Raw genomic sequence first — 55,157 nt, forward strand, 5'->3', positions numbered from 1 at the left:
TTCGAGGACGGCTTCGTCGACCGTGACGGCGTGAAGCACTACAAGGGCTCGGAGGCCCACAAGGCCTCCGTCACGGGCGACACCGTCGGCGACCCCTACAAGGACACCGCCGGCCCCGCCGTGAACCCGGCGATCAAGATCACGAACATCGTGGCCCTGCTGCTGCTCGCCGTGCTCGCGCACTCCTGAGCCGCTGCCACGCAGCCTTCAAACGAAGAGCCCCGCGGCGATGCCGCGGGGCTCTTTCTTTATATTGATGTCGGACGCCGGGGTCCGTTCCGGTCGGCGACGGCCCCAGCCGCCCTTCGGCGTCAGCTGCTGCCGAGGCCGGTGGCGTTCAGCATCTGCTTGAGCAGGGACAGCTCGGAGCCGCCCGTCGGGGTGGTGCGGCTGATGAAGTCGAACACCACGCCGTCCTGCAGGCCGTAGCTGGCGACGCGCTCGACCTTCATGTTCTTGTCGAAGTTCACCGCCATGACGCGCTGGTCGACGACCTGCGGGTTCTGGAACTTGAAGCGCTGCGACTTGATCTGGGTGATGTAGTACCAGGTCTGGTTGCCGACCGTGGACACGGTCGAGGGCGTGCCCATCGTCGACAGCACCTTCTCGGCCGGCGTGCCGGGCTTCAGTTCGCCCAGCGCGCGCTCGTCGGCGATGTAGCCGCTGACGATCGGCTCCGTCTGGCAGGCCGCGACCGCGAGCCCGGCGGCGACCGCCGCGGCGAGCCGCAGGGCCACCGCGCGGCCTGCGCCGGACCTGCGAATCCAGCGGCGGGTGCGGTCGGTCGGCGTCATGCGCGGTACTCCCTCGGCGTGGCTCCGGATTCGCGCGGTGGCGGGTTTCCGGATGGCGATCTCATCGAGTCGGAACGGGATTTTCCTTGCCCGGCCCACGGCGGATGCCGTAACCCGCCACCATGGCAAATGCAAGAATGGCGGGACCGGGCGCCTTGCCGCGTCGTGTCCGCCGCCGCTGGCGCGGCGGGCGGCCGCCCCTATATCAGGCGGCATCATGATCCTCGGTCTTTTCCGCCGCCGCGACCCCAACGCCGCCATCGTCGACGCGCTGTATCTCGCGCTGTCGGACGCCGCCCGCCGTCCCGCCTTCTACGCCCGCCTCGGCGTGCCCGACTCGGTGGAGGGGCGCTTCGACCTGCTCACCCTGCACGCGGTCCTGCTGCTGCGGCGCCTCAAGGCGTTGCCGCCGCCCGCTGGAGACCTTGCGCAGGATCTCGTCGACGCCATCTTCAAGCACTTCGACGCCGCGCTTCGTGAACTCGGGGTCGGCGACATCGTCGTCCCCAAGCGGATGAAGACGCTGGCCGGCGCGTTCTACGGGCGCGGCAAGGCCTACGAGGATGCGCTCGTCGCCGGCGACGATGCGGCCTTGCAGGAGGCGCTGTCGCGCAACCTCTACAATGGTCGTCCCGACCCTGCCGACGCACCGCGCCTGATGGCCGCCTATGTCCGGGACGCCGCCGCGGCGCTGGACATGGCCTCGTTCGACGATCTCGTCGCCGCCCGCCTGCCGTTTCCGCCGCCGCCCGTGCAGGAGGACGTGCCGTGACCGCATCCACGCCGCTCAGCCGGCCGCTCGTCGTCGATTCCATTCCGGCGGCGGGGCTCGACGTCTCGGTGGAGGCGAGCCCCGACGAGCGGGCCGCCCTGGCGCGTGACTTCGGGCTGGTGTCCATCGAGCGCCTTGCGGCAAGGCTCCATGTCGACCGCCGTGGGCGCGTCGTGCGGGTCACGGGAGACGTGGAGGCGGACGTGACGCAGACCTGCGTCGTCTCGCTGGAGCCGTTCCCGGCCCAGGTGCGGGAGGCCATCGACCTCCGGTTCCGCGAAACGGAAGGCATCGAGGACGAAGCGGCCGGGGAGGGCGGCGAGCACGAGGTGAAGCTCGACGATCCCGATCCGATCGTCGGCGGGCGCATCGACCTCGGCGAGGTGACCGCCGAGTTCGTGGCCCTGGGGCTCGATCCGTATCCCCGCAAGCCGGGTGTCGCCTTCGCGTGGACGGGGGAAGGGGACGGGGATCCCTCGCCGTTCGCGGCGCTCGCGCGGCTGAAGAAGGACGGTGACGCGTGACGGAGGGCCACTCGGGCCCCTGAATCCTGTTGCCTCGCCCGGCGCCTGAGCTATTGTCCGCGCTCCGCGGCGGGGCTCGGTTCCGGCCCGCCCACACGCTCGCCGAAGGCCCGAATCGCTGCCCATGACACGACCGGTGAGGATAGCGCTGGACGCCATGGGGGGAGACCACGGCCCGTCGGTCGTCATCCCCGGCGCGGCCCTCGCGCTGGAGCGGCATCCGGACAGCACGTTCCTCGTGTTCGGAAACGAGGCCCAGTGCCTCCCGCTTCTCGAGCAGCACCCCCGCTTGAAGGGCGTCACGACCTTCCATCACACCGAGGTCGCCGTCCGGATGGACGACAAGCCGAGCCAGGCGCTGCGGCAAGGCCGCCGGGTGTCGTCGATGTGGCGCAGCATCGAGGCGGTGAAGCGCGGCGAGGCAGACGTCGCCGTCTCCGCCGGCAACACCGGCGCCCTCATGGCCATGGCGAAGTTCTGCCTTCGCACCATGGCGCATGTCGACCGCCCGGCCATCGCCGCGATCTGGCCGACGACGCGGGGCGAGAGCATCGTCCTCGACGTCGGCGCCACCATCGGCGCGGACGCGCGCCACCTCGTCGACCTCGCCATCATGGGCTCGGCGATGGCGCGGATCGTCTTCGACATCGATCGGCCCACGGTCGGCCTGCTCAATGTCGGCGTCGAGGAGATCAAGGGCGTCGAGGAGGTGAAGACGGCGGGGCGGATGCTGCGCGAGCAGGAGTTCGCGCACCTGAGCTATGCCGGGTTCGTCGAGGGCGACGACATCGGCAAGGGCACCGTGGACGTGGTCGTCACCGAGGGGTTTGCCGGCAACATCGCGCTCAAGACCGCCGAGGGCACCGCCAAGCAGATCGCGGCCTACCTGCGGGCTGCCATGGGCCGTACGCTGATGGCCAAGATCGGCTATCTCCTCGCCAAGGGCGCCTTCGACGCCCTGCGGGACAAGATGGATCCGCGCAAGGTCAATGGCGGCGTTTTCCTCGGCCTCGACGGCATCGTCATCAAGAGCCACGGCGGCACGGACCCGACCGGCTTCGCCGCTGCCGTCGACCTCGGCTACGACATGGTGAAGCACGACCTTCTGGCGAAGATCCGCGACAGCCTCGACGCCAGTTTCCCCAGCGCGGTGCCGGCGCCGCCGGGAGAGGAGACCTCCGCGTGACGCTTCTCAGATCGGTTGTGATCGGGTGTGGGCACTCGTTGCCCGAGCGCCGGATGACCAACCAGGACCTCGCCAAGACCATCGACACCAGCGACGACTGGATCGTCGAGCGGACAGGCATCCGCGAGCGGCGCATCGCAGGGGAGGGCGAGACCACATCCGTGCTGGCGACTCGCGCCGCGCGTGCGGCCCTCGACGAGGCGGGCGTCGATGCGTCCACCGTCGACCTCGTCATCGTCGCAACGGCCACGCCCGATCTCACCTTCCCGGCGACGGCGACGCAGGTGCAGGCGGCGCTCGGCATCACCCGCGGGGCGGCGTTCGACCTGCAGGCGGTGTGCTCCGGCTTCGTCTATGCCTTGACCACCGCCGACAAGTTCCTGACGTCCGGGTCGCACAAGCGCGCCCTCGTGATCGGCGCGGAAACCTTTTCCCGCATCCTCGACTGGTCCGACCGCACCACCTGCGTGCTCTTCGGCGACGGCGCCGGCGCCGTCGTGCTCGACGCCCAGCCGGGACGCGGCACCATCGCCGACCGCGGCGTGCTGAGCACGCACCTGCGGGCCGACGGCCGCCACGTCGACAAGCTCTACGTGGACGGCGGCCCGTCCTCGACCAGGACCACCGGCCATCTGCGGATGGAAGGGCGCGAGGTGTTCCGCTACGCGGTCACGTTCCTCGCGGAGGTCATCGAGGACGCGTTCGCCGCCACGGGCCTGAAGGCGACCGACATCGACTGGTTCGTCCCCCACCAGGCGAACCGCCGCATCATCGAGGCCACCGCGAAGAAACTCGGCATCGATCCCGCGCGGGTCGTGATGACGGTCGGCGAGCACGGGAACACGTCTGCGGCGTCGATTCCGCTGGCTTTGTCTGCGGCCTGCGCTGACGGGCGCATCCGCAAGGGACAGCTGGTGCTGATCGAGGCGATGGGTGGCGGCTTCACGTGGGGGTCGGCGCTCATCCGGTGGTGAACCGGAGGCATCGTCGGGTCGACGAAGGCCTGCAGGGGCGTTGACCGGCTGCGCGTGGCGGAATAGCGTTTGTATCCTACTGAAATCCCGCGTTCTTTTTTGCGGGATGATCGGTTGCGGTCAGGGCGGCGGCTTTTGGGGGGCCTATGGCGGACAAGACCATCACTCGCGCGGAGCTGAGCGAGGCGGTGTACCAGCGAGTGGGTCTGTCGCGGACGGAGTCCGCGGCCCTGGTCGAACTGGTGCTCAAGGAGCTTTCCGACTGCTTGGCCAAGGGCGAGACGGTGAAGCTGTCGTCGTTCGGATCGTTCGTCGTGCGGTCCAAGGGCGAGCGCGTCGGCCGCAATCCCAAGACGGGCGTGGAAGTCCCGATTGAACCCAGGCGGGTGATGGTGTTCAAGCCATCCAATATCCTGAAGGCACGAATCAACGGTCTGGACGCCGCCGACGTGGAGGATTGATCCCGGCGCGTCCGCACCCCCACGGAGGGTCGGCATGGACAAGAGCCCGGACGCCTTTCGGACCATCAGCGAGGTCGCCGAGGATCTCGACCTTCCCCAGCACGTCCTCCGCTTCTGGGAGACGCGCTTCACCCAGATCCGGCCGCTGAAGCGTGGCGGCGGGCGCCGGTACTACCGTCCCGACGACGTCGACCTGCTGCGCGGCATCCGGCACCTGCTCTACGGGCAGGGCTACACCATCCGTGGCGTCCAGCGCATCCTGAAGGAACAGGGCGTGCGCTCGGTGCAGGCCTATGGCCGCGGCGAGATCGTCGCGCCGTCGCCGCCGCGCGACGCGGTCGGCTCGCGGGAGGAGGATGCGGCCGCCGCGGCCGCGTTCGAGCGCACGGGGTTCGACGAGGAGCCCGCGCTGCCGCTCGAGGTCCCCTCGGCGGAGCGCCCCTCCGGCTACGGTCTCAGCGAGGCGGAGATCGGGCGTCTCGAGGCGGCGCTCGCTGACCTGGTGGAGTGCCGGCGCATCCTGCAGGGCCTGCGCGGCACGGCCGGCATCGAGGACGAGGCGGCCTGAGCCGCCGCCCGCCGCCGCTCAGCCGACCTCGACCACCACACGCCCACGGATCTCGCCGGCCAGGATGCGCGGCGCCGTGGCGAGCACGTCGTCCAGACCGATCGTGGTGGTCATCGCGGCCAGCTTGCCGCGGTCGAGGTCCTTCGCGACCAGGGCCCAGGCCTCGAGCCGACGCGCCATCGGCGCCATCACGCTGTCGATGCCGAGCAGGGAGACCCCGCGCAGGATGAACGGGGCGACCGAGGACGGCAGGTCCATCCCCTGGGCCAGTCCGCATGCGGCGACCGCCCCGCCGTAGCGGGTCATGGACAGGACATTGGCGAGCGTGTGCGAGCCGACCGCGTCGACACCGGCGATCCAGCGCTCCTTGTTCAGGGGGCGGGCGGGGCCGGACAACTCGGCGCGATCGATGATCTCAGCGGCGCCGAGGCCGCGCAGGTAGTCAGCCTCGGCGGCGCGGCCGGTCGAGGCGATGACGTGCCAGCCGCGGGCCGCGAGCAGGGCGATGGCGACGGAGCCGACACCGCCGGCGGCGCCTGTCACCACGACGGGGCCCTGCGCGGGCGTGACCCCCGCCCGATCCAGCGCCAGCACGCTGAGAGCCGCGGTATATCCGGCGGTGCCCACAGCCATCGCCTCGGCGGCGGAGAGGCCGGCGGGCAGCGGCACGAGCCAGTCGCCCTTGACGCGGGCCCGCTGGCCGTAGCCGCCCCAGTGCGTCTCGCCGACGCCCCAGCCGTTCAGGACCACGGCGTCGCCGGCCTTCCAGGCCGGATGGGTGGAGCTTTCGACGACGCCGGCGAAATCGATGCCCGGAACCATGGGAAAGCGGCGGACGACGGGCGCCTTGCCCGTGATGGCGAGGCCGTCCTTGTAGTTCACCGTCGAGTGCGTGACCCGCACCGTGACGTCGCCGTCCATCAGCTCGGCGTCGTCCACCTCGCGCAGCGCCGCGCCGTAGCCGGCGTCGGTCTTGGTCACCACGATCGCCCTGAAGCCCATGATCGCCTCCCGTCCAGAGCCGGCGTTGTCGCCGATCCCGACGCAGTGGGCAAGACGTCAGGCGGCGGCCGGCTGAGCCCGCACCACAGGGACCTCGCGGATCGGCAGGTTGATCAGGGCAGAAGCGACCCCGAGCGCCGCGGCCAGCCACCAGACGACGAGGTAGGACCCCGACTGCTCGTAGAGGAGGCCGCCGAGGAAGACGCCGAGGAAGCCGCCCAGCTGATGGGAGAAGAAGGCGAAACCGTAGAGCATCGCGAGGTAGCGCGTGCCGAACATGGTGACCACGAGGCTCGACGTCGGCGGAATGGTCGACAGCCAGAGAAGGCCCATGGCGACGCCGAAGGCGATGGCGGTGGCCGGTGACGGCGGCAGAAGGATGAAGACGACGACGGCCACCGAGCGGCCGAAATAGATGGCCGACAGGATCCACCGGCGCGGCATGCGGTTGCTCAGCCAACCGGAGGCGATGGAGCCGACCGCGTTGGCGAGGCCGATCACCGCCAGCGTCCAGCCGCCGACCCAGGCCGGCATGCCGATGTCCTTCAGGTAGGCCGGCATGTGGGCGGTGATGAAGGCGAGCTGGAAGCCGCAGGTGAAGAAGCCGATGACGAGGAGGACGTAGCTGCGATGCCGGAACGCCTCGCCGAGGGCCTGTGCGATCGTCTGCTTCGGGGCCGATGCCGCGGCAGCGTTCGCACCGCCCGTCCCGCGGGTGGCGAGCGTCAGCGAGAGCGGGACGACGAGCAGCAGCGTCGCGGCGAAGACGAGGCTCGTCTCCTGCCAGCCGATCCGCTCGATGAGGAGGCTGCCGATGGGCGGGAAGAGGAACTGGCCGAGGGATCCCGCCGCCGTGCCCATGCCGAAGGACAGGCTCCGCCACTCCTCGGGCAGAAGCTTTCCGAACGCGGCCAGCACGAGGTTGAACGAGCATCCGGCGAGGCCGAAACCGACCAGCACGCCGGCGCCCAGGGTCATCAGCCCAGGAGTCGAGGCATAGGCCATCAGCGCCTGTCCCGCGGCGTAGAGAATGGCGCCCAGCGTGAGCATGCGCACCGTGCCGAACCGGTCGGCCATGGCGCCGGCAAAGGGCTGACCCACGCCCCAGAGCAGGTTCTGCACGGCGATGGCCAGCGAGAACACCTCGCGGCTCCAGCCGAACTCGGTCGACATGGGGATCTGGAAGAGCCCGACGGCGGCGCGTGGACCGAAGGTGATGAGGCCGGCGAGGCAGCCGCACAGCAGGATCACTTCGGGCGAGAAACGCGTGGCGCGGGAGGCGGCGGGCACGGAAGGCGTCGACATGGGGGACCTTGCAGGCGGGACGGATTGCGATCCTAGCAGGCGGCGCCGAACGGGATCAGCGCAACTTGCTGATGGGAGTGATGCGAAAAACGAATTCCAGCGTCAGGTCTTCGCCTGCGCCGCCATGATGAGGCAGGTGCTCGTGGCATGCGCCACCAGCCTGTCCCTCGCGTCGAGAAGCCGCGCCTCCGACGTGGCGATGCGGCCGCCGTGGTGGACGATCCGCGCCTCGGCCCGGACGGGTCCGGTGCCGGCGAGCAGGGGGCGGACGAAGTTCACCTTGAGGTCCACCGTCGTGTAGGCCTGCCCCGGCTCGAGCATGCTGTGCACGGCGCAGCCCAGCGCCGAGTCCAGGATCGTGCTGATCCAGCCGCCGTGGACGGTGCCGAGCGGATTGTAGAAGGCCTCGGCCGGCTCGCCCTCGAAGACGATGCGCCGCTTCTCCACCTCGGTGGCGCGGAACCCTCCGGTGACGCAGATCGGCGGCGCCGGGAGTTCGCCATCGAGCATGCCGCGAAGGAAGTCCAGTCCGCTGCGGCTGGTGAGTTCGGCCATCGGGACGACGCCGACCCGGATCGGAGCGGGTGCGCTGGGGGTCATGGAGCGGGCTCCTTGCTGCGAGTGGCTGTGTCGTCGCGATGGGACAGGTCGTCGGCCGCGCGGCGAAGCCGGGAGAGGCTGCGGCCGATGTCGCCGGCATCGGGAAGCGCCGCGGCGAAATCGTCCTGTGCCTTGCGCCAGAGGGGCAGGGCCTCGGCCAGCGCGGCGGCTCCCGCGGGCGTCAACCGGAAGCGCTTGGCCCGGCTGCCGCCCGCGGCGTCGCATTCGGCCACGAGGCCGTCCCGGGACAGGATGTCGAGGTTGCGCAGGAGCGTCGTGCGCTCCATCGCGAGGTCATCGGACAGGGCACGGAGACTGGACCAGCGGTCGAGCCGGATCGCCGCCAGCAGCGAGAGTTGCAGCACAGACCGGCCCGATGGCCGCAGAACGGCGTTGTAATGCCGTGTCACGGCCCGGGCGGCCATGTTCACCATGCGCGCGAAGCAGCGGGGCATGTCCGACGGCAGGTCGGCAGGCCAGGGCGGCTGTTCAGGGGAAGGTCGGGTCCAATTGGGCATGTGCAGATACACGTTGAACCTGACGTGCATCTACACCATCTGCAGGTCGGCCGCCAAGAGGTCGGGGAGGTCGCGGCGACGGCGCGGGGCTGGGTCGCGTGAGGCGCAGGGCAGGGAGCCCGACCTTTTCGCAGGGCGCCTCTTTTCAGAGCGGAGTGGGAACACTATAATCCTTATGCTCAAAGTGAGCATAAACCATCCGGCCGGTTTGCCCCGTCCGGATCTTCTCGTACCCCTCTTATGCTCAAAATGAGCATTATGGAGGTCCCGATGCCGGGTCTTTCGGTTTCTGGTTCCAACGCTGCCGTTTCGTCTCCGGTTCCCGCGATGACGCCGGCGCAGCTGCGCTACGGTCTGCTTCCCCGGCCGTCCCTGGAGTGGACGCCCGAGGTGGAGCGAGCCACCGCGCACCTGTACGAGAAGGTGAAGACGGTCATCCCGGCCGTCGAGTGGCCGTTCTTCGCGCCTTACGTGAAGGCGATCAACGAGCTCAAGGCGCAGCGTGGCGCCGTGATCCTGGCGCACAACTACCAGACGCCGGAGATCTTCCACTGCGTCGCCGACGTGGTGGGCGACAGCCTTCAACTCGCGCGCCTCGCCACGAGGACCGACGCGGACATCATCGTCCAGTGCGGCGTGCACTTCATGGCCGAGACCTCGAAGCTGCTCAACCCGGACAAGACGGTCCTGATCCCCGACAGCCGCGCCGGCTGCTCGCTCGCCGCCTCGATCACGGGGGCCGACGTGCGCCTGCTGAAGCAGCGCTACCCGGGCGTCCCGGTCGTCACCTACGTCAACTCGTCCGCGGACGTGAAGGCGGAGACGGACATCTGCTGCACCTCCTCCAATGCGGTGAAGGTGGTGGAGAGCCTCGGCGTCGACCGCGTGATCTTCCTGCCCGACGAGTATCTCGGGAAGTACGTCGCGACTCAGACGAAGGTGAAGCTGATCCTCTGGAAGGGGCACTGCGAGGTGCATGAGCGCTTCACCGGCGCCGAGCTCAAGGCCTACCGTGACGCCGAGCCGGGCATCCAGATCATCGCGCACCCCGAGTGCCCGCCCGACGTGCTGGCCGAGGCGGACTTCACGGGCTCGACCGCGCACATGATCGACTGGGTGAAGACGCGCCAGCCGCGCCGCGTGGTGATGGTCACCGAGTGCTCGATGGCCGACAATGTCGCGGCCGAGGCCCCAAACGTCGAGTTCGTGCGCCCGTGCAACCTGTGCCCGCACATGAAGCGGATCACGCTGCCGAAGATCCTCGACAGCCTCCTGAACATGAAGGAGGAGGTCCTGATCGACCCGGCGATCGCCGAGCGGGCCCGCCTGCCCATCGAGCGGATGATCGCCCTCAAGGCGTGATCCTGCGGCCCGACGGGCCGCAGCGCAGGCCCGTGCCGGATGGCCCGGCACGGGTTCCTCTCAGCGGAGGGAGGATCGCGCCATGCGTTCTTCCGAGACCCACACGCCCGTTCTCGTCGTCGGCGGCGGGCTGGCCGGCCTGTTCTGCGCGCTGAAGCTGGCGCCGCGGCCCGTGACGGTGCTTGCCGCCGCGCCGATCGGCGAGGGGGCCTCCTCTGCGTGGGCGCAGGGCGGCATCGCGGCGGCCATCTCGGAGGGTGACAGCCCCGAGAAGCACACCGCCGACACGGTGGTGGCCGGGGCCGGCATCGTCGACGAGGCGGTCGTGCTCGGCATGGCGCGCGAGGCGGCGGCGCGGGTCGATGACCTGCTGGGCTTCGGTGTTCCCTTCGACAAGGACCTCGAGGGCCATCTCGTCCAGTCGCGCGAGGCCGCGCATTCCGAGCGGCGCATCGTGCGCGTGCGCGGCGACATGGCCGGCCGCGCCATCATGGAGGCGCTGGTCGCCGCCGTCAGGCGGACAGCGTCGATCACCGTGCTCGAGGACGAGGTCGCCGAGCGCCTTGCTGTCGTCGAGGGCCGTGTCGTCGGCGTCGTTGTGCGCGGCGAGGCCGGCAGGGCGGCATCGACGCGGGTGCTTCCCGCGTCCGCGGTCGTGCTCGCCACCGGCGGGGTCGGCCATCTCTACGCGGTCACCACCAACCCGCCACAGGCGAACGGTCACGGCGTCGCGCTGGCGGCCGAGGCGGGCGCCATCATCGCCGACGCGGAGTTCGTGCAGTTCCACCCGACGGCGCTCGATGTCGGCCGCGATCCGGCGCCGCTCGCCACCGAGGCGCTGCGCGGCGACGGCGCGACGCTGGTCGACCGCGAGGGCCGCCGCTTCATGGTGCCGCTTCACCCCGATGCGGAGCTCGCGCCGCGCGACATCGTCGCCCGCGGCGTGTTCGCCGCCGTCGCCGACGGCCGCGGCGCGTTCCTCGACTGCCGCGAGGCCGTGGGCGAGGAATTCGCGGAGCGCTTTCCGACCGTCTATGCGGCGTGCCGCGCTGCCGGCATCGACCCGGCACACGAGCCGATCCCCGTGGCGCCGGCCGAGCACTATCACATGGGCGGCGTCTGGACGGACGCGCGCGGGCGCACCACGGTCTCCGGGTTGTGGGCGGCGGGCGAGGTCGCCTCGACCGGCGTGCACGGCGCCAACCGGCTGGCGTCCAACTCGCTGCTGGAGGCGGTGGTCTTCGCGGCGCGGATCGCCGACGACATTGCGACGACACCCCTGCCGGTTCCGCCGAAGTCCGAGACTCTTCAGGGCTTTGCGGTGATCGGCTCGGGATCCGATTCAGCCGACGCGGACGCCGTGCGCCGCCTGCGCTCCGTCATGTCCGGCAAGGTCGGCGTGATCCGGGACGGCGAAGGCCTCGCCGAGGCGTGCCGGGAGATCGCGACCATCAGGGGCGCCGCCACCGCGCCCGGGTTGCGGAACATGGCGACGACCGCGCTCGTCATTGCCGCCGCGGCGCTCGTGCGGCGGGAGAGCCGGGGCGGGCACTACCGCTCCGACTATCCCGCGGCCGACCCGGCGCAGGCGCGCCGGTCGCGGCTGACGCTGGCCGACGTCGAGCGGATCGTCGAGGGGCTCTCGCCGCCGCTGCGGCGGGCGAACGGCTGCTGAGGACGCGGACATGGCGCAGGGCACCGAGGGCCGCACGACGGCCGGCTTCATCAATCCGCTGCTGATCGGGGAGGCGGTCCGCCGCGCGCTCGACGAGGACCTCGGGCGCGCCGGCGACATCACGACGCTGGCGACCATTCCCGCGTCCGCCACGGCCGAGGCGGTGATCGCCACGCGCAAGCCCGGTGTCGTGGCGGGCCTCCCGGTCGCGGCGGCCGCCTTCGCGGCCTTCGACCCCACGGTGCGTTTCGATCCGGACAGGACCGACGGGGACCGGCTCGCCCCCGGCGACGTCGTCGCCCGGATTTCGGGGCCGGCGCGGTCGGTCCTGTCGGCGGAGCGCGTTGCGCTCAACTTCCTGGGGCGAATGTCCGGCATCGCCACCCTGACCCATGCCTTCGCGCAGGCCGTGGCCCACACGAACGCCCGCATCGTCTGCACCCGCAAGACGACGCCGACGCTGCGCGCCTTCGAGAAGTACGCCGTGCGCTGCGGCGGCGGGTCGAACCACCGCTACGGCCTCGACGACGCCGTTTTGATCAAGGACAACCACATCGCGGTGGCGGGCGGGATCGGCCCGGCGCTGCGGGCGGCCAAGGGCGCGGTCGGCCACCTCGTGAAGATCGAGATCGAGGTCGACACGCTGGACCAGCTCGACGAGGTTCTCGCCGAGGGGGCCGACGTCGTCCTGCTCGACAACATGGGGCCGGACCTGCTGCGCGAGGCGGTGCGGCGGGTTGCGGGCCGAATGGCCACCGAAGCCTCGGGAGGCGTGAACCTCCAGACGGTCGCCGCCATCGCCGAGACGGGCGTCGACATGATCTCCGTGGGGGCGCTGACGCACTCGGCGCCGGTGCTGGACCTCGGTCTCGACGTCGACATCCGCCGCTGACGCCCCATTTGTGCCGGAACCCGGACCGTATGGTGGTCGTTCCCGGGCCGGCGGCGCTCGAGCCGCGCATTTTTGGCAGAACCAAGGCCCCAGTCCCGTCGATTTGGCCAATTGCCTTTTGCTTCGCCGTAGGCAATGGGAGGCCACGCTGGCGCGACAACTCAGGATGAGGACGTGCGGATGACGAAGTGGGTCTACACCTTCGGCGACGGATCGGCGGAAGGCCAGGCGGGAATGCGCGAGCTTCTCGGCGGCAAGGGCGCCAATCTGGCCGAGATGAGCAATCTGGGCCTGCCCGTCCCCCCCGGCTTCACCATTTCGACCGAAGTCTGCACCTTCTACTACGCGAACGGCCAGACCTATCCGGCCGATCTCGCCGCGCAGGTGGAGGCGGCGCTGGGCCATGTCGGCCGGCTGGCCGGCAAGACCTTCGGCGATCCCGCCAACCCGCTGCTCGTGTCCGTGCGCTCCGGCGCCCGCGCCTCGATGCCGGGCATGATGGACACGGTCCTCAACCTCGGCCTGAACGACGTCACGGTCGAGGCGCTGGCGACCGGTGCCGGCGATGCCCGCTTCGCCTACGACAGCTACCGCCGCTTCATCCAGATGTACTCGGACGTCGTGCTCGGCGTGGAGCACCACCACTTCGAGGACATTCTGGAGGAATACAAGGAGCGCAAGGGCTACGCGCTCGACACCGACCTCTCCGCCGACGACTGGAAGCACCTCGTCGGCAAGTACAAGGCGACGGTGCAGCAGGAGCTCGGCAAGCCGTTCCCGCAGGATCCCAAGGACCAGCTCTGGGGCGCCATCGGCGCCGTGTTCGGCTCCTGGAACAGCAACCGCGCCATCAAGTACCGCGAGCTGAACGGCATTCCCGGCAGCTGGGGGACGGCGGTCAACGTGCAGGCCATGGTGTTCGGCAACCTGGGCGAGACCTCCGCCACGGGCGTCGCCTTCACCCGCAACCCGTCCACCGGCGCCAAGGAGCTCTATGGCGAGTTCCTGATCAACGCCCAGGGCGAGGACGTCGTCGCCGGCATCCGCACGCCGCAGGACATCACGGAGGTCGCCCGCATCGCGGCCGGATCGAACCGGCCGTCGCTCGAGAAGGCGATGCCGGAGGCTTATGCCGAGTTCATCCGCATCTGCGGCCTCCTCGAAAAGCACTACCGCGACGTGCAGGACGTCGAGTTCACCATCGAGCGCGGCAAGCTGTGGATGCTGCAGACCCGCAACGGCAAGCGGACCGCCAAGGCGGCGCTGCGCATCGCGGTAGACCTCGCCAACGAAGGCCTGATCACGCGGCAGGAGGCCGTCGGCCGCATCGAGCCGGCGTCCCTCGACCAGCTGCTGCACCCCACCATCGACCCGAAGGCCGAGCGGCGCGTCATTGCCACGGGCCTGCCTGCGTCCCCGGGCGCGGCGGGCGGCGAGGTCGTGTTCGACAGCGACGAGGCCGAGGCGGCGAAGGCCGCCGGCAGGAAGGTCATCCTCGTGCGCATCGAGACGAGCCCCGAGGACATCCACGGCATGCACGCGGCCGAGGGCATCCTGACGACGCGCGGCGGCATGACCTCGCACGCAGCAGTGGTCGCCCGCGGCATGGGCAAGCCCTGCGTGTCCGGTGCCGGGGGCCTGCGGGTCGATTACGCCACGCAGACCCTCACCGCGGCCGGCGTCACCGTGAAGAAGGGCGAGTGGATCACCATCGACGGCGGCACCGGGCAGGTGCTGCTCGGCGAGGTGAAGATGCTCGAGCCCGAGCTCTCCGGCGAGTTCGCCGCCCTGATGGAGTGGGCCGACGCGGCCCGGCGCATGAAGGTGCGCACCAATGCCGAGACGCCGCTCGACGCGCGGACCGCGCGCCAGTTCGGCGCCGAGGGCATCGGGCTTTGCCGCACCGAGCACATGTTCTTCGAAGGCGACCGCATCGTCGCCATGCGCGAGATGATCCTGGCCGACGATGAGGCCGGGCGCCGCGCCGCGCTCGCCAAGCTCCTGCCGATCCAGCGCGGCGACTTCGTCGAGCTGTTCACGATCATGAGCGGGCTGCCGGTCACGATCCGCCTGCTCGACCCGCCGCTGCACGAGTTCCTGCCGCACACGGACGAGGAAATCGCCGAGGTCGCGGCCGCGATGGGCGCGTCGGCCGAGAAGCTCAAGCGCCGGGCCTCCGAGTTGCACGAGTTCAACCCGATGCTCGGCTTCCGCGGCTGCCGCCTCGCGGTCGCCTATCCGGAGATCGCCGAGATGCAGGCGCGCGCCATCTTCGAGGCGGCCGTGCAGGCGGCGAAGGCCACGGGCAAACCGGTGATCCCGGAGGTCATGGTGCCTCTCGTCATGACCAAGCCGGAGCTCGACCTCGTGAAGGGCCGCATCGTCGCCATGGCCGAGGCGGTCGGCAAGGAGACGGGGCACGCGCTGGAGTACCAGGTCGGCACGATGATCGAGCTGCCGCGCGCCGCGCTGCGCGCCGCGGAGATCGCGCAGTCGGCGGAGTTCTTCTCGTTCGGCACGAACGACCTCACGCAGACGACGCTCGGCATCTCGCGCGACGACGCGGCCTCGTTCCTTGGCCCCTACACGGGCAAGGGCATCCTCCCGGCCGATCCCTTCGTCACGCTCGACGTCGAGGGCGTGGGCGAACTGGTGCGGATGGCGGCGGAGCGGGGCAAGGCGACCCGCCCCGACATCAAGCTCGGCATCTGCGGCGAGCATGGCGGTGATCCGGCCTCCATCGCCTTCTGCGAGAGCGCGGGCCTCGACTACGTGTCCTGCTCGCCTTACCGCGTGCCGATTGCGCGCCTTGCGGCCGCGCAGGCGGCGCTCGGGTTGAAGGCCGCCAGCTCCGCCTGAGGCGCTGAGACGCCTCCGACGCGGGATCGCACTGGACCTTGGCTGCGGCTGCTGTCTAATCACGGCAGCCGGAGCAGGAGAGGGTGCGGATGCCGCGTCTTTGGATCGTCTTCATCGCGGTGACCGTGTTGTCGGGGGCCGTCTCGGCCCTGATCACGGCCCGCTACCCCGCCGTCGAGACGTTCATGGTGCCGCCGTTCTGGTGGCCGCTGTTCGTTGCGCTGGTGCTCGAGATCTTCATGCGACCGAAGATCATCAACGGCGAACTGCCAGAGACGCCGATGGGCGTGCGCGCGTCTGCCGTGATCGGCGGCGCGCTGCTCTACCAGGCGATCCGCTTCATGATGCCGGCGGCCTGAGCGGGAGGGACGGATGAGCTTGGCAGTGAGGCGCGGGCGCGTCGAGAGGCCCGGGACGGCGATCTTCTACGAGGTGACGGGACAGGGCCCGCCCGTGATGTTCGCGCACGGGCTCGGCGGCAACCACCTCTCGTGGTGGCAGCAGGTGGCGGCGCTGCGCGGCCGCTACACCTGCATCGCCTTCGCGCACCGGGGCTTCAACCCGAGCCTGCCGGTCGCCGGCGGTCCCGACCCGCACGATTTCGCCGACGACGTCGCGGCACTGGCCGACGCGCTGTCTCTCGACCGCTTCGCCTTCGTCGGACAGTCCATGGGCGGATGGACGGGCATCGAGTTCGCCCTGAAGCATCCCGGCCGCCTGACGACGCTCGTGCTCTCAGCCACCTCCGGCATGATCGATCCACGCTCGCCGGCGGAAGTCGACCACGCGCGCCTCGACCGCTGGGAGGCCGAATCCACCGCCGCGGCGCGGGCCTGCATCGAGGCCGGCATTCACGTCGCCTGCGGCGCCCGGATGGCACGCGAGCAGCCGGCGATGCACCTTCTCTACCAGCAGGTGGACGGGCTGAGCCTCGGGCTCGACAAGGAACTGCTGCGCGCGCGCCTGTGGGAAAGCCGGACGCGCCCCGCCACCGACCTCGCCCGGATAGGCTGCCCGATCCTCTGGGTCACGGGCGACGAGGACATCGTGTTCCCTTCGCCGGCGGTTCCCGCCCTCATGCGCCACTGTCGGGACGCCACGCACCTCGCGCTGCCTGATACGGGACACTCCGGCTATTTCGAGCGACCGGCCGCCGTCAATGCGGCGCTCGAAGGGGTCCTGTCCCGCGGCTGAACACACGCCGCGGCAGCCCATTAACCGCGGCTCAACCTTACCGAGCGATAACGAGTTCAGGTGGTTTTCGACGCATCTCCGTCTCGCCACCGGTCGTCGCGGTCGTCGGGTGGGGTTGCGTCGGAATGGGTCGGTCCGGAGTGCGTTGGGCCTGTGCGACCGTCGCGCCGTGGGCGCTGGGGGCGTGCGTCCTGGTCTCGATCAGTGCCGACGCGGGGGTGGACGCCTCCGGCGGCTACCAGGTCGCCCCGATGCAGGCCGACGCCGTGGCGGAGGGGCTCATTCCCCGGCTGTCGGAGGTCCGCCTCGCCGTGGCGCCGCCGGCTGGCATCGCCGGAGCGGGCCTGATCCACACGGTTCGCCTGCCGACCTCGGAGCCGGACGTTCGCAGCATGGTGCCCGAGGTGAGGCCGCGCGCCGACCTCAAGGCCTCCGTCAACGGTTTCCCATCGGTCGACCGGACGCGGAAGGGCGATCCGGTGCTCGGCCTGCGCCCAACCCTGACGCGGGCCGTCCCCGAGACCGAGGGCGGGCGCCCGAGCCCCATCATCGCCCTCGATCCGTCCGTTCTGCCGGCGATGCCGCTGATGCCGATGGGCCCGGATACGCCAGGCCTCGAATCCGTCGAGCGGTTCGAGCCCGGCCCGGTCACCGATGCCACCACGCCGACCGCGCTGGCCAGCCAGAACTCGCCTGCGGCCGGAGCCTCCCAGCTCACCGCCGCCGCCCGCGCCAGCGGCACCTCGACTTCGGGCGTGGGATCCACGCCGACCGTCCCGCGCGCCGTGGCGCTGTCGTCCACGACGCCCGCGCCCATCGACGCCATCCCCGTCGAGATCGCGGCGGCGCCGGTCTCCGCCTCGGGCCTTGCGGCCCTGAAGGCCCGAGGCCCCATGAGCGTCGTGCCCAAGACCGACGAGGAGCGGCCGAGCTACGCGAGCCTCCTCGCGCCGGAGAGCCTCGAGAAGGAGCAGCGCTGCCTCGCCGAGGCGATCTACTTCGAGGCGCGCAGCGAGCCGGAGGAAGGGCAGGCGGCGGTCGCTCAGGTGGTGCTGAACCGGGTGAAGAGCGGGCTCTACCCCACCTCGGTCTGCGGCGTGGTCTACCAGAATCGCCACCGCCACCTCGCCTGCCAGTTCACCTTCGCCTGCGAGGGCAAGGCGCTGCGCGTGACGGAGCCGGAGGCGTGGCGCACGGCGGTCCGGATCGCGCACGAGGTGACGTACGGAAAGACGTATCTCTCCGACGTCGGGAACGCGACGCACTATCACGCCAACTACGTGCGGCCCTACTGGGCGAAGCGCCTGAAGAAGATGGACGTCATCGGCCGCCACATCTTCTACAAGCTCAAGCCCGGCCAGACCTGACCGGTCCCGGACCTCAGGTCCTGTTGCGCAGCGCGAGACCGAAACCGATCCAGCCGGCGCCGGCAAAGACGAGGTCGACGCCGAAGAACAGGCCGATCACGAACAGGCCTGAATAGGGCCACTGGGCCAGCACCATCACGCCGAGCAGCGTCGTCACGACGCCGGAGATCGCGACCCAGATCCAGGGTGTGCCCGTCTGCATCTGGAAGGCCAGGATGATCCGCATGATGCCGGAAGCGGCGAGCGCAGCGCCGATGACGAGCGTCATGACCACGGCGGCGGCCGGAGTCGCCGTGACGGTGAAGATGCCGGCCACGATGTAGAGCAGGCCGATCAGCACCTCGAGGATGAACTTGCCCCACGACTTGATCTGGAAGCCGTGGATGACCTCGATGATCCCCGACACGATCATCATCACCCCGGCGAAGATCACGACCGTGAAAGTCGCGAGCATCATGTTGCCGAGTGCGGCAAGCCCGCACAGCGTCAGCAGGACGCCGATGGCGACGATCCAGCCCCACTTGTCCCTCAGGACGGTGACGGCTTCGGTGACGTTCTCAGGGCGCAGTCCGCCCACCATGTTGGACATGGTTCTCTCCCCCATTGCGTCCCCGCGGGACGGTCCCCGGACCGGAGTGTGATCCCGCCGCCGGCCCGACGCAACCGATGCGGCTTATGGCATGTTGTCCTCGCGGCGCCGGTCCGGCGCCCACCCTCAGCAGGATAATCCCATGAGCCGCGCCTTCGTCCGGGAACAGGATGGCCCCGACCTCACCGAGGACCTGCCTGACCGCCCGGTGAGCCCGCACCCCAATCTCGTGACCGAGGCGGGTCTCGCCGCCATCGTTTCGGAGGCGGAGAAGGCCCGGGATGCCCTCGGCGAGGCGCGAGCCGCCGAGGACCGCGAGGCGGTGGCCCGCGCCCTGCGCGACCTGCGCTACTGGCAGCACCGCCAGTCCTCGGCCGAGGTCATGCCGCCGCCGCCGGACCGGTCCAGCGTTCACTTCGGCTCCACCGTGACGATCCTGCGCGAGGACGGGACGCGCCTGCGCTACCGGATCGTTGGCGAGGACGAAGCCGACCCGCCGCAGGGCACCCTTTCCTACGTCTCGCCGCTGGCGAGGGCCCTTCTGGGCCGCGTCGTCGGGGACGTCGTCGAGGCCGGCCGGCACGAGGCCGAGATCATCGAGATCGCCTGATCAGGCCGTGACGGCGGCGGCACGGTCGCCCTCGATCAGCGGGCGGGCCTTCACGAGCTCGGCGGCGGCGCAGTCGAGGAAGGCGCGGATTCGCGGGGAGGCGCGCAGGTCCGGGTGCGTCAGCAGCCAGAGCCCGGCCGAGAATTCCGGGTTCATGGGCGTCAGGCGCACGAGCGCCGGGCGCCGGTCCGCGATGAAGCAGGGCAGGGGACCGATGCCGATCCCCTCCTCGACCGCCTCGGCGAGGCCGAGCACGGTGTTGATCTTGATCGCCACCTTCTCCGGCGCCACGTGCTCGCGCACGTAGCGCGCGGCCTTCAGGTGTCCGAACTGGTCGCCGAGCGAGACCCAGCAGCGGCTGGCAAGCTCCGTCACGTCCTCGGATCCTCCCGCCGCCGCGGTCGGGAAGTCGCTCCGCCGGCCGTAGATGGCCCATGCGAGGGAGGCGACCCGTCGGCCGACGAGCGTCTCCGGCGGGTTGTCCGTGGCGCGGACGGCGATGTCGGCATCCCGCTTGGAGAGGTTCAGCGCCTGGTTGGAGAGCACCATGTCGACGCGGATGTCGGGGTACTGCGCGCGGAAGGCCGCCAGCACCGGCATTAGCAGATGCACGAGCAGCGTGTCGTTGGTCGTCACCCGAACCTCGCCGGAGGGCGTGAGCGCCTTCCCCGCGAGTTTCCGCGTGAAGGCGGTGACGTCGCGCTCCATCCGCTCCGCCAGCGCGACCATCTCCTCGCCCGCCGGGGTGAGGCCGTAGCCGGTCCGATGGCGCTCGAAGACGGGGGCGCCCAGGCGCTTCTCGATCTCGCCCAGCCGGCGGAAGACGGTGGAGTGGTTGACGCCCAGGGTCTCCGCCGCGCCGGTCAGGGAGCGGCTGTCGGCCACCGCCTTGACCAGCCGGAAGTCGTCCCACGCCATCCTGTCCATTGCACCCTCGCAAAAAATTCTCTGCATAGAGATAGCTGGAATTGCGCCAAAGAAAAGATCAGCTTCCGATCATCGCCAACGCGGTCCCACCGGACCTTGAACCCGGAGCCGAACCATGATCGACACCCGCACCGCCCCCTACGGCCTTTTCCTCCTGCGCGTCGCGCTCGGCGTGATGTTCATCGCCCATGCCCTGCTGAAGTACGTCGTCTTCACGATGCCGGGCTTCGCCGGCTTCCTCGGCCAGATCGGCTATCCGGCCGCGCTCGCCTGGCCGATCTTCCTCGCGGAACTGGTCGGCGGCATCCTGCTCGTCCTCGGCGTTTGGTCTCGCGCCGTCGCGCTGGCCCTCGCGCCGGTGCTGATCGGCGCCATGCTCGTCCACGCCGGCAATGGCTGGCTGTTCACCAACGCCAATGGCGGCTGGGAATACCCCCTGTTCCTCGTGGTCGCGGGCCTGACGATCGTGCTCGGCGGCGACGGCGCCTTCGCGCTGAAGCCCACCCCGGCGTTCGGGACGGCAGAGCGCCTTCAGCCCCGCACGGCCTGAAGTCTGTACGACGAAACAATGCCAGGGCCCCGGTTCCGCCGGGGCCTTTTTCGCGTGCCGGTCAGCGCGGCGCGGCGGCGCGCCGGAGGCGGTCGTTGATCGCCTCGCCGAGGCCGTCGACGGGCACCGGCATCACCGCGATCGTCGTGCAACCGGTTGCATCGAGCATTCTCAGCGCGCCGAAGAGGTTGGCGGCGGCCTCCACCACGTCTCCCGACGGGCTCAGGTTGACGGAGGGCTGGCCCGCAAACCCGGCGGGCGCCGTCGGCCCGAACAGCAGGACGGCCTCGTCCGCCAACACCGACGTCGCCGTGAGCCGAACCCGCGCGCGGGGCGCGTAGTGGGACTCCAGCATGCCGGGGGCGAGCGGTGCGTCCGGTGCGGAACGGGCCGGGGTGTCCAGGCTGCAACCTGCCACTTCCTCCAGCGACTCCCGGGGAATACCCCCGGGGCGCAACAGGAGTGGGCCGTCGGCAAGGCAGGAGACGATGGTCGATTCGACCCCGACCCGCGTCGCGCCCCCGTCGAGGACGGCGTCGATGCGGCCGTCGAGGTCTTCCAGCACGTGCCGCGCCGTGGTGGGGCTGACGCGGCCGGAGCGATTGGCGGACGGGGCGGCGACGGGCCGGCCCACGGCCGCGAGGAGTTGCCGGGCCACCGGGTGGTCGGGAACGCGCAGGCCGACGCTGTCCAGGCCGGCGGTGACGAGGTCGCAGACGCCACTTTCCGCCCGCCGAGGGACGACGAGCGTCAGCGGCCCGGGCCAGAAGACCCTCGCCAGTGCGGTCGCGGTCGCGTCGAAGACGCCGTGCAGAAACGCCGTCTCCAGGTCCGGGACATGGGCGATGAGCGGGTTGAAGCTTGGACGGCCCTTGGCGGCATAGAGCGCGGCGACGGCGCGGGCATTGGTCGCGTCTGCGCCGAGGCCGTAGACCGTTTCGGTGGGAAAGGCCACGAGCCCGCCCTCGCGCAGCAGCGCGGCGGCCTGCGCGATGCCGTCGGCATCGGCGGCGAGCAGCCGGGTCTGGCGCTGCGGCGCGCTGTCGCGATCCTTGTCGGGCACGGGGGCCTGTCCCTCGAAATGGGTTGGGGGGTGCCTATCACCGCGCTAGTCTGCGCGGAAGAGGCCGCCCCTGACTCGGGCGGCGCGGAGGAGACCGATGACGTACGACCCGCCCGTCGAGGACATGCTCTTCACGCTGCGCGAGGTCGCCGGCCTCGACCGCCTGATCGCCGATGGCCTCGCACCCGAGCTCGAGGACGGCATGGCCGACGCCATTCTCGGCGAGGCGGCGAAGTTCGCCGCTGACGTGCTGGCGCCGCTCAACCGCGTCGGCGACAAGGTGGGCTCCGTCTTCAGGGACGGCGCGGTGACGACCCCGCCGGGCTGGCGCGAGGCCTACACGTCATGGACCGCGGCGGGCTGGAACGGGCTCACGGCCGACCCGGCCTTCGGCGGCCAGGGCCTCCCGCATCTCGTGCAGGCGGCCTGCTCGGAGATGTGGAACGCCGCCGCCTTCGCGTTCGCGCTCGGGCCGCTGCTGACGGCGGGCGCCATCGAGGCGCTGTCGACGCACGGCTCGCCAGATCTGCAGCGTGTCTACCTGCCGAAGCTCGTCTCCGGCGAGTGGACCGGCACGATGAACCTCACGGAGCCGCAGGCGGGTTCCGACCTCAACGCGCTGCGGACACGGGCCGAACGCGCCGGCGACGGCACCTACCGCATCTTCGGCCAGAAGATCTTCATCACCTACGGCGAGCACGACCTCACGGACAACATTCTCCATCTCGTGCTGGCGCGGCTTCCCGATGCGCCGCCGGGGACGCGCGGCATCTCGCTGTTCCTCGTGCCGAAGGTGCTTGTGAACCCGGACGGGACGCTCGGGGCGCGCAACGACGTGCGCTGCCACTCGGTCGAGCACAAGATGGGCATCCACGCGTCGCCCACCTGCACGATGATCTACGGCGACGCCGGCGGCGCGGTGGGCTACCTGATCGGCGCCGAGAACCGAGGCCTCGCCTGCATGTTCACGATGATGAACGCCGCGCGCCTCGGCGTGGGGCTCGAGGGCGTCGCCATCGCGGAACGGGCCTACCAGCAGGCGCTCGCCTTCGCCTCGGAGCGGCGGCAGGGGCGCGCGCCCGGCGCGACCGGCGAGGGCATGAGCGCCATCATCGACCATCCGGACGTGCGGCGCATGCTGCTCGTGATGCGGGCGCAGACGCGGGCCGCGCGCGCCATCTGCTACATGACCGCGGAGGCGCTCGACCGGGCGCACCGCGAGACCGATCCCGACCGCCGCAAGGCCTGGGCAGACCGCGCGGCGCTGCTGACCCCGGTCGCCAAGGCCTATTCGACCGACATCGGCATCGAGGTGGCTTCGCTCGGCGTGCAGGTCCACGGCGGCATGGGCTACATCGAAGAGACGGGCGCGGCGCAGCACCTGCGCGATGCCCGGATCGCGGCGATCTACGAGGGCACCAACGGAATCCAGGCGATCGACCTCGTCACCCGGAAGCTGCCGCTCGGGGATGGCGCCGTCGTTGCCGACGCCATTGCGCGGATGCGGGAGACCGTTTCCGCCGTGGCGCAGCGCAACGCGCCGAGCTTCGGCCACACGGCGGTGCGCCTGCGGGACGCGGTCGACAGCCTCGAGCGGGCGACCCGGTGGATGCTCGAGGCGCTGGCCTCCGGCAGGGCAGCGGAGGCGCTGGCCGGGGCCACGGCCTACCTCAAGTTGTTCGGGTTGGCGCAGGGCGGCACGGCGCTGGCGCAGAAGGCGCTGGCGGCGCAGGCCTCGCTCGACGAGACGGCCGGTGACCGCGGGCACGCCGCGCGCGTGGTGACCGCGCGGTTCTTCGCCGAGCATGTCGCAAGCGAAGCACCGTCGCTCGAGCGCGCCATCGTCGAGGGAGCCGGCTCGGTCGAGGACGGGGCTGTCGTCTTCGCGGCATGAGCGACGCCATCGAGGACCAGGGCCAGGCGAAGCCCCTCGCCGGCAAGATCTGCGTCGTCGCCGGCGCGTCGCGAGGCCTCGGCCGGGGTATCGCGCTCGGGCTCGCGGAGGCGGGCGCGACGGTGGTCTGCAGCGGTCGCTCCAGCCGGTTCGGCACGAGGACCGACGGGCGCAGCGAGACCATCGAGGATACGGCCGAGGCTGTCGAGGCGCTGGGCGGCGTCGGCCACGCCTATCTCTGCGACCACACGGACACCCGCTCGCTGCACGACTTCGCGGCGTGGACGCTGCGCCGGCTGGGACCGCCGGATGTGGTCGCCTGCGCGGTCTGGGGCGGCAACGAGGGCTTCGATGGCGAGGTCTATCCTGACGGCTCCCGTTTCGGGACGCCGTTCTGGCAGCGACCGCTGACGCCCTTCGACACGGCGATCCGGACCGGCGGCTACGCCTTCCTTGCGACTGCGCGGGCCTTCGCCCCGCTGATGATCCCCTGCAAGGAGGGGTTGTTCGTCGCCGTCGGCTTCGACCCGGGCGAGACATACATCGGCGACGTCTTCTACGACCTCGGCAAGGCGACGATCCTGCGTTCCGCGCGGATCGTGGCGGAGGAACTGCGCCCGCACGGCATCGCCGCCGTGCACCTCACGCCCGGCTTCGTGCGCACCGAGCGCGTGCTCGACGCGGGCCACGGGACGCAGGCCACCCAGACGCCGCTCTACACCGGGCGGGCCGTGGCGGCGCTGGCCGCCGATCCCGCGATCCGCGACCGGACGGGAGCTTCGCTCTACGTCGCCGATCTGGCGCTGGAATACGGCTTCACCGACGAGGACGGGAGCCAGCCCGGCCGGTTCGAGTTGTCGTGAGCGGGCTGGCCTGCGGCCGCCGCAGAGAACCAAGGCTTGACGGGACGGCGCCCCCGTGGTGCACCGGTCCGGCCAACGGGACGCGTCCATGATCATCGTCTACTGCGTGCAAGCGACCGAGGACGCCGCCTGCCGTTTCGACCGGCGGGTGCTCGCCAGCGACGAGCCCATCCCTGCGGACGCCGTGTGGATCGACCTCGTCGATCCCACGAAGGAGGACGACCAGCGGGTCGAGCGGCATCTGGGAATCTCCATCCCGACGCGCGAGGACATGGCCGACATCGAGCCGTCCGAGCTGCTCTACCAGGAGAACGGCGCGCGCTACCTCACCGCCCGCGTGGTCCACCAGATCGACGTGGACCCCACCATCACCGGCATCTCGTTCATCCTGAAGGACCGGACGATGGTGACGGTGCGCTACGCCGACCCGAAGGCGTTCCAGATGTTCCAGACCCGCATCGCCCGCCCCGGCGGCTGCGAGGCGACGGCAGAGGCGATCCTGGCGGGCCTCTTCGAGACCATCATCGACCGGGCGGCGGACGTGCTGCAGGCCACGGCGGCGCGGCTCGACAGGCTTTCGGACCGGGTCTTCGAGGCCAAGACGGACCCTGGCACCCGCAACGCGGAGTTCCAGGACACCCTGCGCGAGCTCGGCCGGCACGGGGACGTGGTGTCGAAGATCCGCGAGAGCCTCGTGTCCATCGAGCGCGTGCTGCTGTTCGTGTCGGTCAGCTACCGCTCGGCCCGCGTGCCCATCGAGCTGCGCGAGCAGGTCCGCACGACGCTGCGCGACCTCCAGTCGATGGAGGAGCACGCGACCTTCCAGTCGCAGAAGATCCAGTTCCTGCTCGACGCCACGCTCGGCCTCGTCAACCTCGAGCAGAACAACATCATCAAGCTGTTCTCGGTCATGGCGGTGATCTTCATGCCGCCGACGCTGGTGGCGTCGATCTACGGCATGAACTTCAAGTTCATGCCGGAGCTCGACTGGCACTACGGCTACCCCATGGCCGTGGGCATCATGGTGATGGCGGGCCTGCTGCCCTACCTCTTCTTCCGCTGGAAGAAGTGGCTGTAGCCCGCTCGTCCGCCCGCCGATCCCGCCGGAGGACGCCATGTGCGGCCGCTTCGCCCTCACTGCCACGCCGCAGGACGTCAAGGCGCTGTTCGGCTACGTCGAGAGACCGAACTTCCCGCCGCGCGAGGCGATCGCGCCGACCGAGCCGATCGGCGTGGTGCTGGAGCAGGGCGGCGTGCGTCGCTTCGCGCTGATGCGCTGGGGATTCCTGCCCGGGTGGGTGAAGGATCCCGGCGACTTCCCGCTGCTCTTCAATGCGCGGGCCGAAACCCTTGCGGAGAAGGCCGCTTTCCGCGCCGCCGCGCGCCGCCGGCGCTGTCTCGTCCCGGCCAGCGGCTTCTTCGAGTGGCGCCGCAGCGGCGAGGGGCGGGCGATGACGCGCGAGCCCTTCTTCGTCTCCCGGTCGGACGGACGCCCGATGGCCATGGCCGGCGTCTGGGAGACGTGGGCCGGCGCGGACGGCAGCGAGATCGACACCGTCGCGGTCGTGACGACGGCGGCCAACGGCACGGTCGGCGCCATCCACGACCGCATGCCGGTGATCGTCGAACCGGCGGATTTCGGCGTCTGGCTGGACACGATGGCCGCGGACGACGGCGATGCGGCGCTCAGGCTGATGAAGCCCGCGCCCGACGACGCGGTGGTCGTCAGCGCCGTGGCGCGGCCGGGCGGCGCGCCGAGGCGCCCGGTGCCGAAGCCGCCGGCGCGCCCGAAGGACGATGCGCAGGGCTCGCTATTCTGACGACGGTCGTGTCGGTCGCTCAGCGCCCGCGGCGCTGGTTGGCCAGGATGAAGCCGATGACGGTCGCCACGGCGCGGTAGAGCTCCACCGGAATCTCGTCGTCGAGCGGCACCCGGGCGAGCGCCTCCGCGAGCAGCGGGTCCTCCTCGAGCGGGATGTCGTGCTCGCGGGCGATGTCGAGGATGCGCTCGGCGGTGGCGCCGCGGCCCTTGGCCGTGACGCGCGGGGCGCCCATGCGGTCGTACTCGAGCGCGACAGCGATCCTGCGGGGGTCGGGTGCGGCGGTCATGAGCGGGTGTCCAGCAGGTAGCCGGCCTGCCGGCCGCCGCGCGGCGGCGCGGCCGGGGCTCCGTGGAGCACTGCGACGTCCTCCACCGCGAAGGCGGCCTCGTCGAGGGTCCGCCGCAAGGCCGGCATGTCGTTGCGCAGGCGATCGGCGATCTCGGGGCGCTCGGCCCACAGTGTCACGCCGAGCCGGCCGGCGCCCAGCCGGACGCGGGCGTGGACGGGACCGGTCTCGCCGGTGTCGAGCGCGACATCGATGCTCCAGACGGGACCCTCGGCGGCCCCGGCATTGCCGCCTCCGTCCCGCGTCACGCGGAACTGGGCGAGCGAGGCCTCGCGGCCGTTGAGCAGGGGGACGTCGAGGACCCACGCCGCCGGCGGTTGCTGCGCGGGCTGCTGGGGTACGGGCGTGCTGCCCGGAGCCGTTGCCGGGGCCTCGCGCGGCAGCGAGGCGTACTGGGACAACTGGATGCGGTCGAGGGCCCCTTCCGTGGCCGACAGCAGGCGCTCCTTCATTTCGTCCGGCGGCAGGGCGGCGAAGCCGGGTGGGGACCGCTCCGGCGCGGGGGCGCGGGGCGGCATGTCGGCGCGGGGCACGGCGCCGGCCTGTCGGTCGGCGGCCGCTGCGTCGCTTGCGGTCGGACGCGCGTCGGGCGATCCGAAGGCGCGGGCGACGATCTGGCGGAGGGCGGCCGGCGGCAGGTCCAGGGCGTCCGGCGACTGCAGAGGCAGGGCGGGCTGCGGCGCTGCGGGTCGGGCCGGATCGGAGGGCGCGGCCGCGTTTGCTGCCGCTCCTGGCATGCCGGGCGCCACGCGGACCGGCTGCGTCGCCCCGTCCGCGGCCATTTCCGTGGTTCCCGCTGCTGCCGCAGGGTTGGCCGCGGCGGAGGAGGACGTGCCGGGGACGTTCGGGACCGACGCCGCGGCGGAAGACGGCGGGGCCGGTGTCCCCGGTTGGACGCTCTCGCCGCTCGCAAGCGCGGCGGCGGCCGTGCCCGGGGGTAATCCGCCCTGCAGGGATGACGGCTGCCAGCCCGACAAGGCGGCCCTGAGGGCGACCAGGGCCTGCTTGAGATCGGGAAGGACCGTTCCTGTCCGGGCCTGAGACGCCTCGCCGAAGATGCCCGAGCGCTGGATCGCTTGGCGCAGCGTCTCGGCGTCGAGAGGGGCCTCGGTCCTCAGGGCCTGGGACAGCACCTGCGTGGCGGCGTCGCGAACGGATGGCGGCAGCCCGCCGGACGCGTCGCCCAGTGCCGCCGCGAGGCGCGCCATCAGGACCGAGGCGGGCTGCTGGGTGGGGATTGCGGCCCGGGCCGCGGCCTGGGCGACGGCGAGGGCCTCGTCGGGGGCCGCTCCGGCAGAGGCGAGCCTCGCAGCGGCGGGATCGAGCCCTGCAAGAGGCTGGGACAGCGCGGCCGTCGCCGCCGCGCCCCGCGCGGTGAGGCCGAGGAAGGTGAGCGTCAGCTTGGCGCCGGTGTTCTCGATCAGGATGCGGGCCCGGTCGCCGACGGAGATCGGCTGCTCCACGGCGAGGTCGAGCGGGCCGTACGCCGTGTTGAAGCGGACGAGGCCGCCGTCGAGGATTGCTGCCGCGCGCGCCTCCACCACCTCGGCGGGGTTGCCGCTCTGGCCCGGCACGACGGCCGCCTTGGCGGCGGTGGGGGTGTTCGACCTGACGCCGTCGATGGGCATGGGACCTCCGCGGGTCCCGCCGGCGCCCGGCGCGCTGCAGTGGCCGGCGGCGGTTCCACCGTCCACGACGCCACAGAGGCGTTGACGATCGGTTAACCGATCCGACGCGGCGTCAAAGCACCTTGCCGGGATTGAGCGTGCCGCGGGGGTCAAGCACGGCCTTGATCGTGTGCATGAGCTCGAGCGCCACGGGGTCCTTCACCTGCTTCAGCAACTCCCGCTTGAGCTTGCCGATGCCGTGCTCGGCGGAGATCGAGCCGCCGGCGGCGACGGTGCGGCCGTGGACGAGGGCGTTCACCTCGTCCCAGCGGGCGAGGTAGGCCGCCTTGTCCGCCCCGACGGGCTGCGAGACGTTGTAGTGGAGGTTGCCGTCGCCCATGTGACCGAAAGGCAGGGGCCGGCAGCCGGGGACCAGTTCCAGCAGCGCCGCGTCGGTCTCGGCGATGAAGCGCGGCAGCGCGGCGATCGGGATCGAGATGTCGTGCTTGATCGACCCGCCCTCGTGACCCTGGCCTTCTGAGAGCGCCTCGCGCAGCCGCCACAGGGCGTTGCGCTGGTCGAGTGAGGACGCGACGACGGCGTCCTCGACCCAGCCCTTCTCGAAGGCGGTGCCGAGGATCGCCTCGCAGGTCGCCTCGAGGTCCTCGTCGCGCGGCGAGGACAGTTCCATCAGCACGTACCAGGCGTGGCGCTGGGCCAGCGGATCGCGGCAGCCGTGCATGTGGGTGACGACGATGTCGATGCCGAAGCGCGGCATCAACTCGAAGGTGGTGACGGAGGGGCCAGCCACCGCCTTGGCGTGCATGAGCAGCGCCAGCGCCTCCTCGGGCGACGGCAGACCAATGAGCGCGGTGACGACCGAGCGCGGCTGCGGGAAGAGCTTCAGGACGGCGGCGGTGATGACGCCGAGCGTGCCTTCGGAACCGATGAAGAGGTTCTTCAAGTCGTAGCCCGTGTTGTCCTTGCGCAGCTTGCCGAGCGTGTTCATGACCCGACCGTCGGCGAGCACGACCTCCAGTCCGAGCACGAGTTCGCGGGCGTTGCCGTAGGCGAGGACGGCGGTGCCGCCGGCATTGCTGCCGAGGTTGCCGCCGATGGTGCAGGTGCCCTCGGAAGCGAGCGACAGCGGGAACAGGCGGGCGGCGTCGCGCGCCGCCTCCTGCGCCCGCAGCAGCGTCACGCCGGCCTCGACCGTCATCGTGTCCGACGCGGGGTCGATCTCGCGGATGCGGTCCATCCGCACGAGGCTCAGGACGATCTCGCGCTCCCCGTCCTGCGGGACCTGCGCGCCCACGAGCCCCGTGTTGCCGCCCTGCGGGACGACCCGGTAGCCGCTCTCGTTGGCGAAACGGAGCACGTCGGCCACTTCCTGCACCGACCCGGGCTTCACGACCGCGAGCGCGATGCCCCGGTAGAGCCCGCGCCATTCCACGAGGAACGGCGCCTTGTCCTCGGGCGACGACAGCACGTACTTCGCGCCGACGATCGCCGCGAGGCGGTCGAGGCAGGCGGCGGGAGAAACGGAGGGGCGGCTGTCGGGCATCGGCGGTCCTGCGGGTCAGCGGAGGGTGCGGCGCACGCGTGTCTTCGGGGCCTTGCGGAAGACGCCCACGATCTCGACGTGGGCCGAGTGGAGGAACTGGTCGACCGGGGTCACCCGATAGACCTCGTAGCCGCCCGCGGCAAGGATCGCGGCGTCGCGGGCGAAGGTCCCGGCGTTGCAGGACACCGCGACGACGACGGGAACCGCGGAGGCGGCGAGCGTTCTGGCCTGCGCCTCGGCGCCGGCGCGGGGCGGGTCGAAGACCACGGCGTCGTAGGCGGCGAGTTCCGGACCGATGAGCGGCCGGCGGAAGAGGTCCCTCGTCTCGGTCGTGACCGGGCGCAAGCCTGGCGTGCCGCGTGCGGCGCGGTCGAGCGCCGCGAGGGCCGCCGCGTCGCTCTCGACGGCGTGTACGCGCGCTCCCGCCGCGAGCCGGAGCGCGAAGGGCCCGACGCCGGCGAAGAGGTCGGCGACGGCCTTCGCCTTTCCGACGCCCTCCACCACGAGGCGCCCGAGGACCTCCTCTCCGGCCGCGGTGGCCTGCAGGAAGCCACCGGGGGGCGGGACGAGGGCAGAGGGACCGACCCCCACCACCGGCGGACGTCGCTCGACGACGACATCGCCGTGGATGGAGAGGCGGGCAAGGTCGAGCCGAGCGGCGAGCGTCACCAGCGTCTCGCGCAGGCGCGGCGACGCCGGGCCATGGCCGCGGATGTCGACGTCGATGCCGCCGGAGGTGGCGGTCATCTGGATATCGAGGGGCTTGTTCGATCCCGCGAGCGCGCGGGCGAGTGCCGTGGCGGCCGACAGGGCGCCGTTGAGCGACGGGACGAGCAGCGGACAGGCCTCGACAGGCACGATGTCGTGGCTGCGCGCGGCCATGAAGCCGACGACGGCCCCGGCGCCCTCCCGGCGGGCGTGCAGCGTGACGCGCCGCCGGCCCTCGCCATGGGCCGGGATCATCGTCTCGACGGGGGCATCGACGCCGGCCTGCGCCAGCGCGGCAGAGACGAGCCCCTGCTTCCAGCCCGCGTAGAGCGGCCCGGCCATGTGCTGCGTGGCGCAACCGCCGCAGCGGCCGACGAGCGGGCAGGTCGGCTCGCGGCGCTCCGGCGAGGCGGTTTCGACCGCGACGAGGCGGCCGCGATCGCCAGAAACCTCGGCGAGAACGACCTCGCCCGGCAAGGCCCCGGCCACGAACACCGGCCCTGAGGCGGTCACGGCGATGCCGTCGCCGCGCTGGCCCAGGCGGTCGATCCGCAGGCGTTCCGCGGTCATTTCGGCGGTCATGAGGACGCTGTCCCTGGGCCAAGCGATCCCTTGTGGGCGGCGAGGAGGAACTCCTGGTTGCCGTCGCCGCCCTCGATGGGGGAGGGCATCAGCCCGTCGACCGTCCAGCCGAGCGTCTCCACGATGCGGCTCACTCCGGCGCAGGCCTCCTCGCGCACGGCGGCGTCGCGGACGATCCCCTTCTTCAGGTGCTGCCGGCCGACCTCGAACTGCGGCTTGACCAAAGCGACCATCACGGCCGCCGGTGCGGCGAGGGGGAGGACATGGGCTAGGACCGGCTGCAAGGGAATGAAGCTCACGTCGAAGGTGATGACATCGGGCGGCGTCCCCACCGTGGCGGGAGACAACGACCGCGCGTCCGTCTGCTCCATGAGACGCAGGCGGGGATGGCCGCGCAGCGAGGGGTGCATCTGGTCTCGGCCGACGTCAACGGCCGTCACGGTGCTCGCCCCGCGCGTCAGGAGCACGTGGGTGAAACCGCCGGTCGAGCCACCGACGTCGAGGCAGGCGCGACCCGCCGGATCGATTCCGAAACGGTCAAGCGCCGCCGCCAACTTGACGCCGCCACGCGACACCCAGGGGTGGGGCGGCTGCGCCACGACGGAGGCGTTGTCGGCGATGAGGGCGGAAGGCTTTGTCACGGGCCGGCCGTCGGCAAGCACGAGGCCGGCCGCGATGGCCTCCTGTGCCTTCGCCCGGCTCTCGAACAGGCCGCGCTCGACCAGCGCCACGTCGGCGCGCTTGCCGTTCATCGGAGGGTGGATCCGGGCACGAGAGCCATCATGCGCGTGGCCTAGGCCATCGCGCCGCATGCCGCAAGCGCCGGTCCAGCCGACTGCCGGGGTCGGCAGCCAGCCGTCAGGCGATGAGGCTGCGTCCGGCCTTGGCGCCGGCGGCATGACCCAGCGCACCCAGCACCTTGGAGACGATGCCCTTCGCGTCGAGGCCGGCGCGGGCATACATGCGCTCCGGCTTGTCGTGGTCGAGCCACGTGTCGGGCAGGACCATGCTGCGGACCCGCAGTCCTGCGTCGAGGGCGCCGGTCTCGGCGAGGTGCTGCATCACGAAGGAGCCGAACCCGCCGACGGAGCCTTCCTCCACCGTGACCAGCACCTCGTGCTCGCGGGCGAGGCGGTCGATCAGGTCGGTGTCGAGCGGCTTGGCGAAGCGGGCGTCCGCCACCGTCGTGGACAGGCCGCGGGCGGCCAGTTCCTCGGCGGCGAGCAGGCACTCGGCGAGCCGGGTCCCGAGCGAGAGAAGGGCGACGCGGGTGCCCTCGCGGACGATGCGGCCGCGGCCGATCTCCAGCGGCACGCCGACTGACGGCATCTCGACCCCGACGCCTTCGCCACGCGGATAGCGGAAGGCGATGGGGCCTTCTTCGTAGGCACGGGCGGTCGCGACCATGTGGACGAGCTCGGCTTCGTCGGAGGCCGCCATCACCACCATGTCCGGCAGGATGCCGAGATAGGCGACGTCGAACGAGCCCGCATGCGTCGGCCCATCGGCCCCCACGAGGCCGGCGCGGTCGATGGCGAAGCGCACCGGCAGCGACTGCAGCGCCACGTCGTGCACCACCTGGTCGTAGGCGCGCTGCAGGAAGGTCGAGTAGATCGCGCAGAACGGCTTGAAGCCTTCCGTCGCGAGTCCCGCGGCGAAGGTCACCGCGTGCTGCTCCGCGATGCCGACGTCGAACGTCCGCTTCGGGAACTCCTTGGCGAACAGATCGAGGCCGGTGCCCGACGGCATGGCCGCGGTGACGGCGACGATGCGGTCGTCGTTGCGGGCCTCGGCGATCAGCGCGTCGGCGAAGACGCGGGTATAGGCGGGGGCGTTGGCCTTGGGCTTCGCCTGCGCGCCGGTGATGACGTCGAAGGTGCTGACGCCGTGGTACTTGTCCGCCGAGGCCTCGGCCGGGGCGTAGCCCTTGCCCTTCTGCGTGACGACGTGGATCAGGATGGGACCGCTCGCCGTGTCGCGCGCGTTCTTGAGGATCGGCACAAGATGGTCGAGGTCGTGCCCGTCGATCGGGCCCACATAATAGAAGCCGAGTTCCTCGAAGAGCGTGCCGCCGGTGACGAAGCCGCGGGCGTGCTCGACGGCGCGGGTGATCGTGCGGTCGATGCGCTTGGGCAGGTAGTGGCCGGTGAACTGCTTGCCGATCTCGCGCAGCGTCATGTAGGTGCGCCCGGAGAGCAGGCGCGACAGGTAGGACGACATGGCGCCGACCGGCGGGGCGATCGACATGTCATTGTCGTTGAGGATGACGATCAGCTTGGAATCGAGCGCGCCGGCGTTGTTCATCGCCTCGTAGGCCATGCCGGCGGACATCGAACCGTCGCCGATGACGGCGATGACGTTGTTCGACTTGCCGTCGAGGTCGCGGGCGACGGCCATGCCGAGGCCCGCCGAGATCGACGTCGAGGAATGCGCGGCGCCGAAGGGGTCGTATTCGCTTTCCGCGCGCTTGGTGAAGCCGGAGAGGCCGCCGCCCTGCCGCAGGGTGCGGATGCGGTTGCGGCGCCCGGTCAGGATCTTGTGCGGATAGGCCTGGTGGCCCACGTCCCAGATCAGCCGGTCGCGGGGTGTGTCGAAGACGTGGTGGATGGCGACCGTCAGCTCGACGACGCCGAGACCGGCGCCGAGGTGGCCGCCGGTGACGGACACCGCGCTGATCGTCTCCGCCCGCAGTTCGTCGGCGAGCTGGCGCAGGGACGATTCCGGCAGAAGCCGGAGATCCTCGGGGGTTTCGACGGTGTCGAGGAGAGGGGTCGGGCTGGTCACGGCATCCGCCTGTCAACTAGAGCCGACACATGAAGTGTCAACCAAACTATACACTCGATTTCGCGCTTGGCCACCGTGGAGTTGGGCTCCCGTCCGAGCCTGCCCGAGGCGTCGAAGGACGCAAGCGCGACCTTCGGGGAAGCGTTCCGGACAGGACGGATCATGAGGCGGGACGGTCCACGTCGAGCGGTTCTGCGCCCCGGGGCTGGCCGTCCGCGCCGAGGGTGATCTTCTCGATGCGGGCCTCGGCCGAGCGAAGCAGCGTCTCGCAATGCGCCTTCAGCGCCTCGCCGCGGGCGAAGATCGTCAGCGATTCCTCGAGGGGCACGTCGCCGCGCTCGAGGCGCGTCACGATCGTCTCGAGCTCCGCCAGCGCCTTCTCGAAGGGCAGGGCGGCGATGTCGGCTGCGGCTGCGGCGTCGGTCACGGACATTCTCCTCGGTCGGCACGGTATATCGGTGCCGCCGCCGCGCGTGCAAGCGCGGCACGGTGGCATGCCTGCCCGAGCCTGACCGTGGGGCGCGGGTCAGACCGGGAGTGCGGTCGTCCGCTTCACGGTGCGCAGCGTGAGGGTCGACTGCACGCGCACCACGCCGGGAAGCGTCGTGAGCGCATTGCGGTGGATGCGCTCGAAGTCGGCGGTGTCCGCGAAGACGATGCGCAGCAGGTAGTCGGCCGTTCCGGCGAGGAGGTAGCACTCGAGGATCTCGGGGTGCCGGGCGACCGCCGCCTCGAATGCGTCCAGGCTGACACGGCCCTGCTGGTCGAGGGTCACGAACACGAACGCCGTGCCGGGCAGGCCGGCGGCCGCCTCGTCGAGCAGCATGACGGTGCCCTTCACCAACCCCGATTCCTCGAGGATCTTCACCCGCCGGAGGCAGGCCGAGGGCGACAGATGCACCCGTTCGGCGAGTTCCGCGTTGGTGATGCGGCCGTCCGTCTGCAGCAGCGTCAGGATGGCACGATCGCGCGCGTCGAGGTCGATTTTGTGCATGTCCTGCACCTTCAGCTGAACAGTACCGCAGGATATTCGAAGTTCTGCTCGGGACAAGCCCGGAATTGGCGAGAAATCCTCAGGCGAGCGGTGCAGACTGCGACGGAGGCCGGCCATGGCTTCGTTCGGACAGGGAGGTATTGATGCGCGTCGGGGTGCCGAAGGAGATCAAGAACCACGAGTACCGGGTGGGCCTCGTGCCCTCGTCCGTGGCGGAACTGGTGCACCACGGGCACGAGGTGCTGGTCGAGACCGGAGCGGGGCTCGGCTCCGGCATTGCCGACGCCGACTATGCCGCCGCGGGCGGGCGCATCGTCGCCGACGCCGATACCGTGTTCGCCGAGGCCGACCTCGTCGTGAAGGTGAAGGAGCCGCTAGCCTCAGAGCGCCGGAAGCTGCGCCGCGGACAGGTGCTGTTCACCTATCTCCACCTGGCCCCGGACGCCGAGCAGACGCAGGACCTCGTCGCGTCGGGCGCCACCTGCATCGCCTACGAGACAGTGACGTCCCCCAGCGGCGGCCTGCCCCTGCTGACCCCCATGTCGGAGGTCGCGGGCCGGCTTGCGCCTCAGGTCGGCGCGCACTGCCTCGAAAAGGCGGCCGGCGGGCGTGGCATCCTGCTCGGCGGCGTGCCGGGTGTCCCGGCGGCCGAGGTGATCGTGCTCGGCGGCGGCGTCTCGGGCACTCACGCGGCCACCATCGCGCTCGGCATGGGAGCCAATGTCACGGTCGTCGATCGCTCGGCCGACGTGCTGCGGCGCCTTGCCACCCAGTTCGGTACAGGCGTGCGGACGATCTTCTCGACCCGGGACGCGCTGCGCGAACTGGTGAAGCGCGCGGACCTCCTCATCGGCTGCGTGCTCATCCCCGGCGCGGCGGCGCCCAAGCTCGTCACCCGGGACATGCTGAAGACGATGAAGCCCGGCTCCGTGATCGTCGACGTCGCCATCGACCAGGGCGGCTGCTGCGAGACGTCGAAGGCGACGACGCACGCCGACCCGACCTACGTGGTCGACAACGTCGTGCACTACTGCGTCGCCAACATGCCGGGCGCGGTGGCGCGCACATCCACGTTCGCGCTCAACAACGTGACGCTGCCCTTCACGCTGGCGCTGGCGGACAAGGGCTGGCGCAAGGCGCTGGCGGACGACCGATACCTGCGCGACGGGCTCAACGTGCACGACGGCAAGGTCACCTGCCAGCCGGTCGCCGAGGCGCACGGCCTCGCCTTCGTCTCGCCCGAGTCGATCCTCGGCCTCTGAGGCCGGTCGAATACCGGCCGCTACGCCGCCGGACCGGGTGCCGGCGGCGGGGCGGCGGGGCGGCGGCCGAACACCAGCTTCTGGTAGACGAGGCCGATCCCGACCAGCGCGAGCCCGAGCCCGATGAAGGACAGGGCCCGCCAGACGCCGGTGAGGCCGTCCATGTCGACGAGGAACACCTTGCCGACCGTCAGCAGGACGTAGAGCCCCGAGGCGAGGCGCGCGGTCCGCGACTGCCGGACGACCCCAAAGGCCAGCAGGGCGAGGCCCATGACGAGGAAGGCGGCGGAGTAGGTGTAGAGCTCCGCGTCGCCCGTCGGCCGCCACAGCACGATCCGCTCGCCCTGGTAGAGGTGGCGGATCAGCATGACCATCCAGAGGAACTGCAGGACGAAGGCGAGCGCCATCGCCGCGAGCTGGAACCAGCGGGGCCGCCGTTCGCGCGCGACCAGCGCCAGCCCCAGCGCCGCCAGTGCCGGCATGAGGTATCCGGGCAGGAGCGAATTGAAGACCGCTCCGCCCGCCACCCGCTCCGAGCCGGAGAGCAGCGGGTTGACCGCGAGCACGAGCCCGAACACCGAGGCGCCGAGCCCGAGCCCGCCCATGACGTAGCTGCCGATGCGGATGACGGTGCTGCGCCGCGTGATCTCGAGCCACACGAGGACGCCGCCGTGGACGAGGCTGGCGAAGGCCTGGAGCCCCGTCTCGACATGGCCGGGCTCGCGGTCGTCCAGCGTGCCGGTGACCGCGTGGCGGATCTCGGTCATCAGCAGCAGGGCGGTGAAGGCGATCGACAGCGCCTCGCACAACGCGACGACCTGGTCGTCCTTCTGCCGGCGCAGCCAGACCGAGGCGAGCCCGAAGGCCAGCGCCGGGACGCCGTAACCCCAGAGCAGCCAGTTGAGCACCGGCAGGCCGCCGATCTCGCCGCCGACGATCGTGGGGTCCCAGACCAGCCGGCCGAGCACCGCGACACCCAGCACGCCCACGGCGTAGCGCAGGGTGCCGACGGGCTCGCGGGTCGTGACCCAGGCGGCGCCCGCGGCCGACAGCGCGAGGGCGACGGTAAGGCCGCCCTTGTCGAGCACCATGGTGAGGCCCGCCGCGAGCGCGGCGAGCGCCCCGGCCGCGCAGGCCTCCAGCCCGAACCGGGCCGAGCGGTGACCGACGACGGCGAAGTCCGTCTCCGACGGAGCCGGCTCGTCGACGTCTGACACTGGAGCCGCGGCGGCCTCGCCCGTTTCCGCCATGGCTCCCTCGATGGGTGGTTCGGGGCGCGGAGCAGGGGGAGAGGCAGGGGCGGCGAGGGCAATGCCGCGGAACTGGGCGGCAGCGGCGACGAAGGCCACCGCCATGAAGCCTGCCGCGAGGGCGAAGGGGATCGACTGCTCGAAGTCGCTCACCGTCCACCAGGCCGTGACGAGGATGGCGAGTGGGCCGGCGACGCCCGCCGCCGCGTAGAGCCCGGTGGCGACGGGTGCGATCACCGGCGTGCGCATCAGCCGAACGAAGGCGCCGGCCGCGAGGATCCCGCCGCTCGCCAGCGACAGGACGAGCAACTGCCAGAGCGCGTCCGGCAAGGGCGGGTTCGACGGGGCGCCCGGCAGAACCGTGACCGGTTCGCGTGCGGCCTCCGAAGCCACCGGCCACGCGAAGAGCGCGGCGACGACCACGGCTGCGCCAGCGAGCCCAGAGGCCGCGACGGCCGGCAGGCGCAGCGCGGTCCCCCACAGAAGGGCCAGCATGACGAAGGCGAAGGCGGGCCTGCCCGGGCCAAGCCCCGCGACCTGGAGCTTGTAGGCGGCCAGCAACGCGAAGGCGGCGAGGATGCAGGTGGCGGCCGGATCGAAGCTTGCACGGGCGTCGGCGTCGCGGCGATGCGCGTCCCAGCCGAGGAAGAGGGCGGCGAGCCCGGCCTGCACGACCACGTGCACCATCGCCTCGACGTGGTTGCGGAAGGCGCCCTCGATGATCAGGACGCCCCACAGCAGGCCGCCGACCGCCGTCGCGATGGCGAGCCAGAGCCAGAGACGCAGGCGCGACAGCGCGTAGGCGGCGGCGGCGACGATCGCGATGTAGATGACGACGGGCCACGGGCGCGGCTCGGCCGACGATACCAGCACGGGCGCGACGAACGCGGCGGCAAGCCCGAGCCCGGCCAGCCATGGACCGTGCAGCGCGGCGGCCGCCATGGTGCCGAGGCCGATCGCGCCGAGCAGCACGAAGGCCGTCGCGGGGCCGATCATGTCGTAGAGCGCGTGCGCAGCGTAGGCCGTGCCGAAGGCGCTGAGCGTGCCCGCGGCGGTCAGCACGGCCGGGATCGGCGCCGGTGGCAGCGCGCCAAGCGGGATGACTGCAGCGCCGGAGCCCGCGTCGCGGCGGCGCATCCATTCGCCCGCGGCCAGCAGGGCGGCGGCGAAGAGTGCGCCGGAGATGACGCGCGCCGTGGGCCCGAAGAACCCCTGGTCGATGGCATAGCGGACGAGGAAGAGACCACCGAGCGCCAGCGCCACGCCGCCGAGCCACACGGCCCAGCGCGTGCCGATCTGTTCTTCGAGGCTCGGCCGGGGAGCCTTCGCTTCCTCCGGACGCGGGAGAGGGGGCGTCGCGTTGCCGTGTTCGTCGAGGCCCTCACGTGCAGCGAGAGGAGCAGCCGGTTCTTCCCCTGCCGGCTGGGGCTGCCGGGCTCCGGCCACGAGGGACCGGTCTTCGCCCTCTTCTTCCTCGTCTGCCAGATCCGTCGGCGGGGCGGCTTCGGGGGCGGCGGCCGCGGTCGATGGCGCCTGTTCCTCCGGTCGGTCGGTCGCAGGCGGTACTGCCAGCGCGGCGCCGGCCGTGAGCGCCACCACCTTCCGCTCGAGCTCGGTGATCCTGCGGCGCGCATTCAGCGCCATGACGAAGCCGGCGACGCCCATGACCGGGATCGAAAGCCCGATCAGCAGCAGCAGGACCCACTCCATCAAGACGCCCCCGTGCCCGATGCGGCCGTGAGGCTACTCCGCGCGCAACGGGACCGCCACTGCCGGTTGCGAGGGCGGTTACTCGGGGTCCGGACGCTCCATCCAGCGGATCAGCGGCATGAGCGGCAGCACCCAGGAGAGGCCGGCGACGAGGTAGAAGATCGTCTGGGCCGTGTTGCCCGCGTCCTGCAGCCGTCCCTGTGCCAGCGACATGACGGCCAGCGCGTAGACGATCACGAAGACCAGCATGGCGACGGCGCCGACGAACTTGCGGGATCTGCGGGTCATGCGGGTCCGGACACTGCCTCAGGATCGAAAGGGGGCCGCCACGACCGGGCTCGGCGCCCGCGTCCCGGCGTCGCGGCCATTGTTCCGCCGCGCGGCGGGGACTATGTGTCGCCGCGCGAGCGCCGATCAAGTCCGATGCGACCACGGCGCCGGAAACGTGCGGACCGCGATCATGACCCTCGCCCTCGATGCGACCACCAAGGCGCCGGCCGGCCCCCGGAGTCTCGCGCCCGTTCGGGCGTGGCTCTGGACGCTCGCCGGGCTCGTCTTCCTCATGGTGGTCGTGGGCGGCGCGACCCGGCTCACAGGTTCCGGCCTGTCGATCACGGAGTGGCGGCCGCTGACGGGCGCCATCCCTCCGCTCTCCGAGGCGCAGTGGCTCGCAGAGTTCGAGAAATACCGGCAGATCGACCAGTACCAGCTCGTCAACAAGGGCATGAGCCTCGGCGAGTTCAAGGAGATCTACTGGTGGGAGTGGGGCCACCGGCAGCTCGGCCGCTTCATCGGCCTCGTCTTCGGCGTGGGTTTCGTCGCCTTCACGCTGCTGGGACACCTCAGGGGCCGGCTGATGCTTGCGGTGCTCGGGCTCGGCGCGCTGGGCGGCCTGCAGGGAGCCATCGGCTGGCTGATGGTCGCCTCGGGACTGAAGCCCGGCATGACTGCGGTGGCGCCGGTGAAGCTGATGCTGCATCTCACGACCGCCAGCATCATCTTCACGGGACTTGTGGCCGTCGCCGTGGGGCTGCGGGAGCGCAAGGCGGAGGCCGTTCCCGGACGTTTCCGGCGCCTCGCCGGCTGGACGGTCGTCCTGACCCTGCTCCAGATCGCGCTGGGCGCACTCGTTGCAGGGTCGAAGGCCGGCCTCATCTACAACACGTGGCCCCTGATCGATGGGCGGCTCATCCCGCCGCTCTCCGACCTGTTCTTCGGCACGCCGTGGTTCGAGAACCTCGTCGACAATCACCTGACGGTGCAGTTCAACCACCGCATGACCGCCTATGGCCTGCTCGCGCTGGCGGTGTGGCAGGCAGTGGCGCTCCGCCGCGCGCTTCCGGGAAGCAGCGCGGCCGGCCGGGGCACGGCCATCGCCGGGCTCGTGGCCGCGCAGGCCGCGGTTGGGATCGCGACGCTCCTGTGGCAGGTGCCACTGTCGCTCGGTCTGCTCCACCAGGCGTTCGCCATGGTCGTGCTGGCGATGGCGGTGGTGCATTGGCGGGTGCTGGCCCGGGCCTGATCGCCGCGACGAGCCAGCAAGGAAACGCGCGGTATTATTTTACCTATATCGCGGTATTTTAATACCTTCTCGTTCAGCCGTCTGATTTTGCTTCGTTTTTCAGGCCATCGCGGGTCAGGCAAGACTTGACGGCACGTCCACGCTGCATTATCCGCACGCCATCGTTGCGGTGGCCCGGTTCGGGGCATCGCGCTCCCGACGCCGCTCCGGCTCACCCCGGCGGCCCATCAGCGGAACCTGGACCATGAAGACCTATTCGGCCAAGCCTGCCGAGGTCGACAAGAAGTGGGTGCTCATCGACGGGAAAGGCCTCGTCGTGGGCCGGCTCGCGTCGCTCATCGCCATGCGCCTTCGCGGCAAGCACAAGGCGACGTTCACCCCCCACGTCGACTGCGGCGACAACGTCATCGTCATCAACGCCGAGAAGGTGATCCTGACGGGACGCAAGCGCGACCAGAAGGTGTACCACCATCACACCGGCTTCCCCGGCGGCATCAAGGAGCGCTCGGCGAAGTTCATCCTCGACGGCCGCTTCCCGGAGCGCGTCCTCGAGAAGGCGGTGGAGCGCATGCTTCCGCGCGGCCCGCTCGGCCGCCAGCAGCTCTCGAACCTCCGTGTCTACAAGGGAGGCGCCCATCCGCACGAGGCCCAGCAGCCCGTGTCGCTGGACGTCGCCGCCCTGAACCGCAAGAACGCCAGGAGCGCCTGACCATGGCTGAGACCCTCCAGTCCCTGCAGGACCTCAAGGGCGCCGTCGCTCCGGCCGCCTCCGAGGCTCCCAAGCACGTCCAGAAGCTCGACGCCCAGGGCCGCGCCTACGCGACCGGCAAGCGCAAGGACGCGGTCGCCCGCGTCTGGATCAAGCCCGGCCCGGGCAAGATCACCGTCAACGAGCGTGACGTCGGCGTGTACTTTGCCCGCCCGGTGCTGCGCATGATCCTGCAGCAGCCGCTCCTCGTGGCCAACCGCATGAACCAGTACGACATCGTCGTCACGGTGGATGGCGGCGGCCTCTCCGGCCAGGCCGGCGCGGTGCGTCACGGCCTCGCGAAGGCGCTCACGCACTTCGAGCCCGAGCTGCGCGGCGTCCTCAAGAAGGTCGGCTTCCTCACGCGCGACAGCCGTGTGGTCGAGCGCAAGAAGTACGGCCGCAAGAAGGCCCGCCGGAGCTTCCAGTTCTCGAAGCGCTGACCGGCACTTCACCCGATATCGTCGCAACGGCCGGCCTCGCGCCGGCCGTTGTCGTTTCAGATCCTCGGAAGGGTCCCTTCGCGTCGGCGGGCTTCGCGGCGCCGATCAAGGGGCTGGCCGGGACAGCACCGTCCACGACCCGTCCTTCGACGTCTCGCCGCGCGATGCGGCCTCCAGCGTGCGCACGATCCCGCTTGCCACCGGGAGGCGGTAGTGGAGCGGGTCCCAATACCGTGTGTCGTCCCGGGTGAGCGCCGAGGGATATCGCCAGTCCACCATGAGGGCGTTGTACCGGTGGGCCATGGCGGCGATGCGCTCGATGCACGTGCGCTCGACGGCCGCAGCCTCGCTGCCGGCCTGCGGCTGCCCCGTGATGTGTACCGGCATGACGGCGATGACGATGCGGGTGCGGTTGGCGAGCGCGTCGAGATAGTCTGACAGCCACTCGACCGCCGGGAACCGCAGGCGCGCCTTCTGTTCGCGCGACAGCGTGACGGGTGGCTCCACCGGCGGGAGGGGCGTCTGGCCGTTGGGATAGAGGTGTGTCCGCACGCGGGCGAGGTCGTACTGGCTCTCCGGCGGCACGAAAACCTCGTAGCCGTCCTCGCGGTAGCGGGGCTCCCGGACGCCGATCCAGTACCCCACCAGGCGAAACGCGATCTCCAGCGTCTTGCCGTTGAAGAGGTGGAGAATGTCGTTCCACCGGTTGTCGTCGTACATCCACGGCGGAAAGCCGCGGAAGGTGATCGTTTCCTTGTCGGCGTTCTGCGCGCACCACGGCAAGTCGATGCCGACGAGGAGAGTTCTTGGCGCGCCCTTCTCCCGCAGGAACAGCTGTGCGACCTGGAGCTGTTCCCACGCCGTGGCGGAGTTCATCGCCAGGTTGGCGAAGCGCCCGCCGAAGGCCCGGTCGAGCTCCTGCGGGTCGAGGAGGCGGATCGTCGAGGTGCCGATGACGAGGCTGTCGTAGCGCCCCGAGCGGACGATGGAGGGGTACATCCACCGCTGGTTGAGATCCATGATGGGCCGCTGCGCCGGGGGCGAGAACGGCACGACGTCGTAGGGATCCACGAGGGTGATGAAGGCGCCCACCGCGGCGAGGCCGCCGCCCAGCGACACGGCGAGCGTGCGCGCCATGCTATGCCAGGCGGCCCGGTCGCTGCGCTCGGCGAAGATGCGGGCGGAAACGCGATTCCAGCCGGAGCGCAGGCGAGCCGCCCACGCGGCGGGCAGGATGCGTCGGGCGGGGCGGCGGCCGGCGGGATCGCGCATGCCGGCCTCAGAACTGGAAATAGATGAAGTTCGTCGGAGCGTCCTGCCCGACGACGAGGATGCAGGCGATCGTGGCGAGCGCGGCCCCGGCCGCCACGAGGCGGGATGGCCTGGCCTGCGCGATGATGGCGTGGTTGGGCGGCACGAACAGGCACACGGCTGCGCTCACCGCCATCAGCGGCGCCGCCTTGAGCCCCCCGCCGAAGCCGTGGCCTCCCCCCATCGAGCCCAGGATCGAGGCCGCCGACGAGAAGCTCGTGGCCCGGAACAGGACCCAGCCCACGATGACGAAGAGCATGGTGGCCACCCATGCCACCGGAGCGGGGAGGGGCCGCCGCAGCTGCTGCCAGCCGTGGACCACGACCATCCCGACGCCGTGCATGACGCCCCACGCCACGAACGTCCAGGCCGCGCCGTGCCAGATGCCGCAGATCGTCATGGTGCCGAGCATGGCGAGGACGAACCGCGCCTGGCCCATGCGGCTGCCGCCGAGCGGGATGTAGACGTAGTCGCGCAGGAAGGCGCCGAGCGACATGTGCCAGCGGCGCCAGAAATCGCGCAGGTCGGTGGAGAGGTAGGGGCGGTTGAAGTTCTCGGGGAACGTGAACCCCATCATCAGCGCGATGCCGATGGCCATCGTGGAGTAGGCGGAGAAGTCCAGAAGCAGCTGGAAGGTGAATCCCAGCGCCGCGGTCCAGGCCTCGCCGAAGGACAATGGGGCCACTTCCGCCCGGGCGAACAGGGGGTCGACGATCTTCGCCAGCCTCTCGGCGAGCAGGACCTTCTGCATCAGGCCGAGCGTCATGATGACGAAGCCGACCGCCAGACGCTGGTCGAGGCCCTCGCGCCGCGGGTCGAGGGCGAACTGAGGCACCAGCTCGCGGTGGCGGACGATGGGACCCGCGATCAGGTGCGGGAACAGCAGGACGACGAGGCTGAACTCCCGCAGCGGATAGAGCGGAACGTCTCCACGCCGCAGATCGACGAGGTAGGAGATGAGCTGGAACGAGAAGAACGAGATGCCGATGGGCAGCACGAGGCCGGCGGTCGGGACCGAAAGCCCCAGCGCCTGGAGGTTGTGAATGACGAAATCCAGGTACTTGAAGGAGAAGATCGAGCCGAGGTTCAGCACGATGCCCAGCGCGATGACGCCGTGGCGCCGTCCGCCGTCGGACAGGGCGGCGAGAACCCAGGTGCCAACGATCTGCCCCAGCAGCAGGGGCAGGAAGCGCACGTCCCACCAGCCGTAGAACACCGCCGAGGCAACGATGAGCACCCGCTGGCGCCACGCCGGGCTGCCGGCCGCCGCGAAGTAGAGCGCGAGCGTGACCGGAAGGAACAGGAGCAGGAAGACCTGGGCGTGGAATAGCACCGCTGCACAACCCTTAGTTGCGCAGCGGTGATATCGGTCCGACCGCCGAGGGTAAAGGGTCGGGCCCGCGACGCGGCGGCCGCCGACGCCGGAAGCGCCGTGCGGCTCGGATCGCGTTCCACTCACCACACCTTCACGTTCGCTTCGTGTCCGGCACGGCGCTTGCCGGCCCGGGTGCGGCTGCTATCGTCCAGCCCCTTTCCCGGACGCTGCCATGACCGCCGAGCACCCGCCCTCCCTCGTCGACAACGCCTTCCGCGGCGCGCGCACCGGCGGTGCCGTCGAGCCGACGTTTTCCGGCGCTCTCTCCTTCATGCGACGGCCCTACAGCCGGAATCTCGCCGGCGTGGACGGAGTGGTCTGGGGCATCCCCTTCGACTGCGCGACATCGAACCGGCCAGGGGCCCGGTTCGGCCCGCAGGCGATCCGCCGGGCGTCGGCCATCTTCGACGGGGACCCCCAGTATCCCTCCGGGCGCGATCCCTTCGCCGAGCGGGTGGTGGTCGACTACGGCGACGCCTTCATCGACCACGGGCGCCCGGATCTCGTGCCGGCCGCCATCGAGGCGGAGGCCTCCGCGATCCTCGCGAGCGGCGCCCGGCTGTTCACGCTGGGCGGCGACCACTTCGTGACGCTGCCGCTGCTGCGTGCGCACGCCCGCCGGCATGGGCCGCTGGCGCTCGTGCAGTTCGACGCCCACCAGGACACCTGGGACGACGACGGGGGCGCGCGCGTCTCCCACGGGACCTTCGTCACGACGGCCGTCCGCGAAGGGCTGATCGATCCCGCGCGCTCGATCCAGATCGGCATCCGGACCTGCGCACCGCAGGATTTCGGCGTTGCCGTGGTCGATGCCTATCGCGTCCACGAGCTGGGCGTGGGTGCCGTGGCGGATCTCGTCCGCCGTCGCGTGGGGGAGGGGCCGGCCTACCTCACCTTCGACATCGATGTGCTCGACCCCGCCTTCGCGCCGGGGACCGGAACCCCCGTCTCCGGCGGACTGAGTTCCGCGCAGGCCCTGATGCTCCTGCGGGCGCTCGGCGGACTCGACTGGCGCGGCATGGACGTGGTCGAGGTGGCGCCCGCCTATGATCACGCCGACATCACGGCCATCGCGGCGGCGACGGTCGTTCAGCACGTGTTGCAGGCCTGGGTGGCGCGATAAGAAAACAACGCGACACCCTTCGGAAACCCATAGACGGTCCAGCGTGATTTCGGCTCCGAACGGAACCTTTCCGCATCAGGGAGGTTCTTCATGATCGGGGGAGGCGACCATGTCGCTTCGGGATGCTGGCCGGCGTGTCCTCCTGTGTTCCACGCTCTTCAATGTCGGCGGCGCCGGGTGGGTCCGCCCGGTGGTATCCGGCGACCCGCCGCGGCGTCACGTGATCTTCGTGGCGGAGCTTCAGCCGGACGGCGCGTTCGCGGGCGAGCAGCACGTCACCTGCGATCTCGGTGCGGCATGCGAGATTTCCCTCACGTTCGGCTTGAAGGACCTCGACCGACTCGATCTGCGCATCTTCGCGGAGGACAGCGGTGGGTTCAGCATCGCCCCCATCGGTGGCGACGGCAGCGGGCACTATGGCGTCGGCCGTCGCAAGGACGTGGCGTGGGGGCGTGCGCGCACGACCATGGCAACGATCGATGTTCGGCCTCTTCGACCTGCTCGCGAGGATGACGATGCGTGGCCGCTGGGGGTGGTCATGCGTGAGGACCTGCCGGCCGTCGGGCACGTTGTGATTGCGGTGGCGAGCGAGCCCATCGGCCGCTGAGCATGCTGCTGGCGGCACTCGTGCCCGGCCGGCCGTGCCAGGCCCGTTCGACAGGCACGGCTTGACATGCAGCCCGCGGTGCCGCACCACAAAACCCATGACGACGTCGATCGCCTCCTTCGACCTGCGACGACTGCCGCGCCCGGCGGCGCGATGACGCGCGCCGAACGGCGCCTGCCGGCCTCAGCGGCCACCTTGCCTTCTTTCCCTTGACGATACCGGCGCCCTGCGCCGCAGACCTGCGAGATCCTGCCATGGTCGCGAACGTATTCATCGACGGCGAAGCCGGCACCACCGGGCTCGGCATCCGGGAGCGACTCGACGCGCTGCCGGGCGTGAAGGTGCTGAGCATCGATCCCGAACGGCGGAAGGATCCCGCCGCGCGCCGGGACATGATGGCGGCGGTGGACGCCGTCGTCCTCTGCCTTCCCGACGACGCGGCCAAGGAATCGGCCGCGCTGGCGCAGTCGCTCGGCGGCAATGGGCCGAAGGTGCTCGATGCGTCGACGGCCCATCGGGTCGCCGAGGGCTGGGTCTATGGTTTCGCGGAGATGGCGCCCGGACAGGCCGACGCCATCCGGCGGGCACGCCTCGTCGCCAATCCGGGCTGCTATCCGACCGGCGCGATCGCGCTCATCCGGCCGCTCGTCGATGCCGGGCTACTCCCGGCCGACCATCCGGTGACGGTGAACGCGGTGAGCGGCTACTCTGGCGGCGGGAAGTCCATGATCGAGGCCTACGAGAGCGGCAAGGCGCCGCCCTTCGAGCTCTACGGGCTGGGGCTGGAGCACAAGCACCTCCCCGAGTTGCAGCGCTACGGGATGCTGACCCGGCGGCCGATCTTCGTGCCGTCCGTCGGCAACTTCCGGCAGGGAATGCTGGTCAGCGTGCCGCTGCACCTCGACACACTCCCCGGCAAGCCCGCGCCCGCGGACCTCGAGGCGGTGCTCGTGGAGCACTTCGCCGGAAGCGAGTTTGTCAGCGTGGTGAAGGCGGACGACGCCTCGGTCAAGGGTGGGAAGCTGGAGCCGGAGGCCCTCAACGATACCAACGGGCTGGAACTGCGGGTCTATGGCAATGCGGCCCGCCACCACGCGGTGCTCGTGGCGCGGCTGGACAACCTCGGGAAGGGCGCTTCCGGGGCCGCCGTCCAGAACCTGCAGCTGATGCTCGGCCTCGCCTGACGCAGGCCGGAGGGCGCGGCGACCGGGTGACGGCCGCCGCGCGCCTTCTCGATTACTTGCCCCAGGCGACGACGGTCTGTTCCTGCACGCCGAGGCCGTCGATGCCGACGCGCATCGTGTCCCCCTTCTTGAGGAACTTCGGTGGCTTCATGCCCAGGCCGACGCCGGGCGGGGTTCCCGTGGTGATCACGTCGCCCGGATCGAGCTGCATGAACTGGGAGATGTAGGAGACGAGGTGCGCCACGCCGAAGATCATCGTCTTCGACGAGCCGTTCTGCACCTTCTTCCCGTTGAGCTCGAGCCACATGCCGAGATTCTGCACGTCCTTGATCTCGTCGGGCGTGACGAGCCACGGCCCGAGCGGGCCGAAGGTGGGCGAGCCCTTGCCCTTCATCCACTGCCCGCCGCGCTCGGCCTGGAATTCGCGCTCGGAGATGTCGTTGCAGATGCAGTAGCCGGCGACGTAGGAGAGGGCGTCCTTCTCATCGACGTAGAGCGCGGTCTTGCCGACCACCACGGCGAGCTCGACCTCCCAGTCGGTCTTCTTGGAGCCCTTGGGGATCATCACCGGGTCGTTCGGACCCTGTACGCAGTTCGGCGCCTTGTTGAACAGGATCGGCTCGGTGGGGATCGCGGCGCCCGTCTCGGCGGCGTGGTCGGCGTAGTTCAGGCCGACGGCGATGAAGTTGCCGGGGCGCGCGACGCAAGAGCCGAGGCGCGTTCCCTTGCGGACGGCGGGGAGGCTTTCGAGGTCGATCTTCTTCAGCTTGGCGAGGTTGCGCGGATTCAGGGCGTTTCCGGCGAAGTCCTCGATGTGGGCGGAGAGATCGCGGACGACCCCCTTCGCATCGACGATGCCGGGCTTTTCGGCGCCCGCCTTACCGAACCGAACGAGTTTCATGGAGGTGTCCTCGGGATGTTTCCGCCTCGCGCCGTTTTTGCAGAGCGCGGTTCAAACGTTTGAAGTGGCCTTCTCGGCGCGGGGAGTTTGGCTGGACCTCCACGGTCCCGCAAGCGTGCGCCACGCGGTGCTGACGCGCGCCCTGCATCTGTGACCGACCTGCAACGCCCTGCAGGAATGTGGCCAAGGGGTCGCCTGCCGCGGACAAGGGCTTTCCCGGCCATCCCGATGGTTTCGATCTAAACCAATGCACTTCTCGGACCTTGAACTCCGAAAGCGCGGCTTTTCGCGCCGTTTCGGCCGATTCAACCTGGTTTTGACCGTTGCAACCCCTCGTTTTGCCCCCGGCGCCCGCCTTGATCCGACTCCCGGCCGATGACACACAGGTGACAGAACGGCGCCGAGACGCCGAGACGACCCGAGGGATCGCCAGTCCATGACCGTCAAGCAGACCGTCGCCGTCGCCCGCCCCATGACCCGTCGCACCGCCGCCATCGCTGCGCTCCTCGGCGGGGTCGCCGCCGGGGCGCTGGCCTGCAGCAGTTCCGCCCACGCCGGCGCCTTCGGGCTGCGCGAGCAGAGCGCCGCGGGGCAGGGCGCCTCCTTTGCCGGCGCCGCTGCGGGTGCGGCCGGGCTCGGCTCCATGTTCTGGAACCCGGCGACGATCACGATGGCGCCGGGGATGCAGTCGGAAACGAACCTCAGCATCATCGTGCCGTACGGCAAGCTCAAGCCGGGAGCCGGCTCGGCTCCGGTCTATGTGGGATCGGCCTCGGGCGACATCGCCGAGGATGCCGTGCTGCCCACGTCCTACGGTTCCTGGCAGATCAACGAGCGATTCTGGATCGGCTACAGCTGGTCCGTGCCCTACGGCCTCGCGACGAAGCCGGACGCTTCGTTCACCGGGCGAACCTATGGCTCGACGACCAAGGTCGTGTCATCCGACTTCTCGCCCACGGTCGGCTGGAAGGTGAACGAGTGGCTGTCCCTCGGCGCGGGCGTGCGGGTGGTCTACTTCAAGGCCCGCTACATGTCGGCCACCACACCGACCCCGACGGCCAACGTCGTCGGTCTCGACGGCGACAGCTGGGGCGTCGGCTACACGCTGGGCGCCACGGTCACGCCGCTGCCCGGCACCACGATCGGCATCGGCTTCCGGTCCATGGTGCAGCAGGAGCTCGGGGGTGACTTCCAGGGCATCCCGGGCGGACCGGCGGCCCTGCGCCCGACCACGTTCTCCGCCACCGCGGTGCTGCCCGAGCAGGCCACGGTCGGCCTGAAGCAGGCGATCGGCGACCGCTTCAACCTGCTCGCCGGCGTCGAGTGGACCAACTGGAGCCGGCTGCGCTACCCGCGTGTCGTCAACGATGCGACCGGCCAGCCGCTGGCAGCGCGTCCGTTCCTGCCTCTCGGCTACAAGGACGGGTGGTACTTCTCGGTCGGCGGCGAGTATGCGATCGACCCGTCGTGGGCCGTGCGTGCGGGCCTCGGCTACGAGTTGTCGCCGATCGACACCGAGGTGCGCAGCCCCCGCCTGCCGGACAACGACCGGATCTGGGCGTCGATCGGCGCAAGCTACCGTTGGAACGAGCGCCTCTCGTTCGACGTCGGCTACACGCACATCTTCACGAAGGAAGCCAATCTCGCGCTGGTGCCGGGCAATCCCAACTACTCGGCGACCTTCGGGCCGCTCGTCGGGACGGCCGATGCCCATGTCGACATCGTTTCGGTCGCGCTGCGCTACCGGATCGACGATCCCTCGGCCAAGGCCGGCGTGCTGCCGGTCAAGGCGAAGTACTGAGTCGCTTTCGAGACCCGGATCGGCGGGGACGGGCCCGAAACCTTCCCCGCCCGATGGCCAGGGGCCGGCGGTGACGCCGGCCCTTCGTCTTTTCGGAGATCTGACTGTCGGTAACGCCGACCCTTCGTCCCGTGGACGCAAGGGCCGGCGGCGTCACGGCGCGCGTTCGGCCAACCGGTTCAGGCCCTTGCGCGGACGTATTCGCCCGGCGCGTCACCGAGCGGCTTGAGCTTGCGGCCGCCGGGCTTGCGCGCCTTCACCTTCGCGGGGGCCTGCGCGGCGATCCAGTCGAGCCAGTGCGGCCACCATGTGCCGGGCGTCTCCTTTGCCTTGCCGATCCACTCCTCGAGCGTCCCCTCGACCTTTCCGCCGGTCCAGTACTGGTACTTCGGCTTCCCGGCGGGATTGACCACGCCGGCGATGTGGCCCGAACCGGCGAGAACGTAGGTGACGGGGCCGCCGAAGCACTTGCTCCCCTTGAACACCGACCGGGCGGGGGCGATGTGGTCCTCCCGCGCGGCGAGGTTGTAGATCGGGATCTTCACCTTCTTCAGGTCGAGAGTCTGGTTGCCGATTTCCATCTCGCCCTTCGCCAGCCGGTTCTCCAGGTAGCAATTGCGCAGGTAGAACGAGTGGTTCGCGGCGGGCATTCGCGTGGAGTCGGAGTTCCAGTAGAGCAGGTCGAAGGGGAAGGGGCTCTCGCCCTTCAGGTACACGTTGACCACGTAGGGCCAGATGAGGTCGTTGGGCCGCAGCATGTTGAAAGCCGAGGCCATCGACGAGCCCTCGAGGTAGCCGCGCGCGTACATGCGGTCCTCGAGGCTGCGGATCTGGTCCTCGTCGACGAAGACCGAGAGATCGCCGGCGTGGGTAAAGTCAACCTGCGTCGTGAACAGCGTCGCGCTGTCGATCCGCTTGTCGCCGATGGCTGCCATGTAGGCGAGCGTGACGGAAAGCAGCGTGCCCCCGACGCAGTAGCCGATGGCGGTGACGGACTTTTCGCCCGTGGCCTTCTCGATGGCGTCGAGGGCCTCGAAGATGCCCTCGCGCATGTAGTCCTCGAAGCTCTTCTTCGCCTGCCGCTCGTCCGGGTTCACCCATGAGATGGTGAAGACTGTGAGCCCCTGCGACACCGCCCAGCGGATGAAGGACTTCTCCGGGTTGAGATCGAGGATGTAGAACTTGTTGATCCACGGCGGGACGATGAGCAGCGGGCGCTTGAAGACGGTCGGCGTCGTCGGCTCGTACTGGATGAGTTCGATCAGGTCGTTGCGGAAGACGACCTTCCCCGGGGTCGTGGCGAGGTTGACGCCGACCTCGAAGGTGCCGGACGTCGTCTGTCGCAACTTCAGCGTGCCCTTGCCGGCCTCGATGTCTTCCGCGAGCATCTTCATGCCACGCACGAGGTTCTCGCCGTTCTCCTTCAGCGTGGCGCGCATCAATTCCGGGTTGGTGGCGACGAAGTTGGTCGGCGCCAGCGCGCTGGCGATCTGGCGGACGTAGAACTCGGCCTTGTGCTTGGTGTGCGGGTCGACGCCGTCGGCCTCGCGGACGAGGTCCTCTGCCCAGCGCGTGGTGATGAGGTAGGCCTGCTTGATGAAGTCGTAGACGGGGTTCTCGGACCACTCGGGGTCGCGGAAGCGCTTGTCGGACGGGTCGGGCGCGGCGACCGGGGCGGAGGCCTCGCCCTGCATGCGGCGCATCGTGCCGGTCCACAGGTCGAGGAAGCCCTTGGTCAGGCTGGTCTGGGCCAGCACGACGCGCTGAGGGTCCATCGCCCAGTGCTCGACGACCTGGCCGAGCGTCTTGACGACGTCGCTGACCTCCTCGCTGACGCCGGGCTTGGCGCGGCCTTCCTCGACGGGCTTGAGGGCGGCAGCCGTGGCCTTGCCCATTTCCTCCATCAGCCGGGCGGTATTGGCGGCGAGCGCCTCGAGGTCGGGGAGGGGCGCCTTCGGTTCGTCCGCGGGATGCGTGTCGACCGCCGCAGCCCTGGTCTCCTGCGGGCCCTTCTTGTCCTGCACCCTCATGCGCCGCGCATCCTTCCCGACGGTGGAGGCCCGCTCAGCTTGCTGCCAGCGGTTCCTTTCGACCATAATAACCCTGTAACGCCGCGTTTCGGCGAATGGAATTCGTCAAACGACATAGGCATTTGTGCTGCATCGCAGCATGGGAGACCGATCCTTTGCATTCGTCCTTCTTCCGTCGTGCGGGGGCCCCGGCGGCCGTCGTGGGCCTCGCCCTGCTTCTGACCGGCTGCACCAGTTCCGGGGAAGGGGAGGCGAAGAGCCCGATCCGCGGCATCGCCGAGGCGACGGGGTTCGCCACCACGCCACCGCCCGCGGCCGACTTCGTGCAAAAGACGCGCCCGGCGGACGCCAACTACCTCCCCGTGGGGGTGACCCCGCCTGCCCGCGGGCAGAAGGCGAAGAGCCCGGAAGAGATCCGGGCCATGGAGTCGGAACTCGACGCGACCCTCAACCAGCACAGCACGATCTCCGGGGTCCGGCGCCCGGGCCAGTCCTACACGTCCGCGGCCCCGAAGCCGCAGGGCGCGGCCCAACCGGTGCGCGGGGCCGACCGCTTCGTGATCCCGCCCAAGCCCGAGCCGACCCCGCCGGCCCGGACCCGGGCGAAGCCGAAGCCGGCCGCGACGGCGCCCGGCGCCACCTGATCCGCCGAAAGCGGCAGGCCCGGCCTGCCGAATTCCACGGGAGGGGCCTGCCCAACCGGGTCGGTCGATGCTATACGGCGCCGACCTCGCCGCGTCGCGCCGCGGTGGGGCCGCACCGGCCCAGGCCCTGGAGAGCGAAGGCGATGACCACCGATTTCCACCGTATCAGGCGGCTTCCGCCCTACGTGTTCGAGCAGGTCAACCGGATCAAGGCCCAGGCCCGCAACGCCGGCGCCGACATCATCGACCTCGGCATGGGCAACCCCGACCTTGCCGCGCCGAAGCACGTCATCGAGAAGCTGGTCGAGACCGCCGGGAAGCCCCGGACGGACCGCTATTCCGCGTCGAAGGGCATTGCCGGCCTTCGCCGGGCCCAGGCGGGCTACTACGAGCGGCGCTTCGGCGTGAAGCTGAACCCCGACACGCAGGTGATCGCCACGCTCGGCTCGAAGGAGGGCTTCGCCAACATGGCGCAGGCCATCACGGCGCCGGGCGACGTGGTGCTCGTGCCCAACCCGAGCTACCCGATCCATGCCTTCGGCTTCCTGATGGCCGGCGGCGTCATCCGCTCCGTGCCGGCAGAGCCGAACGAGGAGATGTTCCGGGCGCTGGAGCGTTCGGTCATCCACTCGATCCCCAAGCCCATCGCGCTCGTCACCTGCTACCCGGCGAACCCGACCGCCTACACGGCATCGCTCGACTTCTACCGGGATCTCGTGGCCTTCGCTAAGAAGCACGAACTGATCCTGCTCTCCGACCTTGCTTATGCCGAGGTCTATTTCGACGAGAACGACCCGCCGCCGTCCGTGCTGCAGGTCCCGGGCGCGATGGACGTGACGGTCGAATTCACCTCGATGTCGAAGACGTTCTCCATGGCCGGCTGGCGCATGGGCTTCGCGGTGGGCAACGAGCGGTTGCTGGCGGCTCTGGCGCGCGTGAAGTCCTACCTAGACTACGGCGCCTACACGCCCGTGCAGGTGGCGGCCACCGCGGCGCTCAACGGGCCCGACGACTGCATCCGCGAGATGCGCGAGGTCTACCGCAAGCGCCGAGACGCGCTCGTCGACAGCTTCGGCAAGGCGGGCTGGGACTTTCCGGCGCCCAATGCCTCCATGTTCGCCTGGGTCAGGATCCCGGAGGCCTTCAGGGAACTCGGCAGCCTCGAGTTCTCCAAGCTCCTCGTCGAGAAGGCGTCGGTCGCCGTGGCTCCCGGCATCGGGTTCGGCGAACACGGCGACGACTACGTGCGCATCGCGCTCGTGGAGAACGAGCAGCGCATCCGGCAGGCGGCGCGCAACGTGCGGCGCTTCCTCGAATCCGCGGACAAGACGCTGCACAACGTCGTTCCGCTCGCGGCACGCGGCTGAGGCGGACGGGAGCGGGCATGGTCGAGGTGCTTCGCGTCGGGATCGCCGGCCTCGGGACGGTCGGCGCAGCCGTCGTCGCCGCGCTGCGCACGCATGGCGCATCCATCACCGCCCGCTGCGGGCGTCCGGTCTCGGTGGTCGCCGTCTCCGCGCGCGACCGGGGCCGCGACCGCGGGGTCGATCTCACCGGCGTCGAATGGTTCGACGATCCGGTGGCGCTCGCCCGCACCGCGACGGTCGATTGCGTCGTCGAGCTGATGGGCGGCAGCGAAGGCATCGCCAAGGCCACGGTCGAGGCGGCGCTCGCGGCCAGCAAGCCGGTGGTGACGGCGAACAAGGCCCTTCTCGCGCATCACGGCGCCGCGCTGGCGGCGCTGGCGGAGAGCCGCGGAGCGGGGCTGTTCTTCGAGGCGTCCGTCGCCGGCGGCATCCCGATCGTCAAGACGCTGCGCGAATCGCTTGCCGGAAACAGCATCCAGCGCGTGTCCGGCATCCTCAACGGCACCTGCAACTACATCCTGTCGCGGATGGAGACGGAGGGCCTGTCGTTCGACGCCGTGCTCGCCGACGCCCAGCGCCTCGGCTACGCGGAGGCGGACCCGACCTTCGACGTCGGCGGCTTCGACACCGCCCACAAGCTCGCGGTGCTCACCAGCCTCGCCTTCGGCACGCAGATCGACGCCGACGCGATCCATGTCGAGGGCATCAGCGCGATCACGCCGCTGGACCTGCGGATGGCGGACGACCTCGGCTACCGCATCAAGCTGCTCGGCGTGGCCGAGCGGACGGCCGAGGGCATCGAGCAGCGCGTCCACCCGACGATGGTGCCGAAGTCATGGCCCATCGCGCAGGTCATGGGCGTGACCAACGCGGTCAACGTCGTGGCCGACGTCGTGGGCGAACTGACGCTGGTCGGCCCGGG

At 70.5% G+C, this 55,157-nt stretch carries 53 protein-coding genes (2 of these 53 only partly in view); 31 read left to right on the plus strand and 22 right to left on the minus strand.

Features of this window, described 5'->3' with window-relative positions:
- Window positions 1–189, plus strand: partial view of a sodium-translocating pyrophosphatase gene (locus ACX9GQ_RS03475; protein ID WP_459628147.1) — the 3' portion only. It extends 1,962 nt beyond the left edge of the window; 189 of the gene's 2,151 nt are visible here — the last part of the coding sequence; the start codon falls outside the window, past its left edge; the stop codon is at window positions 187–189.
- Window positions 190–311: 122 nt separating this feature from the next.
- Here ACX9GQ_RS03475 and ACX9GQ_RS03480 read toward each other — a convergent pair whose 3' ends face one another.
- A complete protein-coding gene (locus tag ACX9GQ_RS03480; protein WP_459628148.1) occupies window positions 312–794 on the minus strand; it encodes an outer membrane protein assembly factor BamE in 483 nt (160 codons plus the stop codon).
- 217 nt (window positions 795–1,011) lie between these two features.
- On the opposite strand from ACX9GQ_RS03480, the gene ACX9GQ_RS03485 reads away from it, so the two are divergent.
- The 6 genes from ACX9GQ_RS03485 to ACX9GQ_RS03510 all read left to right on the plus strand — a co-directional run bounded on the left by ACX9GQ_RS03485 (window position 1,012) and on the right by ACX9GQ_RS03510 (window position 5,279).
- Complete coding sequence (locus ACX9GQ_RS03485; RefSeq protein WP_459628149.1) at window positions 1,012–1,566, plus strand: ubiquinol-cytochrome C chaperone family protein; 555 nt, start codon at window positions 1,012–1,014, stop codon at window positions 1,564–1,566.
- Window positions 1,563–2,090: a YceD family protein gene (locus tag ACX9GQ_RS03490; RefSeq protein WP_459628150.1), complete on the plus strand. Its 528-nt coding sequence runs from the start codon at window positions 1,563–1,565 to the stop codon at window positions 2,088–2,090. The genes ACX9GQ_RS03485 and ACX9GQ_RS03490 overlap by 4 nt, the downstream gene beginning before the upstream one ends.
- A gap of 124 nt (window positions 2,091–2,214) precedes the next feature.
- Complete coding sequence (gene plsX, locus ACX9GQ_RS03495) at window positions 2,215–3,276, plus strand: phosphate acyltransferase PlsX (protein WP_459628151.1); 1,062 nt, start codon at window positions 2,215–2,217, stop codon at window positions 3,274–3,276.
- Window positions 3,273–4,250, plus strand: a complete 978-nt coding sequence (locus tag ACX9GQ_RS03500; RefSeq protein WP_459628152.1) for a beta-ketoacyl-ACP synthase III — start codon at window positions 3,273–3,275, stop codon at window positions 4,248–4,250. The genes plsX and ACX9GQ_RS03500 overlap by 4 nt, the downstream gene beginning before the upstream one ends.
- 146 nt (window positions 4,251–4,396) lie before the next feature.
- Complete coding sequence (locus ACX9GQ_RS03505; RefSeq protein ID WP_459628153.1) at window positions 4,397–4,711, plus strand: integration host factor subunit alpha; 315 nt, start codon at window positions 4,397–4,399, stop codon at window positions 4,709–4,711.
- Window positions 4,712–4,745: 34 nt separating this feature from the next.
- Complete coding sequence (locus ACX9GQ_RS03510) at window positions 4,746–5,279, plus strand: MerR family transcriptional regulator (protein WP_459628154.1); 534 nt, start codon at window positions 4,746–4,748, stop codon at window positions 5,277–5,279.
- 18 nt (window positions 5,280–5,297) lie between these two features.
- Here ACX9GQ_RS03510 and acuI read toward each other — a convergent pair whose 3' ends face one another.
- The 4 genes from acuI to ACX9GQ_RS03530 form a co-directional block, all read right to left on the minus strand.
- A complete protein-coding gene (acuI, locus tag ACX9GQ_RS03515) occupies window positions 5,298–6,281 on the minus strand; it encodes an acrylyl-CoA reductase (NADPH) (protein WP_459628155.1) in 984 nt (327 codons plus the stop codon).
- A 57-nt stretch (window positions 6,282–6,338) separates the two neighbouring features.
- Window positions 6,339–7,586, minus strand: a complete 1,248-nt coding sequence (locus ACX9GQ_RS03520; RefSeq protein ID WP_459628156.1) for an MFS transporter — start codon at window positions 7,584–7,586, stop codon at window positions 6,339–6,341.
- A gap of 102 nt (window positions 7,587–7,688) precedes the next feature.
- Window positions 7,689–8,186, minus strand: a complete 498-nt coding sequence (locus ACX9GQ_RS03525; RefSeq protein WP_459628157.1) for a PaaI family thioesterase — start codon at window positions 8,184–8,186, stop codon at window positions 7,689–7,691.
- Window positions 8,183–8,641, minus strand: coding sequence for a MarR family winged helix-turn-helix transcriptional regulator (locus tag ACX9GQ_RS03530; RefSeq protein ID WP_459628158.1), 459 nt, complete (start codon window positions 8,639–8,641; stop codon window positions 8,183–8,185). The genes ACX9GQ_RS03525 and ACX9GQ_RS03530 overlap by 4 nt, the downstream gene beginning before the upstream one ends.
- 390 nt (window positions 8,642–9,031) lie before the next feature.
- On the opposite strand from ACX9GQ_RS03530, the gene nadA reads away from it, so the two are divergent.
- The 7 genes from nadA (at window position 9,032) to ACX9GQ_RS03565 (ending at window position 18,053) form a co-directional block, all read left to right on the plus strand.
- On the plus strand, window positions 9,032–10,066 hold the full coding sequence (gene nadA / locus ACX9GQ_RS03535) for a quinolinate synthase NadA (protein ID WP_459628159.1): 1,035 nt from the start codon (window positions 9,032–9,034) through the stop codon (window positions 10,064–10,066).
- Window positions 10,067–10,148: 82 nt separating this feature from the next.
- Window positions 10,149–11,741, plus strand: a complete 1,593-nt coding sequence (locus ACX9GQ_RS03540; protein WP_459628160.1) for an L-aspartate oxidase — start codon at window positions 10,149–10,151, stop codon at window positions 11,739–11,741.
- 10 nt (window positions 11,742–11,751) lie between these two features.
- Window positions 11,752–12,633, plus strand: a complete 882-nt coding sequence (gene nadC, locus ACX9GQ_RS03545; RefSeq protein WP_459628161.1) for a carboxylating nicotinate-nucleotide diphosphorylase — start codon at window positions 11,752–11,754, stop codon at window positions 12,631–12,633.
- 180 nt (window positions 12,634–12,813) lie between these two features.
- Window positions 12,814–15,492 (plus strand): pyruvate, phosphate dikinase, encoded by a 2,679-nt coding sequence (ppdK, locus tag ACX9GQ_RS03550; RefSeq protein WP_459628162.1) that lies wholly within the window; start codon window positions 12,814–12,816, stop codon window positions 15,490–15,492.
- Between the two features lie 89 nt (window positions 15,493–15,581).
- Complete coding sequence (locus ACX9GQ_RS03555; protein ID WP_459628163.1) at window positions 15,582–15,851, plus strand: hypothetical protein; 270 nt, start codon at window positions 15,582–15,584, stop codon at window positions 15,849–15,851.
- Window positions 15,852–15,864: 13 nt separating this feature from the next.
- Window positions 15,865–16,686, plus strand: a complete 822-nt coding sequence (locus tag ACX9GQ_RS03560) for an alpha/beta fold hydrolase (RefSeq protein WP_459628164.1) — start codon at window positions 15,865–15,867, stop codon at window positions 16,684–16,686.
- A gap of 140 nt (window positions 16,687–16,826) precedes the next feature.
- A complete protein-coding gene (locus ACX9GQ_RS03565) occupies window positions 16,827–18,053 on the plus strand; it encodes a cell wall hydrolase (protein ID WP_459628165.1) in 1,227 nt (408 codons plus the stop codon).
- A 13-nt stretch (window positions 18,054–18,066) separates the two neighbouring features.
- On the opposite strand, the gene ACX9GQ_RS03570 is transcribed toward ACX9GQ_RS03565, so the two are convergent.
- Entirely contained in the window at window positions 18,067–18,642 is a 576-nt protein-coding gene (locus tag ACX9GQ_RS03570; protein ID WP_459628166.1) for an HdeD family acid-resistance protein, read from the minus strand.
- 142 nt (window positions 18,643–18,784) lie between these two features.
- Between ACX9GQ_RS03570 and greA the strand changes: the two genes are divergently transcribed.
- The gene (gene greA, locus ACX9GQ_RS03575; RefSeq protein WP_459628167.1) at window positions 18,785–19,252 is read left to right on the plus strand and encodes a transcription elongation factor GreA; all 468 of its coding nucleotides are present in this window, start codon (window positions 18,785–18,787) and stop codon (window positions 19,250–19,252) included.
- On the opposite strand, the gene ACX9GQ_RS03580 is transcribed toward greA, so the two are convergent.
- A complete protein-coding gene (locus tag ACX9GQ_RS03580) occupies window positions 19,253–20,179 on the minus strand; it encodes a LysR family transcriptional regulator (protein ID WP_459628168.1) in 927 nt (308 codons plus the stop codon). It abuts the gene before it with no gap.
- Between the two features lie 115 nt (window positions 20,180–20,294).
- On the opposite strand from ACX9GQ_RS03580, the gene ACX9GQ_RS03585 reads away from it, so the two are divergent.
- Complete coding sequence (locus tag ACX9GQ_RS03585; protein ID WP_459628169.1) at window positions 20,295–20,729, plus strand: DoxX family protein; 435 nt, start codon at window positions 20,295–20,297, stop codon at window positions 20,727–20,729.
- Between the two features lie 61 nt (window positions 20,730–20,790).
- Here the strand turns inward: ACX9GQ_RS03585 and ACX9GQ_RS03590 are convergent, their stop codons facing one another.
- Complete coding sequence (locus ACX9GQ_RS03590) at window positions 20,791–21,792, minus strand: L-threonylcarbamoyladenylate synthase (protein WP_459628170.1); 1,002 nt, start codon at window positions 21,790–21,792, stop codon at window positions 20,791–20,793.
- 97 nt (window positions 21,793–21,889) lie between these two features.
- Between ACX9GQ_RS03590 and ACX9GQ_RS03595 the strand changes: the two genes are divergently transcribed.
- The 4 genes from ACX9GQ_RS03595 (at window position 21,890) to ACX9GQ_RS03610 (ending at window position 26,369) form a co-directional block, all read left to right on the plus strand.
- Window positions 21,890–23,686: an acyl-CoA dehydrogenase gene (locus ACX9GQ_RS03595; protein ID WP_459628171.1), complete on the plus strand. Its 1,797-nt coding sequence runs from the start codon at window positions 21,890–21,892 to the stop codon at window positions 23,684–23,686.
- Entirely contained in the window at window positions 23,683–24,549 is an 867-nt protein-coding gene (locus tag ACX9GQ_RS03600) for an SDR family NAD(P)-dependent oxidoreductase (protein WP_459628172.1), read from the plus strand. Before ACX9GQ_RS03595 ends, ACX9GQ_RS03600 begins: the two co-directional genes overlap by 4 nt.
- Window positions 24,550–24,637: 88 nt before the next feature.
- Window positions 24,638–25,627, plus strand: coding sequence for a magnesium/cobalt transporter CorA (gene corA, locus ACX9GQ_RS03605; protein ID WP_459628173.1), 990 nt, complete (start codon window positions 24,638–24,640; stop codon window positions 25,625–25,627).
- 37 nt (window positions 25,628–25,664) lie between these two features.
- The gene (locus ACX9GQ_RS03610) at window positions 25,665–26,369 is read left to right on the plus strand and encodes an SOS response-associated peptidase (RefSeq protein WP_459628174.1); all 705 of its coding nucleotides are present in this window, start codon (window positions 25,665–25,667) and stop codon (window positions 26,367–26,369) included.
- A 19-nt stretch (window positions 26,370–26,388) separates the two neighbouring features.
- Here ACX9GQ_RS03610 and ACX9GQ_RS03615 read toward each other — a convergent pair whose 3' ends face one another.
- The 8 genes from ACX9GQ_RS03615 to ACX9GQ_RS03650 form a co-directional block, all read right to left on the minus strand.
- Window positions 26,389–26,658, minus strand: coding sequence for an EscU/YscU/HrcU family type III secretion system export apparatus switch protein (locus ACX9GQ_RS03615; RefSeq protein ID WP_459628175.1), 270 nt, complete (start codon window positions 26,656–26,658; stop codon window positions 26,389–26,391).
- On the minus strand, window positions 26,655–28,346 hold the full coding sequence (gene fliK, locus ACX9GQ_RS03620) for a flagellar hook-length control protein FliK (RefSeq protein WP_459628176.1): 1,692 nt from the start codon (window positions 28,344–28,346) through the stop codon (window positions 26,655–26,657). Before fliK ends, ACX9GQ_RS03615 begins: the two co-directional genes overlap by 4 nt.
- A gap of 112 nt (window positions 28,347–28,458) precedes the next feature.
- Window positions 28,459–29,889 (minus strand): FAD-binding oxidoreductase, encoded by a 1,431-nt coding sequence (locus ACX9GQ_RS03625; RefSeq protein ID WP_459628177.1) that lies wholly within the window; start codon window positions 29,887–29,889, stop codon window positions 28,459–28,461.
- A gap of 15 nt (window positions 29,890–29,904) precedes the next feature.
- The gene (locus ACX9GQ_RS03630; protein ID WP_459628178.1) at window positions 29,905–31,179 is read right to left on the minus strand and encodes a class I SAM-dependent RNA methyltransferase; all 1,275 of its coding nucleotides are present in this window, start codon (window positions 31,177–31,179) and stop codon (window positions 29,905–29,907) included.
- Window positions 31,176–31,931: a TlyA family RNA methyltransferase gene (locus tag ACX9GQ_RS03635; protein WP_459628179.1), complete on the minus strand. Its 756-nt coding sequence runs from the start codon at window positions 31,929–31,931 to the stop codon at window positions 31,176–31,178. The genes ACX9GQ_RS03630 and ACX9GQ_RS03635 overlap by 4 nt, the downstream gene beginning before the upstream one ends.
- Window positions 31,932–32,037: 106 nt before the next feature.
- Entirely contained in the window at window positions 32,038–33,963 is a 1,926-nt protein-coding gene (dxs, locus tag ACX9GQ_RS03640; protein WP_459628180.1) for a 1-deoxy-D-xylulose-5-phosphate synthase, read from the minus strand.
- Between the two features lie 160 nt (window positions 33,964–34,123).
- Window positions 34,124–34,396 (minus strand): exodeoxyribonuclease VII small subunit, encoded by a 273-nt coding sequence (locus ACX9GQ_RS03645; protein WP_459628181.1) that lies wholly within the window; start codon window positions 34,394–34,396, stop codon window positions 34,124–34,126.
- A gap of 93 nt (window positions 34,397–34,489) precedes the next feature.
- Window positions 34,490–34,957 (minus strand): Lrp/AsnC family transcriptional regulator, encoded by a 468-nt coding sequence (locus ACX9GQ_RS03650; protein ID WP_459628182.1) that lies wholly within the window; start codon window positions 34,955–34,957, stop codon window positions 34,490–34,492.
- 143 nt (window positions 34,958–35,100) lie between these two features.
- Here ACX9GQ_RS03650 and ald point away from each other — a divergent pair, with 143 nt between their 5' ends.
- Window positions 35,101–36,219, plus strand: coding sequence for an alanine dehydrogenase (ald, locus tag ACX9GQ_RS03655; RefSeq protein ID WP_459628183.1), 1,119 nt, complete (start codon window positions 35,101–35,103; stop codon window positions 36,217–36,219).
- A 20-nt stretch (window positions 36,220–36,239) separates the two neighbouring features.
- On the opposite strand, the gene ACX9GQ_RS03660 is transcribed toward ald, so the two are convergent.
- Together ACX9GQ_RS03660 and ACX9GQ_RS03665 are read right to left on the minus strand one after the other, a co-directional pair.
- The gene (locus ACX9GQ_RS03660; protein ID WP_459628184.1) at window positions 36,240–39,179 is read right to left on the minus strand and encodes a DUF2339 domain-containing protein; all 2,940 of its coding nucleotides are present in this window, start codon (window positions 39,177–39,179) and stop codon (window positions 36,240–36,242) included.
- 78 nt (window positions 39,180–39,257) lie between these two features.
- Complete coding sequence (locus tag ACX9GQ_RS03665) at window positions 39,258–39,467, minus strand: DUF2842 domain-containing protein (RefSeq protein WP_459628185.1); 210 nt, start codon at window positions 39,465–39,467, stop codon at window positions 39,258–39,260.
- Window positions 39,468–39,636: 169 nt separating this feature from the next.
- Here ACX9GQ_RS03665 and ACX9GQ_RS03670 point away from each other — a divergent pair, with 169 nt between their 5' ends.
- From ACX9GQ_RS03670 to rpsI, 3 genes are all read left to right on the plus strand, one after another.
- Entirely contained in the window at window positions 39,637–40,701 is a 1,065-nt protein-coding gene (locus tag ACX9GQ_RS03670) for a COX15/CtaA family protein (RefSeq protein WP_459628529.1), read from the plus strand.
- Between the two features lie 244 nt (window positions 40,702–40,945).
- Window positions 40,946–41,410 (plus strand): 50S ribosomal protein L13, encoded by a 465-nt coding sequence (rplM, locus tag ACX9GQ_RS03675; RefSeq protein ID WP_459628186.1) that lies wholly within the window; start codon window positions 40,946–40,948, stop codon window positions 41,408–41,410.
- A 2-nt stretch (window positions 41,411–41,412) separates the two neighbouring features.
- Window positions 41,413–41,892, plus strand: coding sequence for a 30S ribosomal protein S9 (gene rpsI / locus ACX9GQ_RS03680; RefSeq protein WP_459628187.1), 480 nt, complete (start codon window positions 41,413–41,415; stop codon window positions 41,890–41,892).
- Between the two features lie 105 nt (window positions 41,893–41,997).
- Here the strand turns inward: rpsI and ACX9GQ_RS03685 are convergent, their stop codons facing one another.
- Together ACX9GQ_RS03685 and ACX9GQ_RS03690 are read right to left on the minus strand one after the other, a co-directional pair.
- Window positions 41,998–43,164: a hypothetical protein gene (locus tag ACX9GQ_RS03685; protein WP_459628188.1), complete on the minus strand. Its 1,167-nt coding sequence runs from the start codon at window positions 43,162–43,164 to the stop codon at window positions 41,998–42,000.
- 7 nt (window positions 43,165–43,171) lie between these two features.
- A complete protein-coding gene (locus ACX9GQ_RS03690) occupies window positions 43,172–44,536 on the minus strand; it encodes an MBOAT family O-acyltransferase (protein WP_459628189.1) in 1,365 nt (454 codons plus the stop codon).
- A gap of 214 nt (window positions 44,537–44,750) precedes the next feature.
- Between ACX9GQ_RS03690 and speB the strand changes: the two genes are divergently transcribed.
- From speB to argC, 3 genes are all read left to right on the plus strand, one after another.
- Window positions 44,751–45,701: an agmatinase gene (gene speB / locus ACX9GQ_RS03695; protein ID WP_459628190.1), complete on the plus strand. Its 951-nt coding sequence runs from the start codon at window positions 44,751–44,753 to the stop codon at window positions 45,699–45,701.
- A gap of 109 nt (window positions 45,702–45,810) precedes the next feature.
- On the plus strand, window positions 45,811–46,308 hold the full coding sequence (locus ACX9GQ_RS03700) for a hypothetical protein (RefSeq protein WP_459628191.1): 498 nt from the start codon (window positions 45,811–45,813) through the stop codon (window positions 46,306–46,308).
- Between the two features lie 254 nt (window positions 46,309–46,562).
- The gene (gene argC / locus ACX9GQ_RS03705) at window positions 46,563–47,492 is read left to right on the plus strand and encodes an N-acetyl-gamma-glutamyl-phosphate reductase (RefSeq protein WP_459628192.1); all 930 of its coding nucleotides are present in this window, start codon (window positions 46,563–46,565) and stop codon (window positions 47,490–47,492) included.
- A 52-nt stretch (window positions 47,493–47,544) separates the two neighbouring features.
- On the opposite strand, the gene ACX9GQ_RS03710 is transcribed toward argC, so the two are convergent.
- A complete protein-coding gene (locus tag ACX9GQ_RS03710; protein ID WP_459628193.1) occupies window positions 47,545–48,393 on the minus strand; it encodes a fumarylacetoacetate hydrolase family protein in 849 nt (282 codons plus the stop codon).
- Window positions 48,394–48,829: 436 nt separating this feature from the next.
- On the opposite strand from ACX9GQ_RS03710, the gene ACX9GQ_RS03715 reads away from it, so the two are divergent.
- Window positions 48,830–50,194, plus strand: a complete 1,365-nt coding sequence (locus tag ACX9GQ_RS03715; protein ID WP_459628194.1) for an OmpP1/FadL family transporter — start codon at window positions 48,830–48,832, stop codon at window positions 50,192–50,194.
- Between the two features lie 179 nt (window positions 50,195–50,373).
- On the opposite strand, the gene ACX9GQ_RS03720 is transcribed toward ACX9GQ_RS03715, so the two are convergent.
- Window positions 50,374–52,224, minus strand: a complete 1,851-nt coding sequence (locus tag ACX9GQ_RS03720) for a PHA/PHB synthase family protein (protein WP_459628195.1) — start codon at window positions 52,222–52,224, stop codon at window positions 50,374–50,376.
- 155 nt (window positions 52,225–52,379) lie between these two features.
- Here ACX9GQ_RS03720 and ACX9GQ_RS03725 point away from each other — a divergent pair, with 155 nt between their 5' ends.
- The 3 genes from ACX9GQ_RS03725 to ACX9GQ_RS03735 form a co-directional block, all read left to right on the plus strand.
- Window positions 52,380–52,868, plus strand: a complete 489-nt coding sequence (locus ACX9GQ_RS03725) for a hypothetical protein (RefSeq protein ID WP_459628196.1) — start codon at window positions 52,380–52,382, stop codon at window positions 52,866–52,868.
- 143 nt (window positions 52,869–53,011) lie between these two features.
- Window positions 53,012–54,235 carry an LL-diaminopimelate aminotransferase gene (locus ACX9GQ_RS03730; protein ID WP_459628197.1) on the plus strand — a complete coding sequence of 408 codons (1,224 nt, stop codon included), beginning with the start codon at window positions 53,012–53,014 and terminating at the stop codon, window positions 54,233–54,235.
- 17 nt (window positions 54,236–54,252) lie between these two features.
- On the plus strand, window positions 54,253–55,157 hold the 5' portion of the coding sequence (locus ACX9GQ_RS03735) for a homoserine dehydrogenase (RefSeq protein ID WP_459628198.1). 421 nt of this gene lie beyond the right edge of the window; the window shows 905 of its 1,326 coding nt (coding positions 1–905); the start codon lies at window positions 54,253–54,255; its stop codon lies beyond the right edge, outside the window.

It is taken from the genome of Alsobacter sp. R-9 (assembly GCF_054612375.1).

Bases quoted from the DNA above. Each gene is read 5' to 3' on its own strand.
- ACX9GQ_RS03480 (WP_459628148.1), bottom strand. From the start codon at position 794: ATGACGCCGACCGACCGCACCCGCCGCTGGATTCGCAGGTCCGGCGCA.
- ACX9GQ_RS03485 (WP_459628149.1), top strand. From the start codon at position 1,012: ATGATCCTCGGTCTTTTCCGCCGCCGCGACCCCAACGCCGCCATCGTC.
- plsX (WP_459628151.1), top strand. From the start codon at position 2,215: ATGACACGACCGGTGAGGATAGCGCTGGACGCCATGGGGGGAGACCAC.
- ACX9GQ_RS03505 (WP_459628153.1), top strand. From the start codon at position 4,397: ATGGCGGACAAGACCATCACTCGCGCGGAGCTGAGCGAGGCGGTGTAC.
- ACX9GQ_RS03510 (WP_459628154.1), top strand. From the start codon at position 4,746: ATGGACAAGAGCCCGGACGCCTTTCGGACCATCAGCGAGGTCGCCGAG.
- acuI (WP_459628155.1), bottom strand. From the start codon at position 6,281: ATGGGCTTCAGGGCGATCGTGGTGACCAAGACCGACGCCGGCTACGGC.
- ACX9GQ_RS03520 (WP_459628156.1), bottom strand. From the start codon at position 7,586: ATGTCGACGCCTTCCGTGCCCGCCGCCTCCCGCGCCACGCGTTTCTCG.
- ACX9GQ_RS03525 (WP_459628157.1), bottom strand. From the start codon at position 8,186: ATGACCCCCAGCGCACCCGCTCCGATCCGGGTCGGCGTCGTCCCGATG.
- ACX9GQ_RS03530 (WP_459628158.1), bottom strand. From the start codon at position 8,641: ATGCCCCGCTGCTTCGCGCGCATGGTGAACATGGCCGCCCGGGCCGTG.
- nadA (WP_459628159.1), top strand. From the start codon at position 9,032: ATGACGCCGGCGCAGCTGCGCTACGGTCTGCTTCCCCGGCCGTCCCTG.
- ACX9GQ_RS03540 (WP_459628160.1), top strand. From the start codon at position 10,149: ATGCGTTCTTCCGAGACCCACACGCCCGTTCTCGTCGTCGGCGGCGGG.
- nadC (WP_459628161.1), top strand. From the start codon at position 11,752: ATGGCGCAGGGCACCGAGGGCCGCACGACGGCCGGCTTCATCAATCCG.
- ppdK (WP_459628162.1), top strand. From the start codon at position 12,814: ATGACGAAGTGGGTCTACACCTTCGGCGACGGATCGGCGGAAGGCCAG.
- ACX9GQ_RS03555 (WP_459628163.1), top strand. From the start codon at position 15,582: ATGCCGCGTCTTTGGATCGTCTTCATCGCGGTGACCGTGTTGTCGGGG.
- ACX9GQ_RS03560 (WP_459628164.1), top strand. From the start codon at position 15,865: ATGAGCTTGGCAGTGAGGCGCGGGCGCGTCGAGAGGCCCGGGACGGCG.
- ACX9GQ_RS03570 (WP_459628166.1), bottom strand. From the start codon at position 18,642: ATGTCCAACATGGTGGGCGGACTGCGCCCTGAGAACGTCACCGAAGCC.
- greA (WP_459628167.1), top strand. From the start codon at position 18,785: ATGAGCCGCGCCTTCGTCCGGGAACAGGATGGCCCCGACCTCACCGAG.
- ACX9GQ_RS03580 (WP_459628168.1), bottom strand. From the start codon at position 20,179: ATGGACAGGATGGCGTGGGACGACTTCCGGCTGGTCAAGGCGGTGGCC.
- ACX9GQ_RS03585 (WP_459628169.1), top strand. From the start codon at position 20,295: ATGATCGACACCCGCACCGCCCCCTACGGCCTTTTCCTCCTGCGCGTC.
- ACX9GQ_RS03595 (WP_459628171.1), top strand. From the start codon at position 21,890: ATGACGTACGACCCGCCCGTCGAGGACATGCTCTTCACGCTGCGCGAG.
- ACX9GQ_RS03600 (WP_459628172.1), top strand. From the start codon at position 23,683: ATGAGCGACGCCATCGAGGACCAGGGCCAGGCGAAGCCCCTCGCCGGC.
- corA (WP_459628173.1), top strand. From the start codon at position 24,638: ATGATCATCGTCTACTGCGTGCAAGCGACCGAGGACGCCGCCTGCCGT.
- ACX9GQ_RS03610 (WP_459628174.1), top strand. From the start codon at position 25,665: ATGTGCGGCCGCTTCGCCCTCACTGCCACGCCGCAGGACGTCAAGGCG.
- ACX9GQ_RS03615 (WP_459628175.1), bottom strand. From the start codon at position 26,658: ATGACCGCCGCACCCGACCCCCGCAGGATCGCTGTCGCGCTCGAGTAC.
- fliK (WP_459628176.1), bottom strand. From the start codon at position 28,346: ATGCCCATCGACGGCGTCAGGTCGAACACCCCCACCGCCGCCAAGGCG.
- ACX9GQ_RS03625 (WP_459628177.1), bottom strand. From the start codon at position 29,889: ATGCCCGACAGCCGCCCCTCCGTTTCTCCCGCCGCCTGCCTCGACCGC.
- ACX9GQ_RS03630 (WP_459628178.1), bottom strand. From the start codon at position 31,179: ATGACCGCCGAAATGACCGCGGAACGCCTGCGGATCGACCGCCTGGGC.
- ACX9GQ_RS03635 (WP_459628179.1), bottom strand. From the start codon at position 31,931: ATGAACGGCAAGCGCGCCGACGTGGCGCTGGTCGAGCGCGGCCTGTTC.
- ACX9GQ_RS03645 (WP_459628181.1), bottom strand. From the start codon at position 34,396: ATGTCCGTGACCGACGCCGCAGCCGCAGCCGACATCGCCGCCCTGCCC.
- ACX9GQ_RS03650 (WP_459628182.1), bottom strand. From the start codon at position 34,957: ATGCACAAAATCGACCTCGACGCGCGCGATCGTGCCATCCTGACGCTG.
- ald (WP_459628183.1), top strand. From the start codon at position 35,101: ATGCGCGTCGGGGTGCCGAAGGAGATCAAGAACCACGAGTACCGGGTG.
- ACX9GQ_RS03660 (WP_459628184.1), bottom strand. From the start codon at position 39,179: ATGGAGTGGGTCCTGCTGCTGCTGATCGGGCTTTCGATCCCGGTCATG.
- ACX9GQ_RS03665 (WP_459628185.1), bottom strand. From the start codon at position 39,467: ATGACCCGCAGATCCCGCAAGTTCGTCGGCGCCGTCGCCATGCTGGTC.
- rplM (WP_459628186.1), top strand. From the start codon at position 40,946: ATGAAGACCTATTCGGCCAAGCCTGCCGAGGTCGACAAGAAGTGGGTG.
- rpsI (WP_459628187.1), top strand. From the start codon at position 41,413: ATGGCTGAGACCCTCCAGTCCCTGCAGGACCTCAAGGGCGCCGTCGCT.
- ACX9GQ_RS03685 (WP_459628188.1), bottom strand. From the start codon at position 43,164: ATGCGCGATCCCGCCGGCCGCCGCCCCGCCCGACGCATCCTGCCCGCC.
- speB (WP_459628190.1), top strand. From the start codon at position 44,751: ATGACCGCCGAGCACCCGCCCTCCCTCGTCGACAACGCCTTCCGCGGC.
- ACX9GQ_RS03700 (WP_459628191.1), top strand. From the start codon at position 45,811: ATGTCGCTTCGGGATGCTGGCCGGCGTGTCCTCCTGTGTTCCACGCTC.
- argC (WP_459628192.1), top strand. From the start codon at position 46,563: ATGGTCGCGAACGTATTCATCGACGGCGAAGCCGGCACCACCGGGCTC.
- ACX9GQ_RS03710 (WP_459628193.1), bottom strand. From the start codon at position 48,393: ATGAAACTCGTTCGGTTCGGTAAGGCGGGCGCCGAAAAGCCCGGCATC.
- ACX9GQ_RS03715 (WP_459628194.1), top strand. From the start codon at position 48,830: ATGACCGTCAAGCAGACCGTCGCCGTCGCCCGCCCCATGACCCGTCGC.
- ACX9GQ_RS03720 (WP_459628195.1), bottom strand. From the start codon at position 52,224: ATGAGGGTGCAGGACAAGAAGGGCCCGCAGGAGACCAGGGCTGCGGCG.
- ACX9GQ_RS03730 (WP_459628197.1), top strand. From the start codon at position 53,012: ATGACCACCGATTTCCACCGTATCAGGCGGCTTCCGCCCTACGTGTTC.